The 57,671-nt window shown below is 31.8% G+C and carries 52 protein-coding genes (2 of these 52 running past the window's edge); 25 read left to right on the top strand and 27 right to left on the bottom strand.

The window, feature by feature from the left end:
* The 3 genes from FUA22_RS05020 to FUA22_RS05010 all read right to left on the bottom strand — a co-directional run.
* Positions 1-277 carry the start of a LytR/AlgR family response regulator transcription factor gene (locus FUA22_RS05020; protein ID WP_147766779.1) on the bottom strand. The gene continues 485 nt to the left of window position 1, outside the view, so the window shows 277 of its 762 coding nt (coding positions 1-277); it begins with the start codon at positions 275-277; its stop codon lies off the left edge, out of view.
* 5 nt (positions 278-282) lie between these two features.
* Positions 283-1,308 (bottom strand): sensor histidine kinase, encoded by a 1,026-nt coding sequence (locus FUA22_RS05015; protein ID WP_206667089.1) that lies wholly within the window; start codon positions 1,306-1,308, stop codon positions 283-285.
* A gap of 141 nt (positions 1,309-1,449) precedes the next feature.
* Positions 1,450-2,076, bottom strand: a complete 627-nt coding sequence (locus FUA22_RS05010; protein WP_147766775.1) for a hypothetical protein — start codon at positions 2,074-2,076, stop codon at positions 1,450-1,452.
* Positions 2,077-2,258: 182 nt separating this feature from the next.
* Between FUA22_RS05010 and FUA22_RS05005 the strand changes: the two genes are divergently transcribed.
* Both FUA22_RS05005 and FUA22_RS05000 read left to right on the top strand, forming a co-directional pair.
* Positions 2,259-2,897, top strand: coding sequence for a DUF3313 domain-containing protein (locus FUA22_RS05005; RefSeq protein WP_147766773.1), 639 nt, complete (start codon positions 2,259-2,261; stop codon positions 2,895-2,897).
* 3 nt (positions 2,898-2,900) lie between these two features.
* The gene (locus FUA22_RS05000) at positions 2,901-3,950 is read left to right on the top strand and encodes an adenylate/guanylate cyclase domain-containing protein (RefSeq protein ID WP_147766771.1); all 1,050 of its coding nucleotides are present in this window, start codon (positions 2,901-2,903) and stop codon (positions 3,948-3,950) included.
* 72 nt (positions 3,951-4,022) lie between these two features.
* Here the strand turns inward: FUA22_RS05000 and FUA22_RS04995 are convergent, their stop codons facing one another.
* The 5 genes from FUA22_RS04995 to FUA22_RS04980 all read right to left on the bottom strand — a co-directional run bounded on the left by FUA22_RS04995 (position 4,023) and on the right by FUA22_RS04980 (position 6,972).
* Positions 4,023-4,682: a hypothetical protein gene (locus FUA22_RS04995; RefSeq protein ID WP_147766769.1), complete on the bottom strand. Its 660-nt coding sequence runs from the start codon at positions 4,680-4,682 to the stop codon at positions 4,023-4,025.
* Positions 4,683-4,723: 41 nt separating this feature from the next.
* A complete protein-coding gene (locus tag FUA22_RS18645; RefSeq protein ID WP_262713223.1) occupies positions 4,724-4,858 on the bottom strand; it encodes a hypothetical protein in 135 nt (44 codons plus the stop codon).
* A 230-nt stretch (positions 4,859-5,088) separates the two neighbouring features.
* Positions 5,089-5,832 (bottom strand): hypothetical protein, encoded by a 744-nt coding sequence (locus FUA22_RS04990; protein ID WP_147766767.1) that lies wholly within the window; start codon positions 5,830-5,832, stop codon positions 5,089-5,091.
* Positions 5,833-5,850: 18 nt separating this feature from the next.
* Positions 5,851-6,501 (bottom strand): DUF6515 family protein, encoded by a 651-nt coding sequence (locus tag FUA22_RS04985; RefSeq protein ID WP_147766765.1) that lies wholly within the window; start codon positions 6,499-6,501, stop codon positions 5,851-5,853.
* 147 nt (positions 6,502-6,648) lie between these two features.
* Positions 6,649-6,972, bottom strand: a complete 324-nt coding sequence (locus tag FUA22_RS04980) for a PDZ domain-containing protein (RefSeq protein ID WP_206667088.1) — start codon at positions 6,970-6,972, stop codon at positions 6,649-6,651.
* A 73-nt stretch (positions 6,973-7,045) separates the two neighbouring features.
* Here FUA22_RS04980 and FUA22_RS04975 point away from each other — a divergent pair, with 73 nt between their 5' ends.
* The 3 genes from FUA22_RS04975 to FUA22_RS04965 are packed head-to-tail and all read left to right on the top strand — an operon-like array spanning position 7,046 to position 9,190.
* Complete coding sequence (locus tag FUA22_RS04975) at positions 7,046-7,381, top strand: PDZ domain-containing protein (RefSeq protein WP_147766761.1); 336 nt, start codon at positions 7,046-7,048, stop codon at positions 7,379-7,381.
* 21 nt (positions 7,382-7,402) lie between these two features.
* Positions 7,403-8,074: a hypothetical protein gene (locus FUA22_RS04970; RefSeq protein ID WP_147766758.1), complete on the top strand. Its 672-nt coding sequence runs from the start codon at positions 7,403-7,405 to the stop codon at positions 8,072-8,074.
* Positions 8,075-9,190 carry a BamA/TamA family outer membrane protein gene (locus FUA22_RS04965; protein WP_147766756.1) on the top strand — a complete coding sequence of 372 codons (1,116 nt, stop codon included), beginning with the start codon at positions 8,075-8,077 and terminating at the stop codon, positions 9,188-9,190.
* Between the two features lie 28 nt (positions 9,191-9,218).
* Here the strand turns inward: FUA22_RS04965 and FUA22_RS04960 are convergent, their stop codons facing one another.
* The 8 genes from FUA22_RS04960 to FUA22_RS04925 form a co-directional block, all read right to left on the bottom strand.
* Positions 9,219-9,644, bottom strand: coding sequence for a hypothetical protein (locus FUA22_RS04960; protein WP_147766754.1), 426 nt, complete (start codon positions 9,642-9,644; stop codon positions 9,219-9,221).
* An 8-nt stretch (positions 9,645-9,652) separates the two neighbouring features.
* The gene (locus tag FUA22_RS04955) at positions 9,653-10,084 is read right to left on the bottom strand and encodes a hypothetical protein (protein WP_147766752.1); all 432 of its coding nucleotides are present in this window, start codon (positions 10,082-10,084) and stop codon (positions 9,653-9,655) included.
* Positions 10,085-10,087: 3 nt separating this feature from the next.
* Positions 10,088-10,768 carry a hypothetical protein gene (locus FUA22_RS04950; RefSeq protein ID WP_147766750.1) on the bottom strand — a complete coding sequence of 227 codons (681 nt, stop codon included), beginning with the start codon at positions 10,766-10,768 and terminating at the stop codon, positions 10,088-10,090.
* A gap of 85 nt (positions 10,769-10,853) precedes the next feature.
* Positions 10,854-11,522 carry an ion channel gene (locus FUA22_RS04945; protein ID WP_147766748.1) on the bottom strand — a complete coding sequence of 223 codons (669 nt, stop codon included), beginning with the start codon at positions 11,520-11,522 and terminating at the stop codon, positions 10,854-10,856.
* 1 nt (position 11,523) lies between these two features.
* The gene (locus FUA22_RS04940) at positions 11,524-14,634 is read right to left on the bottom strand and encodes an efflux RND transporter permease subunit (RefSeq protein ID WP_147766746.1); all 3,111 of its coding nucleotides are present in this window, start codon (positions 14,632-14,634) and stop codon (positions 11,524-11,526) included.
* 19 nt (positions 14,635-14,653) lie between these two features.
* On the bottom strand, positions 14,654-15,742 hold the full coding sequence (locus FUA22_RS04935; protein ID WP_147766744.1) for an efflux RND transporter periplasmic adaptor subunit: 1,089 nt from the start codon (positions 15,740-15,742) through the stop codon (positions 14,654-14,656).
* A 6-nt stretch (positions 15,743-15,748) separates the two neighbouring features.
* Positions 15,749-18,079 carry a TolC family protein gene (locus tag FUA22_RS04930; protein WP_147766742.1) on the bottom strand — a complete coding sequence of 777 codons (2,331 nt, stop codon included), beginning with the start codon at positions 18,077-18,079 and terminating at the stop codon, positions 15,749-15,751.
* Between the two features lie 467 nt (positions 18,080-18,546).
* On the bottom strand, positions 18,547-20,787 hold the full coding sequence (locus tag FUA22_RS04925) for a tetratricopeptide repeat protein (protein ID WP_147766741.1): 2,241 nt from the start codon (positions 20,785-20,787) through the stop codon (positions 18,547-18,549).
* Between the two features lie 237 nt (positions 20,788-21,024).
* On the opposite strand from FUA22_RS04925, the gene FUA22_RS04920 reads away from it, so the two are divergent.
* The 5 genes from FUA22_RS04920 to FUA22_RS04900 are packed head-to-tail and all read left to right on the top strand — an operon-like array spanning position 21,025 to position 25,426.
* Positions 21,025-21,924 carry a MerR family transcriptional regulator gene (locus tag FUA22_RS04920; protein ID WP_147766739.1) on the top strand — a complete coding sequence of 300 codons (900 nt, stop codon included), beginning with the start codon at positions 21,025-21,027 and terminating at the stop codon, positions 21,922-21,924.
* A gap of 49 nt (positions 21,925-21,973) precedes the next feature.
* Positions 21,974-23,434, top strand: coding sequence for a phytoene desaturase family protein (locus FUA22_RS04915; RefSeq protein WP_147766737.1), 1,461 nt, complete (start codon positions 21,974-21,976; stop codon positions 23,432-23,434).
* Positions 23,435-23,436: 2 nt separating this feature from the next.
* Positions 23,437-24,276, top strand: a complete 840-nt coding sequence (locus tag FUA22_RS04910; protein ID WP_147766735.1) for a phytoene/squalene synthase family protein — start codon at positions 23,437-23,439, stop codon at positions 24,274-24,276.
* Positions 24,277-24,286: 10 nt separating this feature from the next.
* Positions 24,287-24,739, top strand: a complete 453-nt coding sequence (locus FUA22_RS04905) for a sterol desaturase family protein (protein ID WP_147766733.1) — start codon at positions 24,287-24,289, stop codon at positions 24,737-24,739.
* Positions 24,740-25,426, top strand: coding sequence for a lycopene cyclase domain-containing protein (locus tag FUA22_RS04900; protein ID WP_147766731.1), 687 nt, complete (start codon positions 24,740-24,742; stop codon positions 25,424-25,426). It begins immediately after the preceding gene.
* On the opposite strand, the gene FUA22_RS04895 is transcribed toward FUA22_RS04900, so the two are convergent.
* From FUA22_RS04895 to FUA22_RS04860, 8 genes are all read right to left on the bottom strand, one after another.
* On the bottom strand, positions 25,423-26,388 hold the full coding sequence (locus FUA22_RS04895) for a D-2-hydroxyacid dehydrogenase (RefSeq protein ID WP_147766729.1): 966 nt from the start codon (positions 26,386-26,388) through the stop codon (positions 25,423-25,425). The two genes, FUA22_RS04900 and FUA22_RS04895, sit on opposite strands and share 4 nt — an antisense overlap.
* A gap of 12 nt (positions 26,389-26,400) precedes the next feature.
* On the bottom strand, positions 26,401-26,967 hold the full coding sequence (locus tag FUA22_RS04890) for a TlpA family protein disulfide reductase (protein ID WP_147766727.1): 567 nt from the start codon (positions 26,965-26,967) through the stop codon (positions 26,401-26,403).
* 82 nt (positions 26,968-27,049) lie between these two features.
* Positions 27,050-27,919 (bottom strand): anti-sigma factor, encoded by an 870-nt coding sequence (locus FUA22_RS04885; protein ID WP_147766725.1) that lies wholly within the window; start codon positions 27,917-27,919, stop codon positions 27,050-27,052.
* Positions 27,920-27,994: 75 nt separating this feature from the next.
* On the bottom strand, positions 27,995-28,666 hold the full coding sequence (locus tag FUA22_RS04880; protein ID WP_147766723.1) for a Crp/Fnr family transcriptional regulator: 672 nt from the start codon (positions 28,664-28,666) through the stop codon (positions 27,995-27,997).
* A gap of 102 nt (positions 28,667-28,768) precedes the next feature.
* Positions 28,769-29,197 (bottom strand): DUF5606 family protein, encoded by a 429-nt coding sequence (locus FUA22_RS04875; RefSeq protein WP_147766721.1) that lies wholly within the window; start codon positions 29,195-29,197, stop codon positions 28,769-28,771.
* A 53-nt stretch (positions 29,198-29,250) separates the two neighbouring features.
* On the bottom strand, positions 29,251-29,841 hold the full coding sequence (gene def, locus FUA22_RS04870) for a peptide deformylase (RefSeq protein ID WP_147766719.1): 591 nt from the start codon (positions 29,839-29,841) through the stop codon (positions 29,251-29,253).
* 57 nt (positions 29,842-29,898) lie between these two features.
* Positions 29,899-30,309, bottom strand: coding sequence for a Holliday junction resolvase RuvX (ruvX, locus tag FUA22_RS04865; protein WP_147766717.1), 411 nt, complete (start codon positions 30,307-30,309; stop codon positions 29,899-29,901).
* 97 nt (positions 30,310-30,406) lie between these two features.
* A complete protein-coding gene (locus FUA22_RS04860; protein ID WP_147766715.1) occupies positions 30,407-30,715 on the bottom strand; it encodes a hypothetical protein in 309 nt (102 codons plus the stop codon).
* Positions 30,716-31,044: 329 nt separating this feature from the next.
* Between FUA22_RS04860 and FUA22_RS04855 the strand changes: the two genes are divergently transcribed.
* The 4 genes from FUA22_RS04855 (at position 31,045) to FUA22_RS04840 (ending at position 34,422) form a co-directional block, all read left to right on the top strand.
* Positions 31,045-31,860, top strand: a complete 816-nt coding sequence (locus tag FUA22_RS04855) for a 2,3,4,5-tetrahydropyridine-2,6-dicarboxylate N-succinyltransferase (protein ID WP_147766713.1) — start codon at positions 31,045-31,047, stop codon at positions 31,858-31,860.
* A 63-nt stretch (positions 31,861-31,923) separates the two neighbouring features.
* Entirely contained in the window at positions 31,924-32,604 is a 681-nt protein-coding gene (locus FUA22_RS04850; RefSeq protein WP_147766711.1) for a phosphocholine cytidylyltransferase family protein, read from the top strand.
* Positions 32,604-33,638, top strand: a complete 1,035-nt coding sequence (locus tag FUA22_RS04845) for a CDP-glycerol glycerophosphotransferase family protein (RefSeq protein WP_147766709.1) — start codon at positions 32,604-32,606, stop codon at positions 33,636-33,638. The genes FUA22_RS04850 and FUA22_RS04845 overlap by 1 nt, the downstream gene beginning before the upstream one ends.
* Positions 33,639-33,660: 22 nt before the next feature.
* Entirely contained in the window at positions 33,661-34,422 is a 762-nt protein-coding gene (locus FUA22_RS04840) for a glycosyltransferase family 2 protein (RefSeq protein ID WP_147766707.1), read from the top strand.
* Here the strand turns inward: FUA22_RS04840 and FUA22_RS04835 are convergent.
* Positions 34,414-35,178, bottom strand: a complete 765-nt coding sequence (locus FUA22_RS04835; RefSeq protein WP_147766705.1) for a lipopolysaccharide kinase InaA family protein — start codon at positions 35,176-35,178, stop codon at positions 34,414-34,416. The genes FUA22_RS04840 and FUA22_RS04835 overlap by 9 nt on opposite strands.
* A gap of 18 nt (positions 35,179-35,196) precedes the next feature.
* The gene (locus tag FUA22_RS04830; RefSeq protein ID WP_170309845.1) at positions 35,197-35,823 is read right to left on the bottom strand and encodes a DUF1919 domain-containing protein; all 627 of its coding nucleotides are present in this window, start codon (positions 35,821-35,823) and stop codon (positions 35,197-35,199) included.
* Between the two features lie 117 nt (positions 35,824-35,940).
* Between FUA22_RS04830 and FUA22_RS04825 the strand changes: the two genes are divergently transcribed.
* The 5 genes from FUA22_RS04825 to FUA22_RS04805 all read left to right on the top strand — a co-directional run bounded on the left by FUA22_RS04825 (position 35,941) and on the right by FUA22_RS04805 (position 40,027).
* Entirely contained in the window at positions 35,941-36,528 is a 588-nt protein-coding gene (locus tag FUA22_RS04825) for an L-threonylcarbamoyladenylate synthase (RefSeq protein ID WP_262713222.1), read from the top strand.
* Between the two features lie 61 nt (positions 36,529-36,589).
* The gene (locus FUA22_RS04820) at positions 36,590-38,014 is read left to right on the top strand and encodes a CCA tRNA nucleotidyltransferase (RefSeq protein WP_147766700.1); all 1,425 of its coding nucleotides are present in this window, start codon (positions 36,590-36,592) and stop codon (positions 38,012-38,014) included.
* Positions 38,007-38,459, top strand: a complete 453-nt coding sequence (locus FUA22_RS04815; protein ID WP_147766697.1) for a GNAT family N-acetyltransferase — start codon at positions 38,007-38,009, stop codon at positions 38,457-38,459. The genes FUA22_RS04820 and FUA22_RS04815 overlap by 8 nt, the downstream gene beginning before the upstream one ends.
* Before the next feature lies 1 nt (position 38,460).
* Entirely contained in the window at positions 38,461-39,477 is a 1,017-nt protein-coding gene (locus tag FUA22_RS04810; RefSeq protein WP_147766695.1) for a COX15/CtaA family protein, read from the top strand.
* Between the two features lie 37 nt (positions 39,478-39,514).
* Positions 39,515-40,027, top strand: coding sequence for an IS1096 element passenger TnpR family protein (locus FUA22_RS04805; protein WP_147766693.1), 513 nt, complete (start codon positions 39,515-39,517; stop codon positions 40,025-40,027).
* A 4-nt stretch (positions 40,028-40,031) separates the two neighbouring features.
* Here FUA22_RS04805 and FUA22_RS04800 read toward each other — a convergent pair whose 3' ends face one another.
* Positions 40,032-41,093 (bottom strand): hypothetical protein, encoded by a 1,062-nt coding sequence (locus FUA22_RS04800; protein ID WP_147766691.1) that lies wholly within the window; start codon positions 41,091-41,093, stop codon positions 40,032-40,034.
* 121 nt (positions 41,094-41,214) lie between these two features.
* Between FUA22_RS04800 and FUA22_RS04795 the strand changes: the two genes are divergently transcribed.
* The 6 genes from FUA22_RS04795 to FUA22_RS04770 all read left to right on the top strand — a co-directional run.
* Positions 41,215-42,126, top strand: coding sequence for an ABC transporter ATP-binding protein (locus FUA22_RS04795; protein WP_147766690.1), 912 nt, complete (start codon positions 41,215-41,217; stop codon positions 42,124-42,126).
* A gap of 4 nt (positions 42,127-42,130) precedes the next feature.
* On the top strand, positions 42,131-42,955 hold the full coding sequence (locus FUA22_RS04790; protein WP_147766688.1) for an ABC transporter permease: 825 nt from the start codon (positions 42,131-42,133) through the stop codon (positions 42,953-42,955).
* A gap of 28 nt (positions 42,956-42,983) precedes the next feature.
* Positions 42,984-45,704, top strand: a complete 2,721-nt coding sequence (locus FUA22_RS04785; RefSeq protein ID WP_147766686.1) for a T9SS type B sorting domain-containing protein — start codon at positions 42,984-42,986, stop codon at positions 45,702-45,704.
* 3 nt (positions 45,705-45,707) lie between these two features.
* On the top strand, positions 45,708-48,149 hold the full coding sequence (locus tag FUA22_RS04780) for a T9SS type B sorting domain-containing protein (protein WP_241664755.1): 2,442 nt from the start codon (positions 45,708-45,710) through the stop codon (positions 48,147-48,149).
* A 127-nt stretch (positions 48,150-48,276) separates the two neighbouring features.
* A complete protein-coding gene (locus FUA22_RS04775; RefSeq protein ID WP_147766684.1) occupies positions 48,277-53,163 on the top strand; it encodes a T9SS type B sorting domain-containing protein in 4,887 nt (1,628 codons plus the stop codon).
* A 180-nt stretch (positions 53,164-53,343) separates the two neighbouring features.
* Positions 53,344-57,671: the 5' portion of a T9SS type B sorting domain-containing protein gene (locus FUA22_RS04770; protein WP_147766681.1), read on the top strand. 1,396 nt of this gene lie beyond the right edge of the window; 4,328 of the gene's 5,724 nt are visible here — the first part of the coding sequence; the start codon lies at positions 53,344-53,346; its stop codon lies beyond the right edge, outside the window.

Here is a 57,671-nt window from a genome sequence, read left to right as displayed (position 1 = left end):
TAACTTTGAAAGCTTTTATGGCATATTGATCGTAAGCCGTGGTAAAAATAACTGGAGTTTTTAGTTCTACCTGATCAAAGATTTCAAATGATATACCATCCGCTAAATGAATATCCATAAAGATTAATTCGGCTTCATTGCTTTTTAAAAAATAATCAACAGAAGATTTTACGGAATCTAGTATGGTTAATATTTCAATACTAGAATCAATACTATTAATTAAATAAGCAAGATTTTCACTTGCAGCTATTTCATCTTCAACTATTACAACTTTCATATTATCTACTTTATGGGTAGTTTAACTTTAAATTTTTGATTATTATTACTAATAATAATGCTTTTCTTTTTAAGCATTTGATAACGTTTATCTAAATTAACCAAACCATTACCAGTGCTATCAACAAATGTTGTTCTAGGTTTAATTTTATTTTCAATAACAATAAAATCATTGTTAGAATAGACCTTAACCAACAAGGGATTACTTACTGAAATCTCATTATGTTTAACTGCATTCTCCACTAACAGTTGCAACGCAAGAGCTGGCATAGTTTCTGTTAGTATTCTATTATCAACATCAATTTCAACACTAAATCTATCTCTATACCTAGTTTTAATTAAGTAAATATAACTTTCTAAAAACTTTAGTTCTTCTTCAAGCGCTACTAGATCTTCGCTACCACTTTGCAAAATATACCGATACATAAATGATAATTTATTTACAAATGTGGTTGCTGGCTTATTATCTCTTATTAAAGAATTTAAAGAATTTAAAGAATTGAATAAAAAATGTGGGTTAATCTGGTTTTTTAAAGCTTCCAATTCGTTTTTTAAACTTTGTTGCTTTAACAATTCTTTTTCAGCAACATCATCTTGCCGTATTATTTGGTATCTCAAAATTCTGGATATAAAAACAAGAATTAACAAAACTACAGCGTAGACGAAGTATAAAAGTCCTTTATCTGAAGAATACATGTTTGCACCAGTTAATTTTTGATGGACAAATACAAATAGAAATACAGCAACAAAAAATAAAACGACATTAACTGTTATGGTTATTAAATTTCTTGAAAATATCTTTAAATGCACATATGAAAATTTCCAATTGGAATTAAACTGAAGTACCAACCACGAAAACGCAAATAGAAATACAGTTCTTATAGTAACATCTTTAATAGTTACCTGTGCAAAAGAATCTGATAGATTACCAACAATTTCATTTAATTGTAAAACTCTCGGTAAATTAATTAAAAAGGACACTAACAAAGCTATGCCCAATAATATAGAATGTTTTACATTTTTGTATTTCAAGATAGTTCTAATTTTCATTGTAGATACCTGAACAAAGTTAATACTTTAATCTGGTTTTTAATACAATAAGAGACCGTCTAACCCCAAATACAGCCTCTTATCAAAACACTAGCTATTAATCCTTAAGGGGTTAATAGGATTTTATATTGTTTCTTCAATTTCGTAGACAATAATATCTTCTACCTTAACAATTTTTTCTTTTTCTATATTTCCAAATACAGCTCTGAAAGCTATTTCAGAATCCATTTCCAATTCCTCTTTTGTGTCCATACCTTTGTACGGATTAAAATCTGTTGGTAGATAATCTTTAGTGTTAAAACCTAAATTTATTTCCTCTTTTATTTCATGTATAATGATATCTTCTATCCCAATATTATTTTCTTTTTTTGTGTCTCCAAATACAGCTCTGAAAGCTATTTCAGAATCCACTTCTAATTCCTCTTTTGATTCCTCCCCTGAGTAAGGATTAAAACCTGTTGGCAGGTAATCTTTGGTGTCAAAACCTAAATTTACTCCCTCTTCAATTTCATAAACAACAACATCTTCAATTTTTACTATCGTGCTTTCTTCAGGATTACCAAACACATCTTCCAAAGTAATATCATCAAGTTCAATATAATTTTCAATTAATTCGAAGTTTTCATCCTCGCCATAAAACTCATTAGTTTCATAATCATGATTGAATAATTCAATGTCCTTTTTTATACCCGTTGAAGTTAATAACGCTACACATATTCCGCTTACTAAAGTTATAAGTACTGTTTTCATAATTTCTTATTTTAAATATTATTAATAGTTAGATTTTATTTCTTGTACAAATGTATGTCTTAACTGCCTGTTACGTGGAGCGTTTTTAGGTGAACCGACCAAACATAAGAGTCAAATGGCTTTTATAGAAGGTGAAATTTTTATTATATTTGATTTAACTGTCAAATAAGTTAATTTGAAGTATGGAAACCTGTTCTTTTTTATCAAAATCCTTTGGATTATTAATAATAGTATTACTATTTGGATGTAGTCCAAAAATTGGAAATTCAGGATTTTTAAATACTTATGATAACCTAAGAGAAACTGATGCGAACAACTCTATGCTATCTTACATAAGCCCAAATTTTGAAAAGGGTAAGTACAAAAAATTTATAATTGACGATATTGTTGTAAAATTTAGTGAAAAAGCTAAAGGAAATAAAATTGACCAAGAAAAACTTAATGAACTAACTTCCTTTTTCAAAGCAGAAATAATAAAAGCATTAAGCGTAGATTATAACATTGTTAACAAACCAAGTGATGATGTCGCTCAAATCCAAATAGCTATCACTGAAATTGTACCTGGGAAACTTTTTTCAAATATACTCCCAGTGAGTGTTGCTGTAAATTCAGCTACTGGAAGAGGAAAAGGTGGTGCATCATTAGAGATGAAAGTTGTAGATTCTCAAACAAAAGCTCTACTTGGGCAAGCTATCGATAACCGTAAAAATAGAGGATATATCGAGTCTTTTAGTAAATTTGGAAATGCGAGAAGTGTAATGACATATTGGTCTAAACTACTTAAAGACCGAATCGATTTGTTTAAAAATACGGGGCAATAATATATGATTAATTCCAAATGGTATCATAATGTTGTAACATTTACTATTGGATGGGTTATTTCTTTACTTTTATGGCGCTTAATTAGAATTGATGCGCTTAAAGGGTATCTGGATATTCTAAAATTAGAATTTTCTTCTTTCAATTTTATAGTCTTTATTATTATCGTTTCTTTATTTGCAGGATTAATTTTTGGCAGTGTTCAATTTTATAATGAACACATAACGGACAAAAAATCATCGTTTGGGTTTTTAATTATAAAGGCAGTTATTAGTCACTTTTTAATAATGCTTATTCTCTATACCCTTCTTTTTCTAGGTATAAAATTCACAAGTTTTAACTCAATAAATTTTAGCGATTATATACAAAACCCTCTTATTCTTATTAACCTCCTGTATTCTTTAATTATTAACACCATTATTGTTATTGTATTATATCTAAATAAATTATTTGGCAAGGGTAATTTATTTAAGCTTTTTACAGGTAAATTCTATCATCCTAAAGAAGAGCTTAGAGCTTTTATGTTTTTAGATTTACAAGATTCAACCAAAATTGCTGAAAATTTAGGACATATAAATTACAGTCAATTTATACAAGATTGCTTTCATGATTTATCTGTATTTGAAAACTCTAAAGCAGAAGTATACCAATATGTTGGAGATGAAGCCGTATTGACTTGGGAAATGAAGAAGACTGAAAAGCTTCCTAGTATAATAGCTAATTTTTATTTATTTAAAGAGCGTTTAGCTTCTAAACACAATTATTATAAAAAAAAATATGGAGTACTCCCAATATTTAAAGCTGGAATGCATATTGGCTTGGTTACAGTAGTTGAAGTTGGAAGTATTAAACGTGAAATTGCATATCATGGAGACACCATAAATATAGCATCTAGAATTCAAAGTCAGTGTAATATTTTTGAGGAAGACTTTTTAGTTTCAAGCACTATTGTTAAATATATGAGGAGTGAAGATGAATTTGTTTTTATTGAACAGCAAGAGTTAGTTTTAAGAGGTAAAAAAGATTCAACATTAATTTATTCGGTAACAAAATAATTTTGAATCACTCAAAAACTGCCGAAGTATAAGTTAAACTCCGACAGTTATCAAACTAACACAATCAAAGAACTACTTAATTAATTCTTTAATGACTTTTTTTGAAAAATCTTTGGATGTTACACCCAAAGTTTCAGGGTTATCTATTTCTGTAGTAATTACAGATAAAAGCTGATTATCTTCAGGCAATGTAAGATCGTAGGTTATCGTTTCTAAAATATATTTTTTGCCTTCTGATGTAACACTTCTAATTGGTTCATAATCTACATAATAAGTGTTAAAAGACCTGTAAAACCCTCTACGAAATCCTCTACCGTAATACAATGGATATGTATTGATATAATAACTTGATCCTCCAGATGTAGTTGTCATTGTATAGTCTTCTACATTTTTTAAAACCGTTAATAAAATAACATCAAAGCCATTTGACTTTAAATTTTCTTTAGCTTCTTTTATTTCGCTTTCATCAATGTCTTCCGTTAAATTTATATTTGGAAAAATCTTAAAGCTTTCCGTTGCATTTATTTGGTTACCATTTAGATTTTCAACTAAATCTGATTCAAATTGTATTCTTGCTACATCATTATCTGTTTTACTAACAACCAATACCTTTTTTTCTTTAATACTTGGTGTTTTGACATCTTTCCAAGAGTTTGCCACTTGTACCGTTGAGCAATTAAATAATACTAAGACAAATGCTAGTAGCCCAAACTTTTTTACTTCTTTTTTCATGATTTCTAAATTTTAATTGTTAATAATTTTTGTTTAAATTTTCAAATGAATAGAATGGAATCTTCATTATAGTCATATAATGAATACACTCTTTTTGATTGGTTTAAAGTTTCTTCTTCAATGTTTTTCCAGTCTACACTAAATGGGCTTTCAATAATTGTTTTAAATGATTTCATGATTTTTATATTAAAGTTTTTATTATTGTTTTATTTCTTGTACAAATATACTCCCAGCGTCTATGATTACTGAGATTTATATGAGTGAAGTAACCAAAAGTGCAAGTGAAATAACCTATGGTAAGAGTGAATGAAAAATGAGTAAAGTGTGTTCCCTATTTAAAAATGTATGAGTACAAAAAAACCCCTTGCATAAAATGCAAAGGGCTTTTTTTATTCAATCTTTTCTATTAAAATCTTCTCCTTTTTTTGACTTCTTTTTCATTTCTTTCATTTCTATCATCACGTCGTTCTCTACTATCTTCACGCTGTTCTCTCATATCTTCTGCTAATTCTATTTTAGTAGCTTCTATGTCTTCCTTTAATAAGTTAATAAAACCTTTGAATGAGGTCTTAATAGCTCTTTTTTTGGTTACATAAGCATCTTTTTCAATATCTTCAATTGTATAATCGAAATCCTTTAAAGATTTTAGTATTTCCGCTTGCTTTTTGGCTCTAGCAATTTGCTTGTTTAGATCTCCTATATCATCTCGTCTATCACGCATATCATCTCTCTTGTTTGCTTTATCCCTAGCTAAGTCTTTTTTATCATCTTTTCTATCAAATCTGCCACGTTTAGAGTCCTCTTTGTCTTCTCTAATTTCTCGTCTATCTGATCTGACTTCAGCAGAACTCTGAGCAAGTTCCTGTCTTGCCTTTTTAGCTTTTACGCCACTTTGATTGACCTCTCTTACCATATCAGCAATTAAACCTTTAGAAATTCTATCAACTTCAGTTTGATTTTTTTGAGAAACTGCAGTTTTCATGCTTTGCAGCTTCAGATTAAAATCTTTAAGTTCATTAATATCACGTTCAAGGTTTTTCTTCCCTTCTTGTATTTGTTTAGTATTCTGAATAGCTTCTTTTACATTTTGCGCATTTGTTATCGTACAAAAGCTAAGAGCAATAAAGAAGAATTTAAAAATTAGCTTCATTTTTTTTAGTTTAAAAAATTAGATATCGTTTTGAGGTTTACTATATACAACTTCATAAGTTGTTTTTCCGTCATAGGTGCTATTCTTTTTATAAAACACATCATTATATTCAAATAACACTTTGCCATCAATAATTATTTCTTCAGAATCTTTATGTATTTCACATAAGATTACGCCAACAGGTGGTTGCGTTACTTCATACTTTTCATTATTATCTGATGATGTTGATACAGTTTCTGAATAGTAAACCCCTGAATGGTAATAAAATACAGAATGTCCTACCACAATTCTTACATGACCAACTGGTAATACAGAAATTCTAAATCCACGAGGAGGCATAACAACCATATATTCATCACCGTACAATGTATAATAAATACCTGAATAATAAAAATATGGAAGCCCTCTATGAACCAATCGTACGTGATATCTTGGTAAGGTTCTCACTACTCTTCTATGATGTGGATATCTATAATTTGGGTTTCGTCTTATTGGTTGAGTTCTAAACCTGTCATCAGCTCTATAAGCCTTACCTACACTATTACCTCCCATTTTACGTTCGGTTTTTACTCCAATTTTATTACTTCTTTTTTGCCCATGTACCTCTCCAAATGTTAAAAAGAATACTAACAAGAGACTCAATCCTAAAATACTCCTTAATGTTTTCATGACTTTAACTTTTTAATTTGTTTTTATTAAACCTTATAGTTTAATTTAGAACAAATTTATATGCAATGAAGTCCTGAAACTTTACTAAATTGATTGAAGCGTCTAAAATAATAAGTCAACCGACTTTATCTTTTCCTGAAATATATCCTAGGGCTTTTTGAACTTTGAATTCAGAATTTGCCCCTCTCTTAATATAATTATAGAGATTTCCTCACCGGATTTATCGGTGTTTACCCTATTCTTTATAAGATATAAATCATCTTGGTGTTTGATATTTATTCCAGCAATTCCCAAAATAATATCACCTCCCAACATTATATCCTTACCAGCAATATTCACAGGTATAACACCAGGAACTAAACCAATTTTTGCAGCGGCGCCTTTGGTAGACAAATGCTGAATTAGTAAACCAGATTTTTGTGGAACATTCAATAATTTTGCCATATCAGAGGTTTGTAGAATATATACCATTTCTGGTGGTTCTGATGGTATTGGTTATGCCTCAACGTCTAATTTAGCTGCCAAACTCCTTTTAAACAATAAAATGCCTTGGTTTGGTGCTGAGTTATATTCCTTATCTGAAAAAGAAGCTAAACTGTTTAATCTGCCTCAAACAAGTGGTTTGTTAGTGCAACGTATTAGTTCCGCTTCTTTGTTTGATAAAATGGGTGTAAAAGAAGGGGATACTGAGGTGACTGTTGGTAATAAAAAATTAATTTTGGGCGGTGATATTATATTAGCCTTTAATGATATAAAGTACGAAGTTACAGACTACATCTTTTTGAAGATTGCTGATTTTGCAAATAGCTTAGAAAAAAATCCAAAATTTGAACTAACAGTTGTACGTGAAGGAAAAGTTGTTACTTTGCAAAACAAGTAAGGATTAATTAATTTTAATAATTTGAAAAAAACAAGACGTAATGTATTTATAGTCGCAGCTATTTTTATAATCTGCAATATATCTGCGCAAACGACTGATAGTCTAGAAACAGCTTTTAGAAAAGGGCGGTTTCTTACGGGTTTATCAGGTAGCATTAGCTCTACTACAACCAATGTAGATAACCTAAATTCAAAAGCTACCTCTAATAATTTTGGTATAAACATACAAAGCGGAAAGTTCTTCAAAAACCGCCTTTTAATTGGAGGTATATTTCAAGCTAATAAAATTAGTAGCTCTGGAGCTTTTACAAAAACAACTGAAACATTTTATATAGGTCCATTTTCTAATTATTATTTTATGGATAATAAAACGGGCTCCTTATTTACTAGTTTATCATTTGGCTATGCTAGGTATAAAGACAAAACAGAGCTAGAGGAAATTAATCTTTTAATAAATCAAGCTACGCAGCAACTTTCTGAAGGCGGTGGTTTAGGGAGTATCATAGGTCTCGGCTACTCATATACAATAAACGATTTTATAGCTTTTAATTTAGGTGTGAATGTGAACTTATTTTGGGTTGACATAGAACAAAAGTTACTACCGAACCAAACAATAACAAATACTAGTATTTCTTCGAATGATGTTTCTTTTTCTTTTGGATTTAACGTTATATTGGATGATTTCTTTTTTTAGATGAAAAAAACAACCCTATACATCCTTTTAATATTCTTTTCGTTTACTGCACTAGCGCAAAGAAAAGACGAAAACAATTTAGTTAAAATAGATACTATTTCAACTACAAAAAACTATCAACTTATAGCAATACCTATTGCGTTTTATACGCCTGAAACGGGTTTTGGATTTGGGGGTGGTGGACAACTTTTCTTTCTAAATAAAAAAAACACATTTAAAAACAGATTATCCAACGTTCTTTTTAGCGGTATATATACATTGAACAAACAGATTATGTTTGAAATTACGCCTCAAATTTATTTTGGATCAGGAAACTATTTTATTGATGCACATTATTTATTAGAAGTGTATCCCAATCTATTTTGGGGCATTGGAAACAATACATCAGACGAAAATGAAGAAGTGTATAATCAAACAACGCATGCTCTTAATATTTCGTTTTTAAAACGTCTACCTCCCGATCTTAATTTTGGTTTTCAGTTTATATTTAAAAATCATGAAGTAACAGAAATTGCTGAAGGAGGCATTTTAGACACACAAAATGTAATAGGAAGCAAACGTACTGTAGTTGCTGGATTAGGAGCTGTTTTTAATTATGATACTAGAGATAATACAGGTTCACCAAACAAAGGATTTTACTATCAGGCAAAAGCACAGTTTTCTAGCGAGCTTTTTGGTGCAACTTCTGGTTTTAATAAATTTATTTTAGACTTAAGAGAGTATCAACCTATAAGTAGCCGTAGTCTTTTAGCTTTTCAATTATATATAGAAAATAATTATGGTGATGTACCTTTTCAAGCTTTAGCCAGTTATGGAGGTGGTAATCGTGCTAGGGGTTATTTTTTTGGTCGCTTTCTTGATAAACAAATGTATGTCTCTCAAATAGAATATCGCTGGCGATTTAAACCTAGATGGACAATAAATGCATATGGTTTGTTTGGAGAAGTAGCTGAAAAACCTGAAGACTTTTTTAGCATTAATAATCTAAAACCATCTTTTGGGTTTGGAACAAGATATAAAATATTTAAAGACAAAGACACTTGGCTACGCTTTGATATCGGTTCTGGTATTGATGGTAATTCTGGTATTTATTTTGGTATAAATGAAGCTTTTTAAATAGAAGTTTATAGTGTTTTTTTTATAATTACATCATTATATTTTTGATACCATCTTCATAATCCTCTAATGTTAAACCATTGTTTGCATTAAACATATCAAGAGATTTACCAACTACATATTTAATGTTACTTGGATCAAATCCAATAGCAATGCCCATTCTATATAACCACTTTTCTTTCATCAATTTCGATATATCAACATCTTCATATACTATTTTTGTTATTCTATACAAACTTTCTAAACGCTGGTTATACATGTAAGGAGCTTCTATTTCATATCGCATAAACATATTATCATCAATCAACTCAAAATATTCCGAGCTTGTAACACCTAACTTTCTTCCAAAATGTTGTAAAAGAGACTTTTCCTCATCAGTAGCATTATTATCTCTTAAAGTAATTTTCATAATGGAGGCAAAAGCCTCAAAATAAGTGCTTCTTGAAATACTCATATCTAAACTTATTTTTTTTGATTAAATAAACTTGTTTTTCTACTCACACTATATAATATTTTATTAAAAGTTTCAAGATGAATAACGTATTGTTCTGGTGTTAATAACGCCTTCATTTTTTCATTCATTTTAAAATGTAAAATATTAAATTTCCCTGAAATTTCTTCTTGTGTATAATCTTTATCTTTATCATCAAGCCTTGACATGCTATGAGTGTAAAACAACAGAATATTATAATACTCACTCTTTATTTCTTCTGATAATTTCATCTTATTTACTTCTTCTGCATAGAAGTTCTGTAAATTATCTTTTTCTTCGGGTGTATAAAGTTCAACTTTATTCTTTTCTCTTTCTTTCTGTTCCTGAGTTTTCTGTTGGGAAAACCCATTTATAGTTACTAAAATTAAGCTAAGTGCTAAGATTGATTTAAGTGGGCTCATGATTTATCTTTTAAATTGTTTTGAAATTAATGTTGTGAATTTATTCAATACTTTTTTTGACGATGAGGGGTTGCTTGCTTCTATTTCATAAACACCAACAAGCTGCTTGTCTCTCTCTAATGTTAAATCATAAACAACAGCCTCTAATATATAAGTTGTTGAGGATAAAACAAAATTGTTTTCACTCAGATTATCATTATACACTGGCTTTAAGTTTCTACTAATATATTCAATAGAGTGCACATTATAATAGTCTGTAAAACTTACGCCATATTTGCCTTTTATTGAAGCTGTACCATAATCAGTAGGACTTTTCACTGATGAACTCTCTATTTTAGTATCTTTTAAAGCTGTAAGAATGATGCTCTTAATTCCATTTTTATTGAACATAGATAAAATGGCTTCAATCTCTTCTTGAGAACGGTTTTTACCTTCTCTAAGATTAGGAAATTTTACATGAGCAGCCACAGCATCTATACCTTGTTCTTTTAATTCAGAAACCAATTCGTTTTCGTATGCTTTACGAACATCTAAATCATTAGACCTTGCTACTACTAATAGTTTTTTAGATTTTGTGTCATTAAAATCTTTTGAAGACCATGCTTCAGTAAGCTTAGTCGACGTACAGTTTGATAATACAATACTTAGTATAAGTAAGGCGATAGTTTTATTTAATTTCTTCATTCTATAATTTTAATTTTTTCTTTTTTCGTTGTAAGAACACAACAATATTTAAAAGTTTAAAGATATAACTATTTCATTTTCAGTATCAATTTTTATCATTCTTTATAGATAACTGATTTATGTATTTCCCAACAACAATAGCTGTTATTACAACTAAATATATTTGCCCTATTAAACCAATTAAAATAGCGGCTTTATGCGCTAATGCACTATTAGGTAAAATATCTCCATACCCAATAGTTAATAATGTAATATAGCTGTAATATATCAAGTTTTCTGTAATTGAAATCCCATCTATTAAGCCTGAAAACGAATTAGGGTATACCATTTCGATACTTAAGCAGATAAAAAAACCGATTAACCCAAGAGAAATGTATCCACTAACAAGTCCAAATATCACATTTTTGCTGACTTTTTTTGCTTGCCATACTTGCTTAATAATTTCTACAGTAACTACGATGTAAAACAAAAAGTAAGTCAACATTTTTATTGGACCAACTAAATTCTCATTTACTGTTTCTATTAATTCTGAGCCAAGTATTACGGCACTTAGAACAAGTAAAGCAACTAAAAACCACATTGTTTTTTTCTGTTTTGATAACAGCACAATCCCAGCAAATAGATTAATTAAAAACAGTACTGGTGATAGATAGGTTTCAAATACAATTGACGGTACAATAAGAGACCCAAACAGTATCGCAATCTGACTAAAAAAGAAAACCTCGAAACGGTATGGATATAATCTCTTTAGCATTTTAATCTAAAAGTTCATCATTAAACTCATAGTTCTTATAATTCACCTTATACATCACACTATAAAATGCAGGAATAAATAATAATGTAATTACAGTTCCAAACAATAAACCAACCATGATGGTTACCGCCATAGGTTCCCACATTTCGCCTCCACCAAGATATAAAGGAATTAGACCCAATACTGTTGTAAAAGTTGCTAATAATATTGGTCTAAAACGCTGTAAACATGCTGCTATTATAGCATCTTGTGGTTTACGTTTTAATTCCGATTCTTCGATCTCAATTCTATCTACCAAAACGATGGCATTATTGATAACAATACCTGCAAGAGAAATAACGCCTAAAAATGCCATAAACCCAAAAGGCACACCAAACAATAAAAGTCCCAAAACCATCCCAATAACTCCCAACGGAATGGTGCAAACAATCATGACCATTTTTCTAAAAGAATTAAACTGTATGATTAATAGCATTACAATAATAAAAGCTGAAAGTGGTAAATAGCTGGCAACTGCTCCCATGTTTTCGGCAGAACTTTTAGCATCCCCTCCTAATTCATAAGTATAGTCTTTACCCCAAACTTCTTTTTGTACATCAAGCCAAGGTGTAATCGCTTGCGTGACTTCTGAGGCATTACCTGTGGTTGTTAATTCGCTCGATACTTTAATTGTTCTTGTTAAATCAACACGCTTTATTTTTGAATATTGCCATTGAGGAATTATAGATGCTACTTGCAGTAAAGGAACACTTTTTCCTGAATTTTGTGAATATATATTAAGGCTTTCTAACGAGGATAAGGATTGTTGCTTACTTTGGTTACTCTTCATTACAATTGGGATAGATTTATCGCCTTCTCGATATTCCCCTGCTTGAAAACCATCTAAAACAGTTTGTAAAGAAGTAGCAATATCTTGATTGGTAACCCCCGCTGATTGCGCTTTATTAGGGTCTATATCTATAACAAACTTTTTCCCTTTAGGGCCCCAATCATCTTTAATGTTTTTTGTGCCAGAAATGGTAAACAACTTCGCTTTAATGGCTTCGGAGATACTTGCTAATTTATCGGGGTCATCTCCTGATACTTCAATTTCAACAGGTGTTCCACCTCCACCTGAACCTAGCAAACCAACTTTAATATCGCCATTAGGAAAGTTTTCAAAACTGAAGGCATCCAATTTTTCAATCATGCTATTATTCACCAAAAAAGATGATGTATTAATTAAGATATGTGCATAATTTGAATTTGCTTCATCCGCATTATACCCCAAATCGTAAGCTGAAGGGCCTTCACCAATGTAAGCTGACCAATCTACAATACCATCCGGTTTATCATCTGTTACTTTTAGCTCTTTCTGCATAAAATCTTCAAGCGCTAAAATCACAGATGTTGTATTCTCAATTTTAGTATTCTCTGGTAAATTGATATCAACCGTTATCATATTACGGTCACTATCTGGGAAGAATACAAAGCCTAATAGTCCAAATCCGAAAATGGATAAAAAGAACATAAATACAATAAGTACTAAAACCGATTTTTTCCAATTAAGAGCTAATAAAATTAAATTTTTATACTTGAGTTTTAAGCCATTAATTAATTTATCTAAGAAACTTACTTTTCCGGCTTCTTTTGGTTTTACTTTTAAGAAGAAGACACAGAATAAAGTAATGATACTTAAAGCAATAAGCCATGACGATAAAAGCGCAATAGTGATTACCACGAAAATGGGCCCCATAATATCACCCATAACCGATTCTGCCATAAAGAAGGCTAAAAACGCTGCAGACGTCGTTAATGTTGAAATCAATAATGGCGTAAATAATTCTGAACATGAATCGATGGCTGCTTTCTTAACAGGAATACCTGCTTCCATTTTTACCATGACCGATTCCGCTACAACAATAGCGTTATCAACCATCATTCCCAAAGCCATAATTAAAGCGGCTAAGGAAATTTGATTTAGCCCCACATCGATTAACCCCATAACCATCAACGTTGTTATGGTAACTATTGGAATTAAACTTGCAATAACCAATCCTGTTCTTAGTCCTAAAAAGAAAAGCATGACTGCTAATACGATAGCAATAGCCTGTAATAGGTTGCCAATAAAATCACTAATCTTTAAATCGATGTATTTATCAATTGATGCTAAACGTGATACTTCCAAACCAACTGGCAATTTATCTTGCCATTCTTGTAGTAACACATCAATTTCTTCTCCTAACTTAATAATATTAGCACCTTCTTTTAAAGAAACATGTAATGAAATAGCATCTAAACCATTAATTCTCACTTTCTGCTTTGGTGGATTGATATACCCTTTTTTCACTGTAGTAATATCTTCAAGAGCAATAACTTGTCCATTTTCTCCAACGGGGACTAACATTTCCTTTATGGATTCTAAATCATCGAAGTTACCTGTAGGCTCCAAAATAATACGTTCTGCTTCAACATTAATTGTACCTCCAGAGCTAAGTATATTAGTGCTACCTATAATGTTTTTTAATTTGTTCGATGTTAATCCATAGGTTTTTAATTTGGTGTTTTCAAACTCAACAAAAACACGTTCTTCCTGCGCACCATTCAATTCAACTTTAGCAGCATCTTCAAGTTTTATTAAATCATCTCGCAAGTCATCTGCATAATCTTTCATTTCTGTATAATCATAACCATCAGAAATTAAACCAACAGCAATACCAAATACTTCACCAATGCCATCATCCCGCAATTGAGGAGTAACATTACTTGGTAACCCCTGAATGGTGCCTAACTTTCTGCGAAGTCTATCCCAAACAGGCTGAAGTTCTTCTGGTTTAACTTCCATTTTAAGCTCTACCTGAACTACGGAAAGTCCAGTACGCGATGTACTTTTTACTACTTTTAATTCGGGTAATTCCTGTGCGACTTTTTCAATTTTATCACTAACTAATTCCTCAACACGCTCTGGACTTGCTCCTGGAAATGATGATACAATTGATGCTATTCGTATGGTATAAGGTGGCATACTATCTCTTGACAATGAGGCATAAAACAACATACCCATCACCATAACTACAGCCAAAATACTTAATACAACACGATTACGGTTTATTGAAAATTCAGTAAGATTCATAAGGTTAGTTTTTTAGTTATTATAATCTTACTTTTTGTCCGTTTATTAAGGTTTGTAATCCTGCCGTTGCTATTTTGTCTCCAGAATTTAAACCTTTTTTCACTTCAAATCCAGATGGTGTTAATTCACCAATTTCAATTTGTTGTTTTTTTACAGTTCCCGTTATCCCATCGCTTGATTCTACTATAAATACAAAATTACCGTTACCATCTTCTCCTACAGACTTAACAGGCACAACCAATGTATCATTTGCAATACTTTCATCTTGCTCAAAATCAAAAATGACATTTGTTGCCATGCCCGATTTAATTTCTGGAATAGGATTAATTATTGCAACTGCTGTAATATAGGTAGACGAATTGGGGTCTATACTTGGTGATACTTCAAAAACTCTACCTTCAAAAACTTTATCCTCAATAGCCGAAAACTCAATTTTGGTAGCCATATCAACTTTTACCTTATTAATAACAGCCTCTGGTAATCCAACCTCAACCTTCATATCTTTTCCTGCGTTCAATTCTGCAAATTGATGACCAGCCGAAACTTGCTCATTAACTGCACCGTCTGTCCAAACGATTACGCCATCTTTTGGAGCTTTGATGATACCATAACTTAATTGCGTAGCTTGTATACTTTTATTTCGTTTTGCAGATTCAAACTGATCTAAAGCTGTTTGATATGAGTTTTTTGCTTTTTCATAATCGCTTAATGAATTGCTTCCTTTTTCATATAGCGACTTAATTCTATCTAAACTCGACTTAGCTGTATTCATAGCAGACTTTGCTGCATTTAAGGCTGAAACAGATTGCTCATACGCTAGGTTTGCCTCAACATTATCCAACCTAGCAATAATAGCTCCTTTTTTAACCTGTGCACCTTTCCAATGGTTTACTTTAGTGATAATTCCACCGCTTCTAAAACTTAATCCAATGGCGTTACTAGATTTTGCTGTTCCACTATATGTTCTTGTGCCCTGAACGTTTGGAGTTCCAACAACTTCGTACTTCACAGGTCTCAATACTTCTTCTTTAACCTCAACTTTATCCTTACAGGAAGAAAGGTTTATGACTAAAGCTAAAATTGACAATTTGTATATGTGTAATTTCATAATGGGTTAGTTTTTATTTAAAATATATTGGTTGGCTCTTTGGATGAATGCTTGATTATTATCTTCAGAATGGGTTAAAAAGAAGTACCCTATGGCGCGTTCTAATTGCATTGAGGTTATTAAGTAATTATAATTGGCCGTAGACCTTGCTAACTTCGCTTGCAAATAATTGGTCTGCGCATCAATTAACTGAATAATGGGAACTGCGCCCTGTTGGTAAGCATTTTGTGTGAGGTCTAAACTTTCTTTTGCTGTTTCTTCTGATACTTTAGAAATTTCGATATTTGCTATTTGATTAATCAAATCCAGTACCACATCATTAACATTTTTCTCAATGTTTAATTCTATATTTTGTCTTTCAAAACCCAGTTGTTCCTCTTGTATAAAAGCTGATTGTCTATTTATGTTTCTTTGGTTTTGATTAAATATAGGCAAAGATATATTTAAACCAACGTTGTATGTTCCATCAGGTGCTATTGGAAATCCATCAGGTATCGTTGTGCCTTTTCCAGACTGAGAAATTGCCAAACTGTATTGGCCCTGTAAAGCAACTGTTGGAATAAAACGACCATAATCATTTAAATCATAAGTGCGTTTTGTAACATTTAAATTATAATCTATATTCTTTAACTCAGGAGCGTTCTTTTTTGCTTCTTGTATCAAAAATTCAATTAAAGTGGGTTGTAATTTCGGGTCGTCTAAAATCTTGTAAAAGTCATCATATTTATAATTCTTAAAAACACCTTCGGAAAGTTCAGCATCCAGAATGTCAATGTCTTTATTAATTGATACATTCATCAATTGATTAATAGTGAAAAATGCTTGTTGCAATTGATTTCTAGCTTCTATAAGGCTTTGCATATTTTGAGCTAATTGACTCCTGAAACGTAACACATCTGATTTCCCAGATTCACCTGCTTCAAAGTTTTGTTCTGCTATTTCTAAATTACGCTTTGTAACTTGGAGGTTTTGATTCTGAATACTTGTATTTGTTTTTAAAATCAAGGCATTAAAATAAGCTACAGTAGCATTCAATAAAGCATCGAGTTCATTTGTATCATAAATGGCTTGTTCTGCTTTTTGTAATTCTTTCCTAATATCGATATTGGCTGAAGCACTTTCTGAATAGATTAATTGTTCTAAAACAATATTCCCAGATGTTGAGAACTCTGGGTTTGCGCCATTTGAAATTTCCGCTACTCTGGGATCTAGATAAACCCCACTTACACCAGCAGATACATTGGGCAAATAACCACTTTTAGCTGTTTTAACATCTTGACCACTTAATTCGACACTCTTTTCACTAGAAGATAGACTTAAATTCTTATCAAGAACACCATTCATAATATCCAATATAGACATCATGCTTTCAGTATTTGGTTCTAATTCGCCTCCAATGAAATCAGCGGTTCCCAACATAGCATAACGCAATGGAAAATCAATGAGCTTAGCAGTATTATAATTGATGGTTAGCTTGTTTTTATACTCTAACAACAAGGGTAGTTCTGAAGCATTAGTCCCATTTGTAATAGCTTCAATATTTAATGCAATACGTCTAAAAAACTGATTTAAATTTGTTTGGGGTTGACTAGTAGCCAATATACCACGCTCAACATCTTTAACTCTATTTGCAGAAAATGATGGTAGCTTTTTAGAATTTATAACTGAGGTTAAATTCTCAAATTGAGCATCACTAAATTCAAAACCACCTGCTAAATAAACAGCATCTATTCCTTCCAAGTCTCTTGCATTAATACCATTTTCAGTTAAGGGGATTAAACGATACTTTTTTTCCACCTTCTGAAAATATTGATCAAATACAGATTTTAATGGCAAAACATCAATTATATTTTGCTCTATTAAAATACCAATATTTTCATAATCATAAACGGTTTTAAAAGTATCTAAATCCTTCTTGTAAGATAATGGAGCAATTATGTAAGTAATATTATTTATACCAGATGTTATACGTTCTGGTGGCAAATTGATGAAATCTGAATTAATAGAACCAAAAACAATGACAGGTTTAGCATAATATTCTTGTTGGCTTAAAACAATATTATCTATTACCCCAAAAGCCAAAATAAGGTCAGTATCTCCATCAATTAAAGACTGATAATTTTCTTTAGCTTTGAGTAAGCTAAAATTATTTGAAAGCACTTTTTGAAAGTTAACAGTCTTACCTTGTCCTAAAACTGCAGTGATTTCTCTTTTTAACTGTTCTAAAAGCGGTTGAACATCTGGTGTATTTTTATCTGTTAAAAGACCAATATTTATATTTTGGGAATAACTTAATTGCAAAAATAATGCAACGAAAAATATTAGAGTTCTTTTCATGGGTTAATTAGTTTTTAGGTAAAAATAACAATTATATTTCATTCATCTTCAATCCATTTTTTGTTTATCAAATCACTTTACTTTGCAAAAAAGAACTTAAAAGAAATGATATGTTTTAGCTACACTTCCATATTTATTTTACTTTAATAAAAGCATATAATACTATTATTAAAGATGTCTCGAACAAAATCTCAAAAGAATTATCTCCTATTTCTATAATTTAAAACAAACGGTTCTTGCTCTAAAAACCAAACACTCTTAAGTTCCAGATCTAGATATTCAGTAGTAAGATTAGGTAAAAAGCACAACTTTCGGTTGCCCATAATAGTTAAACAAGTTGGTAGATTCTTAAATCGGGAACATAAGAAACAATAATTTTCTACAAGGCTCTAAAATTTCACCAAAAGAAATTTCCTTAAAAACTTAAAGTTTTGAGCAAAAATCTTTGAAAGTCACATAGATATTAACTACTGCAATCCTCTTAATTGATTAAACATTGATACATACGTTTGATTATTAGGATACAATTGTACCAACTGTTGGGCAATATTTCTAGCTTTTGCTAGCTCCCCTTGCTTTTGATATAGATAAGCCAAAACATATAACAAATCACCATTTTGAGGTGCTAACTTTAAACCATTCACTGCTACTTTTTCAGCCTGTTTAAAGTTATTTACTTTATCGTAAAGCAGACTCAAATTATAATAAAACCGAATATTTTGTGGCATGTACTTAATAGCTAGCTCCATTTGAGTAATAGCTTCTTCAATTCTATTTTGTTCACCTAATAAGAGTGAATATGAATAATATGTTTGACCAAATTCAGGTTCTTGATTAATAACCATTTTAAAGGCTTCTTCGGCCTCCTTCACCTGCCCATTTCTGTAATATAGGTTAGCCAAATTACTTCTAATAATGTTATTTAGGTTATCAACTTCCAGAGCACTTTCAAAAGATTTTATGGCATTTATTATGTCACCTTTCTTTAAATAATAGCCTCCACGTTTGGCACGTCCTCCTGCAAAATCAGATGTTACACTTAAGTGGACTTCAAACTCTTTTTTAACTTTTTTATATGCCTCTTTGTATTCCTCTGGAATTTGTAGTTCATCCAAAGAACTTAATGCAAAAAATGCTTTGACTCTTACTGTACGTTTAGGGTCTTTTAATAATGGTAAAAATGCCTTTACATAATCTTCATTAGTAATTTCACTAAGCGCATCAACAGTAGCACCTCTAACAATTGGAGAATCATCTTTTAAAAAGCGAAGCATGTCATTAATAACCTCTTCATTAAAGTAATTTGTCATTAAATTAACAGCTGAAGCTCTTGCTATAGCCGGATAAATTGTGTCACTGGCCATGGTTAATAAATCATGATACCCATTAGCTTCACCTGTAAAACCTGGTGCTAATAAATCAGAGAAATGGGTGTAATCTGGCTCGCCATAATTCTTTTTGAAATCCTCCCAAGCCCATTCATTAGTTTTATCTGTATGACATCTAATACAAGCATTTGGCGTACCGTATTTAATACTTTGATCTGGTCTAGGTATTCTAAAACTGTGATCACGCCTGTAATCATTACCCATATAAACCTTTCCGTCCATATGGCAGTTTATACACTGAGCACCTTGTGAGTTTTCCTCGTGAAAATGATGTGAAGGCACATCATATTTTGGTTGCTCATGACACTGGAGACACAAGGCATTACCTTCAATCCTAAGTTTTAAGGAGTGCGGGTTGTGACAATTGGTGCAGGTAACATTATGCTGATACATTTTACTTTGAACAAAGGACCCATATACATAAACCTCGTCTAAGATCTGACCGTCTGGGTGGTACAAATTATTAGCTAAAATTTGTGGAAAGTAATGATCCATCATAGTACCTTCAAAATTAAAGTGACCAGAAAATTGTTCTCTTCTCATATGACATCTTGCACACTGATCTACCAACTCTTTCGGTTCTGTATCTAAAGTCATCCACATCTCCCCCTCAGTAGCTTTATAATCGTCACCAAATTTTTGAGCTTGTTCAGCATGGTCTTTTCCAGGGCCATGACAAGCTTCACAATTCACATTAATTATTGCATATTTTGTATCATAACTATGGTCTGCCTGTTTGTAGTTCTTCCTAACGTTAGTTGAATGACAATCAGCACACATATTATTCCAATTCAGCCCACCTCTAGACCAGTGTAACCATTCTGAATGGACCACCTTAAAATCTGGATACAAATCAAACCACTTGTTTTCTTCGGTATCCCAAGCTGTTCTTAAGCATTGGTAATGTCCGTCTGGAAATTTAACTATATATTGTTGTAACGGAGTAATTCCAAAAACATACTCAATTTTATAATCATGATTTTTACCATCAGGACCTTCTGTATTAGCAAAATAAACACCGTCCTTAATGAAAAAACGCGATGCCACACCTTGACTGGTAAATTTAGCATTATTAAAATTTCCTAATATTGTTTCGTCCGTGGCAATCTGCATTGCCTTATCATGGTGAGAACCTGTCCATTCTTTAACTTCATCTAAATGACATTCTGCACAAGCCTTATCGCCTAAAAAATGATCATCAGGAATTAAACCAGAAGACACAAAAACACTTTCCTTTTTAGCCTCAACATACTTTTGTTTCTTATTATTACAAGAAAATGCAAACATGATAAGAAGCACAAAAAATAATTTATTTGTCATTGATTTTGAAAAAATGAAATTTGAAAACATAGCTTAATGGACGCCAAATTAGGTGAATATAAACGCATCAAAAATAGGTTATACTAATGGCTTTACAAAGAAATAGATTTATTTAAAGTCGGAGAGATTTTTCCATACCATAAATGGATTTAAATAAATTAATTATGGTTTATTTTTCATTTTTCTAGATAGTTTCGAACAAATTCACTACTTTTGTTTAACTTATATTAATTATTAATGAACAATATACAAGTTAATTTTAGCATAAAGGATTTAGAAAACCTTACAGGAATTAAGGCGCATACCATTAGAATATGGGAAAAACGTTATAATTTACTGCAACCCAACAGAACGGATACAAATATTAGAACCTACAGTATTGGTAGTCTTCAAAAATTATTAAATATTACCTTTTTAAACAATAATGGTTTAAAAATATCTAAAATTGCCAACTTGGGAGAAGAGGAAATACCCATTAAAGTAAGAGAACTTGCTTCAAGATCTAAAGTAGAAGACCATGCTATAAATGCCTTTAAAATGGCGATGATTAATTTTGATCAAGTTCTGTTTTACAATACATATAACAATCTAATAGAAAATAAAAGCTTTAGCGATATTTTCTATACTATCTTTTTACCATTACTTAACGAAATAGGAATTCTATGGCAGACTGACACGATCACTCCTGCACATGAACATTTTCTTTCTACTCATATAAAGCAAAAGATACTTTTAAACATTGAAAGGTTACAGAGTTTAGAACCTCAACCAAACTCTAAAACCTATATACTTTATTTACCAGATAACGAAATACATGATATTGGGCTTCTTTTTATTAATTATCAACTGAGAAGCAAAGGTTTTCATACCATTTTCTTAGGTGAAAGTGTGCCAATGCAAAGCCTTTCGAGTGTTTTAGAGTTTTTTAATGAAATTACCTTTGTTTCTTATTTCACTGTAAACCCAGAAATTGATAAAATCCCTGAATACATTGATAATTTCAATAGTTTACTTTTAGAAGAAAGTGAGCATAATTTAATGCTTCTTGGCCCTAGATTAGCTGATTTTGATATTAATAAATTACCCAATAAAGTATCCATTTATTCAAGCATTGAAGAGTTAGTAGAAAATTTTTAGTTAATAAAACTATTTTTTGTTTAACTTTTTATTATATTTGTTAAACAAAATGAAAAACAATATAATTATAATAGGTTCCGGGTTCTCATCTTTAGCTGCTTCATGTTATTTAGCTAAGGCTGGATACAATGTTACCATCTTAGAGAAAAACCAAACAATTGGAGGAAGAGCTAGACAATTAAAAAAGAATGGTTTTACATTTGATATAGGACCAACATGGTACTGGATGCCTGATGTATTCGAACGTTTCTTCGCCGATTTCAACAAGAAACCTTCTGATTATTATACTTTAGACAAACTTAGTCCTGCTTATAGTGTATATTTTGGTAAGAATGACTTAATTACTATTGAAGACTCACTTGATAAAATTTCCGAAACCTTTGAAGCTAATGAAAAAGGCAGTTCAAAAAGTCTAGATAAATTTATTTCTAAAGCTAAGGACAATTATGATATTGCTATAAAGGATTTAGTATACAATCCCGGAGTTTCTCCGCTAGAATTGGTTTCTTTTACAACCATTACGCGGTTAAATCAATTTTTAACCAATGTAAAACAAGACATAAGGAAGCTATTCAAAAATGATAAACTTAGAAAGATACTTGAATTCCCTGTTTTATTCCTAGGTGCTAAACCAAGCAATACGCCCTCTTTCTATAATTTTATGAATTATGCAGATTTTGGCTTGGGTACATTTCATCCCAAAAAAGGCATGTATCAAGTTATATTGGCCATGGAAAATCTAGCTAAAGAATTAGGTGTTATAATAAACACTAATGCTTCTGTTAATAAAATAAATGTGGAAAATGAAGTAGCTATTAGCGTTGAATCAAATAACGTGGTATATCAGGCAGATATCATACTAAGCGGTGCCGATTATTGGCATACCGAAACCCTTTTAGATGAAAAATATCGTCAGTATTCCCAAAAATACTGGGAGAAAAAAGTATTTGCTCCCTCAGCCTTACTGTTTTATGTAGGATTTGACAAAAAAGTTAAAAACGTAGAACATCATACCTTATTTTTTGATGTTGATTTTGATGTTCATGCCACAGCTATTTATGACAAACCCCAATGGCCAGAAGATCCTTTGTTTTATGCAAGTTTTCCAAGTATAACAGATAACAGTACCGCCCCTAAGGGTAAAGAAGCTGGTATCTTTTTAATTCCACTAGCTCCTGGTATTGAAGATACTGAAGATCTCAGAGAAACCTATTTTAACAAAATTATAAGTAGGTTAGAAAACCTAACTTCTCAAAAAGTAACAGAGCATATTCTTTTTAAAGAATCTTTCTGCGTTAAAGATTTTGAAAAAGATTATAACTCCTTTAAAGGAAACGCCTATGGTATGGCCAATACTTTAATGCAAACTGCATTTTTAAGACCAAAACTTAAAAGTAAAAAAGTAAAAAATTTGTATTTTACTGGACAACTAACTGTTCCAGGACCTGGTGTGCCTCCATCATTAATTTCAGGAAAACTAGTATCAGAATTAATATCCAAACATCACTAATCATGAAACAATTATTTGACACCGTATCCTATAGTTGCAGTAAAATTGTTACCAAAACATATAGTACGTCATTTTCATTGGCCACCAAAATGTTATCAAATTCTATCAGAAATGATATATATAACATTTATGGTTTTGTTCGTTTAGCCGATGAAATAGTTGATTCTTTTCATGACTATAAAAAAGAATCATTATTCAATGAATTTACCGAAGATTTAGAATCAGCATTAAAAGAAAAAATAAGTCTAAACCCAATTCTAAATGCTTTTCAATATACATTTCACAAGTACAACATAGATAAAGAATTAGTAGATGCATTTATGAAAAGCATGCGTTTAGATTTGCACAAAACAGATTATTTAACTGATCAAGAATACAAAGATTATATTTACGGTTCTGCTGATGTAGTAGGTTTAATGTGCCTGAAAGTTTTTGTAAAAGGAGACCAAATTAAATATGATAATTTAAAGGATACTGCCATGTCTTTGGGTTCAGCATTCCAAAAAGTAAACTTTTTAAGAGACTTGAAAGCCGACTTTGATGAACTGAACAGAAGTTATTTCCCAAATGCTGACCTCAGTAATTTAGATGAAGCATCTAAAAAAGAGATTATTGATGATATTGAATCTGATTTCGCGAAAGGACTAAGTGGAATTAAAAAACTTCCAATAGACGCAAAATTTGGGGTTTTCATGGCCTACAGATATTATAGGCAACTGCTAAAGAAATTAAAAAAAACGCCTGCATTAAAAATTAAAAGCACACGTATTAGAGTATCTAATCCAAAAAAAATAGAACTCTTAATGAGGAGTTATGTAAAATATCAACTAAATTTATTGTAATTTAAAAGTCATGCAAGCCATTCTTTGGATTTTAGTTTTTTTAGGCACTTATTGCTTTATGGAATTTATGGCGTGGTTTACGCATAAATATATAATGCATGGATTCTTATGGAGTTTGCATAAAGATCATCATAAAAAGGATCACAATAGTTGGTTTGAAAGAAATGATGCTTTCTTTATTTTTTATGCTGTGGTGAGCATTGTTTTTTTTCTACTTTGGAAATATAATAACCTGTGGATAGGACTTCCTATTGGGCTTGGAATTTTTGCCTACGGAATCTCGTATTTTATAGTTCATGATATTTTTATTCATCAGCGTTTTAAACTTTTTAGAAAAGCCAATAATTGGTATGCTAAAGGCGTAAGAAGAGCTCATAAAATTCATCATAAACATATAGGTAAAGAGGATGGTGAATGTTTTGGAATGCTGTTTGTACCTTTCAAATATTTTAAAAAGACCTAAATGAATTACTTATATCTCTTACTTAATTTAAGTTCTATAAGTATTCCCTTTTTATTTAGTTTTCACCCTAAACTAAAATTCTACAAACTTTGGAAACCCCTTTTTATTAGCATTTTTATTTCTATGCTAATTTTTATTCCATGGGACATAATTTTTACCATCAATGGTTTTTGGGGATTCAACAGTGATTACCTTTTGGGTATAAACTTTTTTAATTTACCTATTGAAGAATGGCTCTTTTTTATTTGTATTCCTTATGCTTGTGTTTTTACTCATTATTCACTTTTGTATTATTTCCCTAACTTCAAATTACCGCATAAACACACTAAAACCCTATCCTATTTATTAATTTTTATTCTCACGGCTATTATAGTTTACAATTATGATAAATGGTATACTCTAATAAACTTTACCCTTGCTATAGTTTTAATTTACGTAGCATTAAAAAAGCAACCCGATTTACTAGACAGTTACCTAATAACTTTTCTAGTGATGCTAATTCCATTTTTTATTGTTAACGGTGTATTAACTGGTAGTTTGATTCAAGATGAAGTGGTGTGGTACAACAATGCCGAAAATTTGAGTTTTAGAATATTTACAATACCCATTGAAGATTCTATTTATGCATTTTCACTAATTCTATTAAATCTTTTTTTGATAGAATCTTTTAAGAAAAAAGAACACTAATTATTCACCACATTGATAGGATTTCCTTCCAAATAAGCTTCTAAATTATCAATTGTAGTATTTAGTAATCTTGTTCTCGCCTCTTTTGGCGCCCAGGCAATATGCGGTGTAATTATACAGTTCTTGGCGTTTAACAAAGGGTTATTGGCTTTCATAGGTTCAGCCGAAACAACATCAACAGCTGCTCCAGATACTTTACCAGAATTAAGAGCGTTAGCCAAATCCTTTTCAACAATCAACCCGCCTCTAGCCGTATTAATAATCTTGACACCATCTTTCATTTTAGCAATGTTTTTGGTATTAATAATACCCTGAGTGCTTTCAAAAAGCGGACAATGTAAACTTATAACATCTGAGTTAGTAAAAAGTTCATCTAACTCCACAAATCTGCAAGTTTCTGTTTCAAACTCAGGCTTTTTCGTTCTTGTGTGCACCAAAATATTCAACCCAAATACTTGTGCCACTTTGGCAACACTTTGACCAATGCTTCCAAAACCAATAATACCCATTGTTTTTCCTGCCAATTCGATTAATGGAGAATTCCAAAAACAAAAATCTATGGCATTTACCCAGTCGCCATTATGAACTGCATAACTGTGGTCACCAACGTTATGACACATTTCTAACAACAAAGCCATTGTAAATTGAGCAACAGACTGAGTACTGTAACTAGGTACATTTGTCACAATTATTCCCATTTCTTTAGCAACATCAACGTCAACAATGTTATAACCTGTCGCCAAAACTCCTACAAATTTAACCGAAGATGTGTTTTTAAGTACTTCACTTGTTAAAGGCGTTTTATTAGTGTACACTACTTCAGCGTCACCAATTGCCTTAACAATATCTTTTGTATTATAAGGCGTCCTCTCATGCACAATTAAATCTCCATATTTAGAAATACCTTGCCAACTTAAATCTCCTGGGTTCAATGTAAAACCATCTAAAACAACTATCTTCAATTTCGTTATATTTTATTGTTGTATTAATTCATTTATTGTATTTCTCACTTTTTCACTATTCCAATTAGCAGCACCAGTTTTATCAATAACAATCTTTCCTTTCTTATCAATTAAAAATGTTCTTGGAATACCGTTTACCTTAAATATTTCATTATAATTTGAAACTGGCTTATATACTTTGAAGTTATATTTATTTTTTTCTATGAAAGAGTTTATATCTTTAAACGGTTCACTTGAAACAAAAACAAATTCAATCTTATCTTGATAATCATTGTAAAGCTCCTGAAGACTGGGCATTTCTGCTATACAAGGTGGACACCAAGTAGCCCAAAAATTCACTAGAACGATCTTCCCTTTGGTTTGTTCAAAATTAAAATTTTTGCCCTGACTGTCTTTCAACCTCCAATCATAAGTGGAAATTGCTTCCTGTTTTTCTTCTTGAATTTTAGATGGACTAATAACTGCAGCCACAGCTTTATTTACAAATACTTGAATAGGCTTTCTTGTTTTTGGAATAATTAAAACAGCTACAACAATTAAAAAAATTATATCGGTAACTTTAGGTTTTTTAAATCGCATAATAAAAAATAAAAAAGCATGGTTTTTAAACCATGCTTCAAATCTAACAAAAACAATTAATCTTTTTCATAGACAAGGTATGCTATCTCGAAACTATTCCTGTTAAACTTTTAACTGGTCCGTCCCCCATCATTATTGCGGTATGGTTCATTGCATCATTAGGAACCATATGCGCTAGTGGCTTTAAGGTAAATGGAGCAGTACTATTATCTGGATCTGGCTCAACCGAAATCACAACTGTTTTCCCTTTTAAATCTGTTGGAAACGTTAATCCTGCTGGGGCATTTTGCAAATAGTCCTCTCCCGGATACGCTGGTCCGTTACCTGCATCGCCCTTAAACATAGATGTTGCAGCATTATCATCAGCTGAATCAACAGCCGTAAATGTTCCAGTAGTAATCGGCGTACCATCAAAAACTACCCAACCTTCATATCTCCAACCTGCTGACAATACCGGTAAATCTAAACCTGCTACAGGGCTTCCGCTAGAGTTATCTAAAAACCAAACACCACTTTCTTCATTCATATCATCAGTATCCGTAGGAGTTGCTAAAATGTATTTACCTGAGGAAGCACTAAAATCTCCAACAATACCATTTGAATTTACATTAGCCTCATCACCACTGAAATCACCAGCCAAAACCTTAGTTGCCGCGGGAGAAGGGTCTGGGTCAACCGAAGGTTCTATTGAAAGCACAAAAGTGGTTGCCTTTTTTAATTGATTCTTGTCAATATTAAATGTTTGTGGAAAACTTACTGAAGAGAATGTTCCGGTTGATACAGGTGCACCATCAACAATAATCCAACCTTCATAAACAAAATCTGGACCTAAAGCTTCCAATCCATCAAGGTTTAAAGTTAATCTTGAGGTTTTTTTTGGGTTGTCGTCATCACTACATGAAAACGTTATTAATCCTAGAGCTAAAACTGCTAAAAACACTTTTCTAATCATCACATTATTTTTTAAAGTTATTGAATACTTCAAAGTTATAATGTGATGTCTTTATAAAATGTTAGCTACCTAACACTAAGCCGTTTTTTTGTGAATTCTTATCTCTTTTCTGCCAAATTCTATTACATTTTCTTCTTTTAGTTCATTTAATAGAATGTTAAGCGTTGGCCTTGATGTTCCAATTAATGAAGCAATATCACGCTGAGTATAAGGGTGCTGAATAATTTTATCGCCTGTTTTTTCACAATCGTATCCGTAATCTGAACACAATTCATCTAAAAACTCCATAAGCCTTGTTTTGGCATCTTTAAAAAGTAGTATTTGTAAGCGTCTTTCTAACTTTCTTAATTTGAAACCAATAAGTTTATAGATTTTTAAACTGAAAGTTTGATTATTACGCATTAAATTATGCATAGTTTCTACACCCACAGGACAAATAGATGTAGAATCATCAACAGATTGAGCAAACTCTTCTCTTTTAGATTCTCCCAAAATTGCTGTTTCACCAAAAAGTTCTCCCCTGGTAAGTATGGCTTTTACAATCTCACTACCATCTTCATTGTAATAACCAATTTTTACTTTTCCTTTTTCAATTAAATAGACCTTATTTGCAGAATCTTCTTCAAAATAGATATAATCTTTCTTTCTATAAGAATCAAAATCATGGTCAACCTTATAAGCTTTAAATTTGTGCGGACACAAAACTTTAAAAAGATTAACATCATCAAAAAACCAAAGCGATTTCATTGGGATTAGCTTTATTTGTTAGTTGAAGTGTGTGTCGATAAACTCAAGTATACCTTACAAAAAGACATAAAAAAACCTCCTAATTTAGGAGGTTTTGATTATTTATTCTTCTTCGTCTGATTTAACATCATCTTCATCGTCATCCAAAAAATCCAACATATCATGTTGTTGAAGTAAATTATACCATTGAATTACCTTTTTAATATCACTTGCATACACCCTATCTTCATCATAATCAGGTAACACATCAAAGAAATACTCTTCAAGTTTATCTTTGCTATCTTTTGCCTTTATAGAGGTTGCCGCTCCGTTTTCTTTTTCTTTGATCTTTTGAAGCACATCTTTTAATGGTACTTCTTCTGCCAAAGTATAGATTGCAATTTCGCTCAATACACTAACGTTACTTTGAACGCTAACAGAGATACGTTTTTTATCAATTAAAGACTCAGCTACAAAACCTCCTCTGGTCTGTGCTATTAGTTTATATAATCCAGGTTTCCCTGCAATTGAAAGTACTTTTTCTAAACTCATATTACTTTTTTGAAAGGCGCAAATATCTAGTGTTTATTATTCTATTGCAAATATTATCGTTTCTTTTTTTGATCAGGAAAACGCATTCTATAATCAACGTTAATTTTCCCTTTAGAAATATTGGAAAGCTTTCCTTTAATTAACCTTTTTTTGAAACTTGAAAGTTTATCAGTAAATAAAATCCCCTCAATATGATCATATTCATGTTGAATTACACGGGCAATTAATCCATCAAACTTTTCAGTATGTTTTTTAAAGTTTTCATCGTAATACTCAATTGTAATTACCGGTTGTCTAAACACATCTTCTCTAACATCCGGTATACTTAAGCAACCCTCACTAAAAGCCCACTCGTCTCCTTCTTCCTCTAAAATAGTTGCATTTATAAAAACACGCTTAAATTCTTTTAATTGATTTTTTTCTTCTTCCGTAAAGCTTTCATCTTCGGCAAAAGGTTCCGTATCAACTAAAAAGAGTCTAATAGGTAATCCTATTTGAGGAGCCGCTAATCCAACACCATATGCATTGTACATGGTCTCAAACATGTTTTCTAAAAGAACATCAAGTTTAGAATAATCTGGAGAGATGTCTTTCGCTTTCTTCTTTAAAACAGGGTCGCCATAGGCGACAATTGGTAAAATCATGCGTATAAATTGCTATTAATGATACAAAAATACAATACTATAATTTATTGACGATATTTATTTTGAATATAAATAACTCTGCAGAATAAGTGTGGCGCTAATTTCATCTATTAGAGCTTTGTTCTTTCTTTGATTCTTTTTTAAACCACTATCAATCATGGTTTGAAATGCCATTTTTGATGTAAAACGTTCATCAACTCTTTTAATAGGAATGCTTGGAATTTCCTTTTTTAAAGCTTCAAGAAATTTCATGATATGAATTTCACTTTCTGAAGCAGAATTATCCATTTGCTTTGGCTCACCTACCAAAAACAATTCAACGGCTTCAGAATTCGTGTAATCTTTTAAAAACTCTATTAGTTCTTTTGTATTAACGGTGGTAAGGCCAGAAGCTATAATTTGTAACTCATCTGTTACAGCTAACCCTGTTCTTTTAGTACCATAATCAATTGCTAAAATTCTAGCCATGAATTTATTTTTTGCAAAAATAGTCTATTAAAACAAAAAAGACTGTCTTTTACAGACAGCCTTTTCAGTTTAACCTACTTATTAATACTTTGAGATATTAAGCTTTTTTAGCTTTATTTATTTTTGGAAATAACAATTTAATGTTGTCAACATTTCTTTCTCTATTAAAAAAAGTTCTAATATCACTTGCAGTACGTGCTATTGTCGCTCTTAAATCTTCTTCACTAATTAATAACACTTCATCTTTAGCGATATTTAGAGTGTCATTTACAACAACCATATTGTTATCTTCTGAAACAGAAATAGTTTCATTAGTTTCAATTTCTATTGCTTTAGATGTATCTTGAGCATTACCTATAGAAAAAGAAAGTAATAAAATAAATAATATGTAAAATCTTGTTTTCATTGATTTGGGTTGTTTTGATAGTTCAAATATATAATTAGGCAAGAGGTTGTGAGCAAAAAATTAGTTGTAGGACCTAGAATTTTCGTTTATTAGAAAACCGGAGGAAAAACATCGATAAACAGATAAAAAGCCTATTTTTTACGATTAAAAACACAATATGTGTAGTTTATCGGTATTAATTTTTACTTCAAAGGAATGTTCTTTTTACGCTCTCCTTGAAATGCTCACATTTACAGATAAAAAACAATTGAATTTTTAGACCATATTATGCTCCTATAGATTAAGTTATTTAACCGATACCTATTATATTTGCCAAAAATTAAATACAGATGACAGAATTACAACAAATTATAGAGAGAGCTTGGGATAACCGTGAATTGTTAAAAGAAGCATCTACTCAAAACGCCATTAGAGAAGTTGTTAACTTATTAGACCAAGGAGAACTTCGTGTTGCGGAGCCTGTTCAAGGTGGGTGGCAAGTAAATGAATGGGTGAAAAAAGGTGTTGTTCTATATTTTCCAATTCAAAAAATGGAAACTATTGAATGTGGACCTTTAGAGTTTCATGATAAAATTCCTTTAAAAACTGGATATAAAGAAAAAGGTATCAGAGTAGTTCCTCATGCAGTAGCAAGACATGGTGCCTATATTTCTCCAGGTACAATTTTAATGCCTAGTTATGTAAACATTGGTGCTCATGTAGATGAAGGCACTATGGTTGATACTTGGGCCACAGTTGGTAGTTGTGCACAAATAGGTAAAAATGTTCATTTATCTGGAGGTGTTGGTATTGGTGGCGTATTAGAACCATTACAGGCCGCGCCCGTTATTATAGAAGATAATGTTTTTGTAGGTTCAAGATGTATTGTTGTTGAAGGCGTACACGTTGAAACTGAAGCGGTTTTAGGTGCTGGTGTAGTTTTAACCATGAGTACAAAAATTATTGATGTAACTGGAGATGAACCCGTTGAAATGAAAGGAAAAGTTCCTGCACGATCTGTTGTTATTCCTGGCAGTTATGCAAAGGAATTTGCAGCTGGAAGTTATAATGTACCATGTGCTTTAATTATTGGTAAACGTAAAGAAAGTACAGATAAGAAAACATCATTGAATGATGCACTTAGAGACAATGAGGTAGCGGTTTAAAAAACAGCATTGAAATTGACAGTAAAAAGTCAATAACTTAATTATTAGCAAAAAACACTTAACATGAAGATTATTATACTTGCAGCTGGTATTGGTTCCCGCTTAGGGAATCCTTTTCCAAAACCACTGACCCCTCTGAAAAATGGAAAGAGTATTATGCGAATGCAAACCGATAATATAACTTCCATGTATAATGTTGACGATATTAATGTAGTTGTAGGTTTTAAAAAAGACCTAATTATGGAAAGATTTCCAGAGCTTACCTATATCTACAATCCTTTTTTTGATCGCACTAATACTTCTAAAAGTTTATTACAAGCTCTTAAGAAGCAACGGGACAAAGCAGTACTTTGGTTTAACGGTGATGTTGTTTTTGATGGAAATTTATTAAAAATATTAGACCCTTATATTGAAGCTAACGAATCTTTTGTAGCAGTAAACACAAGTAAAGTAGCAGAAGAAGAGGTTAAATACACTTTAAAAGATGGGTACATTGACAAATTATCTAAGACCGTTAAAAATGGTTTAGGAGAGGCTGTTGGAATTAATTTTATTTCTTCGAATGATATTTTAAAGTTTATAAATCGTTTAGAGGAATGCGATGATAATGATTATTTTGAAAGAGGATTGGAACTTGCCATAGAAAAAGATAACATAAAAATTAAGGCAGTTGATATTTCTGAATATAACTGTATGGAAATTGATTTTATTGAAGACTTAGAAAGTGTAAATAATTTGTTATAGTGAGAGCCATTCTTTTTTGTCAAAACAATTACGCCTTTGGAATTCTTAATCCAATAAAAGAAGTATTGATTGATAAAGGTTACGAATATCTATGGTTCATTCCAGAAAAAATCTCTAGTTCATTTCCATATAAATTTGATAATTACACCACATCAATTACCCGGCTAAAACAGTTTTCTAGTGATGCTATATTTGTTCCTGGAAATGAAGTTCCTTATTACTTACGAGGCTTAAAAGTTCAGATTTTTCATGGGTTAGCAGGAGAAAAAAAAGGGCATTTTAGAATTCGTCGTTATTTTGATCTTTATCTTACCCAAGGTCCTTATTTCACAAAAAAATTTAATGAATTAAAAGATATTCATAGGGATTTTGATGTTATAGAAACTGGATGGCCTAAGTTGGATGTATATGCAGAAGATAAAACTCGGTACAAAAAGGAAAAGGATGAGATATTAAAAAGATATGTAGCCAAAACAATCATACTATATGCTCCAACGTTTTCACCTAAACTTACCTCTGCTCCCTTTTTAATTAATCAGATAACGGAATTGGCCAAAAACTCAGATTATGTTATCCTACTTAAGTTCCATCCCCTAATGGATAATAAACTTATAAAAATATACAATGACTTAGCCAATCTACATGAAAATATTATTTTTCAACCAGAAAATAATATTATAAAATTTTTATTAATAGCTGATATTTTAATAAGCGATACATCATCCGTAATATATGAATTTTTACTTTTAGATAAACCTGTAATCACCTTCAGAAATATTTCAGACTTTAAAAAATATTGGCACGACTCTGATGATTACAATAACCTTATTGGCTTGGTTGAAGCTAATATTAGGAAAGATCCGTTTGCTAAAAATCGTAAAATAATTAATGGATTATTTCATCCTTACAATGATGGACAATCTGCCTTGAGAATGGTGGAAAGCACAGAAAATTATATAAAAGCTAATGGAGTACCTACAAAACGAAAGCTTTCGTTTTTAAGACGTTTAAAAATTCACAAAATATTTCGTTAATATTATAAATAGTAATTTACTTTTGGAGAAGGAAAAGCAAACAATATCTGCATTAATTATTACTTATAACGAAATTCATCATATTGATGATGTAATTGATAATATTTCTTTCGCAGACGAAATAATTGTTATTGATTCATTTAGTACGGATGGTACATTTGAAAAACTCCAATCTTATAACAATATAACCAAAATTCAACGTCATTTTAAGAATTTTTCAGATCAACGAAATTTTGCACTAAAGCAGGCATCAAACAATTGGATCCTATTTATTGATGCTGATGAGCGTATTACACCTTCTTTAAAAAAAGAGATTCTTAAAGAAATAAGCACTCCTAATAATATTGTTGGTTTCCTATTTAAAAGATTATACTTCTTCAAAAAGAAACGAATTAGATTTAGTGGTTTTCAAACAGATACCACCTATCGTTTATTTAAAAAAGGGCATGTGAAATATGATGAAAAAAAGATTGTTCATGAAATGCCAATAATAGACGGAAATAGTAAAATACTAAAAAGTAATATGATTCATTATTGTTTTGATAATGCTACTCATTATAAATCAAAAATGGAACATTATGCTAGCCTTAAGGCTTTGGAGCTTTCAAAAAAAGGAAAAAAACCAAATTTTTATCATTTTTATATCAGGCCTCTTTATAAGTTTTTAATAAACTATATAATTAGATTAGGGTTTTTAGATGGAAAAGAAGGCTTTGTAATTTGTTATTTAAGTGCCTACGGAGTACATTATAGGTATAAAGAGTTGAATAAATTACTAAACTGATTTCCAAAACTTAAATTTTTTCTTCAAACGCTTTTTACGGTAAAACTTTTCTTGAAACCGTTCGGTCTCACTCCACATTAAACTAAATATTTTATTGTAATCTTCCCCTGAACAATTGGCGTACTCATCACTCATCACCTCAACCATTGACTTATGAATTGTCAATCTTGAAAAATTCTTAATTCTAGTTTCAAAATCCAGATTACCAAACTTCATCCTATTCAAATCAACTAAATAAAAATTGAAATCTTTACCATTTCTTTTAATCAAGGTGTTACCTGGTGAATGATCCAAAAAATGAATTCCTTTTTCATGAAGACTAAAAGTAAATCGTGTAAACTCTCTCAGAATAGCATCGTAATTTGGAATATCAAAATCTTTAGTAAGTTCTCTATAAGTCAGGTCACAATCTAGTTGTTCACTGACGTAAAAACTTCTTTTAAATAATAATCCTGATTTAAATTCAAAATATGCCAAAGGCTTTGGAGTCCCAACTCCCATTTTCGTTAATCTATTTGCATATTCAAAAGAACGCTGTGCTTTACTCTTTCTAAAAAAACTATAAACCAGCTGATTTATAACATTCGGTATCTTAAATGCTTTAATGTTAATATTTGAACCGTTAAAATCAATAATTTTAATAATATTCCTCTTTCCTACACCACCTTTCAAAGCATCAAAACCTAATATAATAGACTTTAACTGTGTTCTATTTTCATTTTTAACATCTTTGGAAAACAAACTATTTTCTTTCATTGGAACACCTTAAAGGCCTTAATTTAATAACCACTCGTTCAAATCAAAATATAAAAACGTCAATTGAAACATTTTTTTACCATTTGGTACATGCTTCTTCTTTTTTTGCCTTTCCTTAACTTTAATATGATTTTCATTTACTAACTCTGAATCATCATACTTGGCAAATGATATTCTATTCTTTAGAGGCAACTTATGAAAAGCTAAAATGTGTTCTTTAGTAACTCTTTCTCTATCACAAATTTTAAAAAAGTAATTATCAAAGTTATTTTCTTCTAACATCCTAGAAACTCTGCGCTCCCATTTCGTTTTAGCTTCTAACTCTGAATCATAATGTGTAAAATGTACTTCCACATCATCTAACAAAGCTAAAGGATACGTTTTTTCTCTATCAGGATATTTAGAATTATCTATAAATATCAATTCTTGTTTGATGTAATGTTCAAAATTAGAAAGCATTTTCATATAACATGGTCCGTATAAAAAAAGACCAACAAATGGTGAATTATATGGCCTTTTATACCACCTATAAAGTGCACCTCCCCAACAGTTATTGGATATTACAACAAAAGGTTTTTCGCCTAAACATTCTATATCTTTTTTAGAATACACATTCTCAAAGGTTTTTCTAACCTTTCTTTTCACAAACACCTTCGTTTTTCTAACCATAGCCCTTAAACTAAGTTCTAGTACTTCACAATGAAAGTACTCTAACTTAAATTTTAGGCAATATTACAAAGTTTTAGACAATGTATAAAACTAATGTTAAATTTGCATTCAAAACATCCTATGCAAGCAGAAATTCAAAAGGCAATGAAAGTCTTAAAAGAAGGGGGGCTAATTCTTTACCCCACTGATACCGTATGGGGTATTGGGTGTGATGCATCAAATATTGAGGCTATCAAAAAAGTGTATGCGCTAAAACAACGTGAGGATAGTAAAGCACTTATTTGTTTAGTAGCAGATGACCGAATGCTAAAAAAATATGTCAAACAAATTCCCTTTGCTGCCAAAAGTATTTTAGAGGTTGTAGACAATCCTACTACTATAATTTATGACGAGGCTCAAAATTTAGCGGATAATTTAATTGCTGACGATGGCACAATTGCCATAAGAATTCCCGATGATGATTTTTGCTATTGGTTATCTAGAAAATTCAATGGTGCCGTAGTTTCTACTTCTGCAAATATTAGCGGACAACCAACCCCAAAATCTTTTAAAGAAATAGCTCCCGAGGTTTTAAAAGGAGTTGACTATGTTGTAAATTTGCACCGCGATAAAAATTGTTCAAAACCATCGTCTATTATTAAGCTAAGTAATAATGGTGTGGTGAAAATTATAAGAAAGTAAATATTCAAATTCTCAAACCTAAAATCAATTGAATTTTGAATTTTGATATTGAAATTTCAGCATGAATTATAAAAAAGCCTTAAAGCATACTGTTTTTAAAATAGTTTCCCAATCTGTTGAAGAAATTCAAGTTGACGCCTATGTTATTGGAGGCTTTGTACGTGATTACATTTTAAAACGAGGCAGTGCAAAGGATATTGATATTGTTGCAGTTGGTAATGGCATTGAATTAGCAAAACAAGTCGCTAAGAATTTACCTAATAAACCAAAAGTTCAAATCTTTAAAACTTATGGTACAGCAATGCTTAGGCATGATGAAATTGAACTTGAGTTTGTTGGTGCACGTAAAGAATCATATTCAGAGAATAGCCGAAATCCAGTTGTAGAAAATGGTAGTTTGGAAGATGATCAAAACAGACGTGATTTTACTATAAACGCTTTAGCTTTAAGTTTAAATAAAGATAATTTTGGAGATTTACTTGATCCATTCAATGGTATTCAAGATTTAGAAAATAAAATCATTAGAACGCCTCTTAATCCAGACATCACTTATAGTGATGACCCATTAAGAATGCTAAGAGCTATAAGGTTTGCTACTCAACTAGACTTTACCATTGAAACAGAAAGTTTAAATGCTATTTCAAAAAATTCCTCTAGAATAAAAATAATCACAAAAGAGCGTATTGTTGTAGAATTGAATAAAATTCTTGAAAGTCCTAAGCCTTCAGTTGGGTTTTTACTCTTGGAACAAACAGGTTTACTTGAATATATCCTTCCTGAACTTATTGCTTTAAAAGGAGTTGAAGAAGTTGAAGGACAACGTCATAAAGACAATTTCTATCATACACTTGAAGTGGTTGACAATATTTCTGAAAAGACTAACAATCTTTGGTTACGTTGGGCAGCACTGTTGCACGATGTTGGAAAAGCACCAACCAAAAAATTTCACAAAAAAATTGGGTGGACTTTCCATGGTCATGAATTTGAAGGCTCTAAAATGGTATACCATTTATTCAAGCGCTTAAAAATGCCGCTGAATGACAAAATGAAGTTTGTTCAAAAAATGGTATTAATGAGTTCTCGCCCAATCGTTTTAGCTCAAGATTTGGTTACTGATTCTGCCGTGAGACGTTTGGTTTTTGATGCTGGTGATTATGTTGATGATTTAATGACGCTTTGTGAAGCAGACATTACAACTAAGAATTCTAAAAAATTTAAAAAGTACCATAACAACTTCAAGATTGTTAGAGATAAAATTATTGAAGTTGAAGAACGAGATCATGTTCGTAATTTTCAGCCTCCAATTTCGGGTGAAGAAATAATGAAAACATTTAATTTACAACCATCTCGAGAAATAGGGGTTATAAAAGAGTTTATAAAGGAGGCGATTTTAGAAGGGGATATTCCAAATGATTATGATGCAGCTCATAATTTAATGATTGAAAAAGGTAAAAAACTTGGGCTAAAGGTTTCTGACCATGATTAGAATAGAAAGAACAAATTCTTCAAACCCAGACTTTACAAAATTAGTAGAGCTTCTAAACGCATATTTAGAGAAAGTTGATGGGTCTGATCACAGCTTTTACATGCAATACAATGGCATTGAAAGTTTGAAACATGTGGTTTTAGCTTATGAAAATAACATCCCAGTTGGCTGTGGTTCATTCAAAAAATACAGCGAAGAATCTACCGAAATTAAACGTATGTATACAAATCCTGAATCTAGAGGTACAGGTATTGCCAGCAAAATTTTAGAGGAATTAGAAAATTGGTCTAAAGAATTGGGTTTTAAATCTTGCATTCTAGAAACTGGAAAAAGGCAAATAGAAGCGGTTAATTTCTATAAAAAAATGAATTATAGCATTGTTCCAAATTTTGATCCATACCATAAAATGGAGAATAGTTTGTGTTATAAAAAAACCATACTTTAAAATGAATAAAGACAACAAAAAAGTAATTTATTGGCTATTAACAGGCTGCTTTTTAATTTTTGTAATGGTGGTTGTTGGGGGTATCACACGGTTAACTCATTCTGGATTATCAATTTCAAATTACAAATTAATTTCTGGAACTATCCCACCAATGAATGATGTTGAATGGCAGGAAGCATTTGATTTATACAAACAATATCCTGAATACCAAAAACTCAACCAACATTTTAACCTACAAGATTTTAAAGATATTTATTTTTGGGAATGGTTGCACCGTGTTATTGGTAGATTTATAGGAGTAGTTTTTTTCATACCTTTTTTATATTTCTTTATAAGAAAACAACTAAGCAAACCTACAATCAAAAAGTCAATAATTCTATTAGCATTAGGGGCCTTTCAAGGTTTTTTAGGTTGGTATATGGTAAAGAGCGGCTTAGTTGACAATCCAGATGTAAGTCATTACAGGTTAGCAGCACATTTAACTACTGCATTTATAACATTTGCATACACTTATTGGGTAGCTTTAGATTTACGTTACCCCAATAAAAAAACTATAAATATTAAATATAGAAACCTGATTAGGTTTTCATTATTAATTCTAGTCATTCAAATAATTTATGGTGCCTTCGTAGCCGGTTTAGATGCCGGATTTATACACAATCATTGGCCAATGATGAGCGAAGGTAAATTTATGCATCAAACTGTATATATAGAGCAAGAACCGCTTTACAGAAACTTTATAGAAGGTAAAAGCGGGGTGCAATTTGTTCATAGAATATTGGCTTATATGGTTGTTATTTTAGTATTTATTATTTGGAAAAAATCAAAAGCGCTCAAACTTACGGCACTACAAATTAGAGGTATTAAGGCTTTAAACATAGTTGTTTGTATCCAGTTTTTATTAGGTGTTTTTACAATATTGCTACAGGTTCCTGTTTGGTTAGGTGTTGCACATCAGGTTGGTGCATTTTTCCTATTAACAGCTATGACTTTTACATTGCATCGTTTTAGCAAATAACTTAAAAAGTTTAACTTTGCCCCATAATTTCTCATAAATGATTTACAGATTTAGAGTTATACTTGATAATGATACCGAAGAGGATATTTTCCGAGATTTGGAAATAAGAGAAACTGACTCTTTAGAAGACTTACATAATATTATTACACAATCTTTTGGTTTCGATGGTAGTGAAATGGCTTCATTTTACTTAAGTAATGATCAATGGGACCAAGGTGAAGAAATATCTTTATTTGATTTAAGCGACAATGGTACGGCTCGTTTAATGAATGAAACATCTATAGATAGTGTTGTACATGAAGCACAAACAAAACTAATATACATTTATGATTTTTTAAGTATGTGGACCTTCTTTGTTGAACTTGCTGAAATTGTTGATGAAACCGAAGGTCATGATTATCCTAACCTTATGTTTGTCCAAGGACAAGTACCTGACACAGCTCCAGAACGATTATTTGAATCTGATGATGACGATACCTTCAACGAATTTGAAGACGATTTTGACGTTAACGATTATGATAATTTAGATTTTGATGAAAACTGGAATTAGCATTCTAGTTAAGTTTTAACGGGTTTACGTTTTTATAATTGGTAACTAAAAAATCTAATCCACAACTAAGAATTTGCCCCATTGAGTTACAATTCAAAAACTTTTCATCTTTAGAATATTTAAAAATCTCATTCTTTAGATTATCTATATGAGCATAAGTAGAAATAGTATCTTCTTTCATACTAGAAAGTAACAACTCTATTCTATCATTAAAACTTTTTAAACGCTTAACTAATATAGACCGTTCCTCAGTCTTATATTGATTTATAGAAAGTTTCTTTAAAATTTGAGAAACCATCTTAACCATTTCTAAATTTTCTTTGAAGAATTGAGGACGATAGATATTGAACTTCCCTTCATATGACTGTTGGTCAAAATCTATAGCTCTAATCTTATAGACTACATGATCAAAATCATGAGTTGGAACAATAACATAGTTGTAAGAACGCATGTCTCCTAAAAGTCTAATCATACAACGTTCATTAAACTTAACAAACTCTTTTGCTATTTGGGCTTTTTCAGACCTAGTACAGTTTGGCAACATGGTTTTAATAAATACATCACCAGGTATTCCAGCTATATGCTCTTCAATTAAAGTATCCTTGTAAACCAGAAAGTGAATATTATAAGGAGATAGCATATGTTCAAATTCCAAACCATAAATTCTAGAAGCATCGGCCACCTTAACATAAAAATAGGTGAAATTATCATTTAAAATATTCCTGATTTTGATTCTGAAGGGCCTTGAATTTCCAAACGTACAATAATCAATAGCATCAACACTCAAAAAAGGATGTGTATCTTCATTCCCATCAGAATGTAAAATAGTGTACACTTTCTTTAAAGACATTTCTATTTCCTCACGTTCATAGTCGTTATAATAAACTCTAATCCATAACGTATCATTGTCATCTTCATCATATACCACAATAGATCCCTGAAAACGTAACAGGTCTTCATAAAAAATAGGAATCTCTATATTTCTATTATATTCAGTAAGATAATTACTCAACTTTTCACTAATCTGAAATGACGGTTTTTTCTTAGATATTTTCAAATCCTTCATGATGTAAAATTAGTTAATTTTATAGGTTTTATTGCAATAGTGTAACAAAATATAAAGAGGTTCGTCTTACCCATATAACTAACCATTGTCAAATACATTTTGACATAAAAAATGTTGCAATTTGGAATCCATTCTTACAATCAACAATCTCACTAAAAAATTTGGGTATTTAACCGCAGTAAAAGATTTGTCTTTCACTATAAACAAAGGAAATGTTTATGGTATTTTAGGTCCTAACGGTAGTGGAAAATCTACCACCCTTGGAGTTGTTTTAAATGTTGTAAACAAAACATCAGGTGATTTTCATTGGTTTGACGGAAACATATCAACCCACCATGCCTTAAAAAAAGTTGGGGCCATTATAGAACGTCCAAATTTCTACCCCTATATGTCTGGATATCAGAACTTAAAATTGGTTTGTAAGATAAAAGGTGTTGATTATAGTAAGATTGACGAAAAACTTGAAATTGTTGGACTATTAGAACGAAGAGATAGTAAATTTAGAACATTTTCATTAGGTATGAAACAACGTTTGGCTATTGCTTCTGCTCTTTTAAATGATCCTGAGATTTTGATTTTAGACGAACCTACCAATGGTCTAGACCCTCAAGGCATTCATCAAATTAGAGAAATAATTAAGGAAATAGCCACTAAAGGAACTACTATTTTATTAGCCTCCCATCTATTAGATGAAGTTGAAAAAGTTTGTTCTCATGTAGTTGTTTTAAGAAAAGGAGAAAAGTTGTACTCTGGTAGAGTAGATGAAATGATTTCTAGCCATGGTTTCTTTGAACTTAAATGTAATAATCAAAACGAGTTAGTAAAATTATTGAAAAATCATAAATCCTTTGGAAACGTTAAGACTGAAGATGATTTAGTTACAGCATTTTTAACAGAACCCATGAAGTCTGAAGAATTTAATAAGTACCTATTTGAAAATGGCATTATTCTTACACATCTAATTCAAAGAAAAGAAAGTTTGGAAGAGCAGTTCTTGCAATTAACAGACAATAACCCAATTAACCAAAACTAATACGATGCTAAGACTTTTAAATTTAGAATTACAAAAATTACTCTTAAACAGAACTAGTAAAATTCTCATTTTCGTATCGTTTGTTTTGCCATTCTTTGTGATACTTCTTTCTTCACTAAAAATTAATGTATTTGGTTTTTTTACGCTCGAATTAGGCGAGTTAGGGATATTTAACTTCCCTGTTATATGGCACTTAACCACCTTTTTTGCATCTCAATTTAAATTCTTTTTCGCCATAGTAGTGGTTAGTATGATTGGAAATGAATACAGTAATAAAACAATAAAACAAAACCTTATTGATGGACTGAGTAAAAAGGAATTTATTCTATCTAAATTCTACACAATTACCTTCTTTTCATTGGTATCCACTATATTAATTTTTCTTATTTCATTTTGTATTGGGTTATACTACTCAAGCTATAATGAGTTTTCCATAATAATTCAAGAGACTGAGTTTTTAATGGCCTATTTTATTAAACTTATTGGTTTCTTTAGTTTGTGTTTATTTTTTGGAATGCTTGTTAAACGTTCTGCTTTTGCGCTTGCATTTCTTTTTATTTTATACATAGTGGAATGGATAATATTCGGATTAATTACATGGAAATTTAATGCTGATATTGCTGAAAAAATTCAGAATTTCTTTCCGTTAAAATCCATGTATAAACTTATAGATCAACCTTTCCAGAGGATAGCAATGACAAAATTTCCTGATAAAGTAGATTTGTCTTATGATTATGGAGCGCATGGCTATGAAATGCTTATAGTTTTAGGTTGGACAGCCCTATTTATCTTTTTATCGTATAGATTATTAAAAAAGCGGGATTTATAATATCTTTGGTAGCCTTGGCTATTGAAGAATGAAAAAAATTATCACATCCCTTATACTATGTGTATTCAGTATATGTGTCTTTGCCCAAAGACAAGCATCTAACTGGTATTTTGGTTATGGTGCGGGGGTGCAGTTTAACTTAGCCAGTAATTCAATTACCTCTGTTAATAATGGTCAATTGTCTACCAACGAGGGTTGTTCTTCAATTTCAGACGAATTTGGGAACTTACTGTTTTACACTGACGGTACAACTGTATGGAACAAAAACCATAGCACCATGACAAATGGATTTGCCTTATTTGGCGATAATTCAAGTACACAGTCTGCCATTATTGTTCCTAAACCAGATGATGAAAATATCTATTACATTTTTACTGTAGATACATCTATCGGTCAAACTGACCCAAATAATGGTTTTAACTACTCTATAGTAGATATGACTCTTGGTGGTGGCTTAGGAGAAGTTACTCAAAAAAATGTAAACTTACTTCAGCATTGTTCTGAGAAATTAACAGCCGTTTTAAAAGATTGTATAACAAAATCTATTTGGGTAATTACTTTTGCTTCAGAAGATGGTACTTCTGAAGCATATAATACTTTTCATACTTTTGAAGTGAGTAACACAGGTGTCAATACAGCCTCAATTACATCTACTTTCCCTTCCTTATTTATTGGAGACCGAAGAGGTTACTTAAAAGTTTCTCCAGATGGAACAAAAATGGCAAATGCCAACGCCGTAAGTGGTTTGCAAATTTTTGACTTTGATTCTTCTACTGGACTAGTTACAAATATGGAAGAACTATCCATTAACAGTAATGCTAGCCCTTACCCCTACGGAGTTGAGTTTTCACCTAACAGTGAATTGCTTTATGTTCATGCGTATAATAATTTTTTCGATTTTGAAAATAGAGAGAATAACGAAGATCCCTCAAATCATACTTCTGTTTTATCTCAATTTAATATGATGGCTCCAGATATTCAGGCTTCTCAAATAATTTTAGATGAAAGAAATTTATATAGAGGTGGCTTACAATTGGGGCCAAATGGAAAAATTTATAGAGCACTTAGCGCTACTTATAATCAAGGATTGCCTTACCTTGGTGTTATTAATAACCCTAACAATATTGGAGCAGCTAGTAACTATCAACATAACGCAATAAGTCTTTCTCCAAATAATTCATCTCAAGGTTTGCCTCCTTTTATTGCTTCATTCTTTAATCAGCAGATTGATATTATCAAAAATGGTGAAAGTTCTACCAACTTAGATTTATGTGAAGGAGACACATATATGTTAACATCAGTTGATATTCCTGGAGGCACATACTCCTGGACTTTAGATGAAGTACCTTTATCTGAAACTGACTTTGATTTAGAAGTTACTCAAAGTGGTCATTACGAAGTATACATAGACCCAAATAATGGAGATTGCGCTATTGAAGGATCTGCTTTTGTCCTGTTTAATCCAAATCCCGCAGCAAGTAATCATACCATTTTACAATGCGATGAAGATGGAGTTAAAGATGGCTATACACTTTTTAATTTAACCGAAGCCAATATAGGTTTAACAGGAAACGATAAAGCCTTATCTGTAAAATTTTACATAGACTCTGAAAGAACTAAGGAAATTGATGGAAACTCATTCTCAAACACATCAAATCCGCAAACTATTTATGTTGAAATAATTAATAATAAAACCCAATGTTTCAGTTATTCTGAACTTATTTTAGAGGTTAGTGTTACGGAATCTAATGATACCTCAATTGAAGTTTGTGATGATGATGGTGTGGAAGATGGTTATTACTTATTCAATTTAAGAGATTTTGAAAACAAATTAGTTAATGGCCTACCTTCAGGATTAGATATTTCATATTTTGAAACCTATGAAAATGCGCTTTTAGAACAAAATGCCCTAACTAGTTCTTTTACAAATACAACTCCCTATAATCAAACAATTTATGCAAGGGTTGAGAATGCTAATAATTGTTATGGAATCAGTGAAATTTCATTAATTGTAAACCAATTACCAAATATTAGTATTGAAGATTTAACTTATTACTGTTTAAACTATTTCCCTCAAACCATTAGTATTAATGCAGGTATATTAGATAATCCCTCAAATTATACTTATAATTGGTCTACAGGTGAAGACACATATAATATTGAAATTAATGAAGCGAAAGAATATACTGTTACTGTTACTAATTCAAATATGTGTTCAAAAATTAGAACAATAAAAGTAGAACCATCCAACCTCGCTACCATTGATAATATTGAAATTAAAGACGCATCTCAAAACAACGTAATAACTATAGTAGCTTCGGGTGAAGGAACATATCAGTACCAATTACTTGATGAGAAAAATAATGTTTATGCATCATATCAAGATAGTAATGTTTTTGAAAACGTCTTTCCTGGTATTTATTCTATTATAATAAAAGATACTAAAAATGACTGTGGCACTACCTTACCTGAAAAAGTAAGTGTAATAGGATTCCCTAAATTCTTAACTCCAAACAATGATGGATTTCATGATACATGGCAAGTATATGGTGTTTCAAGCATGTTTCAACCCAATACCAAAATCAAAATTTTTGATAGATACGGAAAGCTTATAAAGGAATTAAGTCCTTTGGGGAAAGGATGGGATGGCCATTTCAATGGAGAAAAACTACCATCAGATGATTATTGGTTTTCTGTAATTTTACAAGATGGTAGAATTTTTAAAAGTCATTTTACTTTAAAGTATTAGCCCTTGAATATCATTAAAAGATTTAATCTATATTTTTTATTAATTGTATTTAGCCTAAAAGGTTATGCTCAACAACCAAATGATTGTATAGATGCCATAGTTACTTGTGGTAATTCAGATGTAAGTTTAGACGTTAACGGCTCAGGCCTTAGAGAATTTGCCAATTCATGCAGTAGCAATGAAAATAATAGTGTATGGTTAAAAGTAACTGTGGTTACGAGTGGCACTCTGGGTTTTACTTTAACTCCAGAAAGTACAGCAATATCAGAAGATTATGATTTTTTTGTGTTTGGTCCTAATGTAAGTTGTTCAAATGTTGGTAGCACCATCAGGTGTTCTACCACTAATCCTCAAGCAGCTAGCCAAGGAAACAACCTAACAGGAATGAACGCTAGTTCATCAGACACATCAGAAGGTCCAGGAGCTTTGGGTGATAGTTTTGTGAAATGGCTTGATGTTAATGCAGGTGAAAGTTATTTTATCGTTATTGATAGACCTATTGGGAATAGTCCCTTTAACCTTGAATGGACCGGAACCGCACGATTTGCTGATCCGCCAAATGATCAATCAAGTAGGAGCGGAACACCAACAGATATAGAAAGTTGTGATATAACAGCTCCGTTTAATGATGGGTTTACAACATTTAACCTAACGGATAATACATCTCTTATTACTGGTACTCAAACGGGTGTCACCATCTCCTATCATGCCTCTGAAAGTGATGCTAATATTAATATTAACCCTTTAACCAGTCCTTATACCAACCTGAATAATCCACAAAAAATATTCGCAAGAATAACTAATAACACTACAGGCTGTTTTGAATTAACAGATTTTAACTTAAGTGTAAATTTAGGCCCCAATATTAAAACACCTGCAGATTTCATCCTGTGCGACAACACAAATGATGGGGATGACAGAAATGGACGTTTAAATTTTAATTTAAGCTCAAAAAATAATGAAATTTTAAATGGGCTTAGCTCTGCTGATTACAATGTCACATATCACAGAACAAATGCAGAAGCTGAGAATAGACGAGCACCATTACCAAATTTATATTACAATAATTCACCATTTAATGAGCAAGTTTTTGTTAGGGTTGAAAATACTATTTATACAGATTGTAGGAGTATCACGCCTTTAAATCTAATAGTAAACCCAAACCCATTAGCATTTAATCATACCATTATACAATGTGACGAAGATGGAGTTGTTGATGGTTCTACACTTTTTAACCTTAATGAAGCTAATTCGGATTTGACTGAAAATAATTCGAATTTGTCCACTAAATTCTATTTGGATGCTGCTAGAACCATTGAGGTTAATGGTGATTCATTTAACAATACATCAAACCCGCAAACTATATATGTAGAAGTTAGTGATACTCGAACTGGTTGTCTAAGTCATTCAGAATTAACTATAGAAGTCAGCCTAACAGACTCAATAAATGCAGCCTTATTTGAATGTGATGACGATGGGATTGAAGATGGAATTCATATTTTCAATTTACGAGAAGCTGATCCCATCGTAACAAACGGTTTACCAATTGGGTTAATCATTTCTTATTATCAAACTTATCAAGATGCACTTTTAGAACAGAATGGGTTAAGCGATTCATTCACCAATACTACGCCCTATTCTCAAACCATTTTTGCACGTGTTGAAAACAATAATAATTGTTATGGAATAAGCGAGGTAGCCCTGACTGTACATGAGTTACCTAATATAACCACGGAAAATTTAACATATTACTGTTTAAACTTTTTTCCAAGTAAAATTACTTTGAATGCCGCTGTATTAAATGATTCACCAAGTAATTACACCTATAATTGGACATCAGGTGAAGATACTTATGAAATAGAAATAAACGAAACAGGAGTTTATATCGTTACCGTTACTAACAGTAATAATTGCTCAAAATCAAGAACTATCAATGTAGAACCTTCTAATCTCGCATCCTTTGAAAATATTGAAGTTAAGGATGCAACTGAAAACAATATAATTACTGTTTTTGTTTCTGGTGAAGGTGACTATCAATATAGGTTATTAGATGAGAATAATGTGGTTTACACAAATTATCAAAACAGCAATGTGTTTGAAAATGTTTTTCCTGGTATTTATTCAGTTTCAGTAAAAGATATAAAAAATGACTGTGGAACAGTAAACAACAAAGTTTCTGTAATTGGGTTTCCAAAGTTTCTAACTCCAAATAATGACGGCAAAAATGACACTTGGCAAGTTTATGGAGTCTCAAGTATGTTTCAACCTAATACAAAAATTCAAATATTTGACAGATTTGGAAAACTAATAAAAGAACTTAACCCATTAGGAGAGGGATGGAATGGATTATTAAATGGAGAGAAATTACCAACTGATGATTATTGGTTTTTGGTAGTATTACAAGATGGTAGAGTTTTTAAAAGCCATTTTACATTAAAAAATTGATTTCCTGTCATACAAACCTTTAAAATATGCGTTTTATCGGATTTTATTTGCGTTTTATCTATAAAAAAGCTATTTTTCCACCTGAAAAAACCAAATCATAGAATTGTTTTTACCCAAATAAAACAAAGTGAAAAAGAACCTACATGCTATTTACGCTTTTGTACTGTTGTTTTTCTGTGTTAATTTTACATTTTCACAGCAAGTCTCTATCAACAATACTGTACCCTTGCAAGATCTAATTGAAAATAATTTAGCCAATGGATGTGTTGAGATAACTAATGTAACATCATCTTCCAACGGAGGTGCTGATGGATTTACAAGTTATGGTTCTTTTCAAAGAGGAGGATCAAACTTCCCATTAGAAAATGGAATTGTTTTATCCACTGGTAATGTAGCTTCAGGTGGAAATTCGGTTAATGGAGCTGAACTTAGTGAAGGATCAAGAAGTTGGGGAAGTGATCCAGATATTGAATCCTTTATTGGATTAGGAGCTATGGCTAATGCAACTGTTATAGAATTCGACTTTGTTTCTCTAACCGATATGGTACAATTTAATTATGTTTTAGCCTCTGAAGAATATTTTGCAAACTACCCTTGTAATGCTTTTGATGGTTTTGTTTTCTTAATTAGAGAAGCCTCAAGTACTGGTCCATATCAAAACATTGCTGTAGTACCAGGTAGTCCAAATCCTGTGGTAACAGTTGGAAATATTCATGATGAAATCCCAACACAGTGTCCTGCGTCAAACGACCAGTATTTTGATGGTTATGGTTTTAACGACACCAATTATAATGGCAGAACTACAGCGCTTTCAGCGGCAGCCAATGTGCTCCCAAATGTACAGTACCACATAAAATTGGTGATAGCAGAATCTCCAGATTTAACGCAACCACAACCTTTATCCGACTCAGCTGTATTTATCGAAGCCAACACCTTTACAGAATTAGATCTAGGTGATGATATTAATACCTGCTCTGGGAGTGTAACTCTAAATGGTGAAATTCAAAACCCATTAGCTTCCTATACTTGGTTTAGAGATAATACATTAATTTCAGGGGAAACAAACTCAACCCTCACAACTTCCACAAGTGGATTGTATAGAGTGGAAATTTCTATAAGTGGTAATACTTGTGTCATTCAAGATGAAGTAAATGTGACAATTGATACACAATTAGCAGCAAATCCTATCCCAGATTATAGTTTATGTGATGATGATAACAATGGCGTTGAAACTTTTGACCTATCTACTAAAATTGCAGATGTAGAAAATGCTGTTCAAAATTTACCCTTAAATTATAACATTACCTTTTATTCATCAGTTAGTGATAGGGATACACCTACAAACAACATTACTGCTCCAATTAATACGAACTCTCAAACTATATATGTTCGTGTAGAAGACACAAACACGGGTTGTTTAATTTATGGTGAATTTGATTTGGTTGTTAACAATCTACCAACAATTATACAACCAACTAGTTTAGATGTTTGTGATAATGATAGTTTACCTAATTCAAGCACAGCAATTGATTTAGGTCAAAAGGATAATGAAATTACTGGTGGTGATCCTAATTTATTTGTGACATATCACTTCACACAATTAGAGGCTGATTCTGGGGCTAATCCAGTTACACAACCTTACTATAATACAAACCCTTCCGAGACACTTTATGTAAGAGTTATAAACAATACAACAGGTTGCGCTACTTCTGCGGGAACTACATTAAACATCAATGTTACCAATGGGAATACTGGTATTATACGTGATACCCAATTTATAGATGCTTGTGATGCTGATCATGATGGTTCTGCTATTTTCGATTTAACGGAGGTTTTAAGTAATATATTAAATGGACAGACAGGTTTTTTACCTCCTACCTATCATACAAGTCAGGCCGATGCTGAATCTGGAAGTAACCCAATTTCAAATCCAAATAATTACACCAATACACAGTCAGATGAACAAACTATTTATCTAAGATTAGAAGATAATTCTACAGGGTGTTACGCTATTGTACCGATTGAAATTCATACAAATTTATTGTTAACTGCAACTAATATTCCTCCATTACCAGGATTTGCTTTTTGTGATCAAGATGGTGATGGTAGTGTTGATGTTTATTTGAATACCATAGAAAACGTTATTGCAAACGGCTTACCAAATGTTTCTGTGACTTTTTATGAAACTCAAGCTGATAGAGACGCTAACACAATGCCAATAGATACCACTAACCCATTAGTATTAACAAATTCGCAAACACTCTATCTCAGGTTAGATAACCTTTCATGTACCGAAGTTTCAGAAGTTATGCTTCGAATAAATCCAGTTGTAACTTTTAGTGATGTAAACCCTATACCATATTGTGATAACGATGATGACGGGTTTACTACTGTAGATTTTGAATCTTTTGATAGCACCATTACTGGTGGTGTTCCTGATTTTAATGTACGTTATTTTTTAGATTCAACAAATGCTGATAATGGAACTAATCAACTTCCACAGTTTTATGACACAGCTTCCGGAACATTTTATGCTAGAATAGAAAATAATATTACAGGTTGTTATACCGTTAATTCATTTCAAGTAGATGTAATACCCGCACCAACAGTAATTCAACCAGCTGATCAATTTTATTGTAATGATAATAACATTACAACTAGAAATGTTCGATTTCAAGATTTAATAGATAATAATAGTATTGTTTCAGACCCAACAAATTTAACTATCGAGTTCTTTGATACTTTGGCTAATGCAGAGAACTTTGACAATTCCAATCCGGCAAACAATTTAGATAAATTAAGCTATGATGCTCCAACACAAACAATTTATGTTCGCGTTGAATCTAATGACGTTAATGCTTGCTTTAATATAGTAACTTTTAATATTACAGTAAATACTAACCCAGGTATAAACCCGATAAACCCCTATCAAATTTGTGTAGATGCAGGTACTTCTGATGCTGACTTCTACATGAGAGATAAAGATCTTGAAATCTTAAACGGACAAACAGATAAAGTAGTAAGATACTTTAGAGATAATCTTTTTAGTGATGAAATTGATAAAAACTTAGCTTATAATAGCAATGGTGCTGAGACAATTTATATACTCGTAGAAAATATTTCAGACTCCTCCTGTTCTAAGGATGCTTCATTTTTATTAGAAATAGGAACAAACCCTAATTATAATACCAATTTTACAGATTTTGCACCAGACTGTCAGAATGATGCTTTAACACGTACTTTTGATTTGGAAGCAAAACGGCAAGAAATTGCCACAGGTAGTACAGACGTTTTAGATATTCAGTTTTATTTAGATGAAAATGATGCCATTATAAAAGCGAATAACAGTTTACCTAATTTATATGATTCTCAGGATTTGCAAGGACAATTTTACACTAGAATTGAAAATACAGCTAATAGCTGTTTTATAATTGAAGAAGTACGTTTTATTACGTTCCCAAAACCCGTTTTTCAAACAGCAACTATAGACGCTGTTTGTGACACTAATTATGATGGTATGGTTCCTTTTGATTTGGGTACAGCGCTTTTTCTAGTTGATAATGTTAGGTTTGGAGGAGTAACTTACACCTATTATGAAGATGATGCCTTAAGTGTTCAAATTCCTAACTCTCAAATTAATAATTACCCAGCTTCGGGAACCACAACTATATATGTCCAAGTTGAAACCGATACCGGATGTACCGACTCCATTGCACTTCTTTTAGAAGTTAACTTACCTCCAGCAATAAATTCTATTGGAAATATACCTGATTGTGTGAACAGCACCAACTCTTATGATTTAAATCAAATTGACGACATAGTAGTTAATGAAACAGGATTAGTGAATATTAGCTATTTTAATTCAGCTAGTAATGCTACAAATAACACTGCTGAATATACCGGTAAAATCTTCAATTATACAACCGCAGGGAATTACCCTATACATGTCAGAATTGAGGATATTAATACTGGATGTCCAGTATTTACATCATTTAATTTACAAATCAACCCTAACCCAACAGCTAGTACAACTCCAAATTTGATTTATTGTGATAATGATTTTGACTTATCAAACAGATTAGAGTTTAATTTAAGTGATAATGAGAGTCTCATTTTAGCAGGCCAAAGCCCAACTGAATATTCTGTTTATTATTATAATAATAATATTTCCAATGCGGAAAATGATACTAATAGATTAAGCAGTCTTTATAACGCTGATAATGGAGAAACCATTTATGCAAGAATAGAAAATAATTTTTCTGGATGTTATAGTGTTACCCAATTTCAAACTATTGTAAACCCCTTACCTATTATTCCCTTAAATGATATTGAATCAGTTTGTATTAATGATCTACCGAGAACCTTAAGTGCAAATACAGGAAACCCCGGTGACACCTACTTATGGTGGACTGGAGAAACTACTCCAGAAATCGATGTAGATTTAAGTGACTTAGCTCCAAATCGATGGGTTGAAGTAACTACGGCAGCTCCACAAAGCTGTCCTTACAGAAGAGAATTTGATCTTATTCAATCTGTTCAAGCTACAATAGAAGCTACGGCAACAGCAGACTTTACTGACCCCAACACTATAACAGTTACTGTAAGTGGAATTGGAGATTATCAATTTGTTTTAGATGGTGGGGAACCACAAGATTCTAATGTGTTTTCTAATGTTAGCCTTGGTCCTCATATTGTAACAATTATAGATCTTAATGGCTGTGAACCTATTGAAACAGATGTTTTTGTAATTGACATCCCTAAATTTGTTACACCTAATAATGATAGAGCTTTTGATACTTGGCATATCGTTGGGATAAATAGATTACCAGGAACATTTGTATATATTTATAACAGACATGGTAAGCTTATAAAAATGCTTCCTCATACTTCCATTGGATGGGATGGCACCTTTAATGGACAAAATATGCCAGCTGATGACTACTGGTTTTCAGCAGACATTATTCATAATGGAGAGTCTTTCAACATAAAGGGGCATTTTGCCTTAAAGCGATAAACAATATTTCTTACTCAAAAGTTAAGTTTTCTTTATCAATTTTGAACTCTTTGTACATTTTATCTAAAACTTTAAACCTTTAGGGAGTATTGGTGTCTAAAATAAATTAAATATTTATTTTAGAGGTTCGATTTGTTTCTAACAGTCGAAACACCAACAATTAAACTATAAAAAATTGCAATGCAAACAGGCTCCATTATAAGGAACTTACTATTTGTTCTTTTACTATTTCTTTCTAGTCTTGGATATGCTCAACTTAGTAAAAAACATTATATCCCACCCTTAACAAGTGGTCCAAATAATGCAAACCCAGAAGATCAATATATTTACATATCCACACCAACTGCTTCTCTAGTACCTTACACAATTTCTGCAGTTGGAGGAGGAACAATTACGGGCTCTGTTTCAAATACAACCCCTCAAGTAGAAAACATTGGATTTGGTTACGACACTCAATTGTTTCAAGATTTTGATGATAGTAGTGTCGTCACAAATAATAAAGGCTACATTATTGAAGCAGAAGCCCCTATCTACGTGTCCGTTAGGATGAATGCTGGTGGAGCTCAAGCGGGAGCCTTAGTAAGTAAAGGACTTTCGGCATTAGACACAACTTTCAGAATAGGTACTTTTACCAGCTCCAATCCAACAGGAAACTATTTAAGCTTTTTATCTGTAATGGCGACAGAGGATAATACATCCGTAACTTTTGACGATATTCCAGCTGGACTAACTATAGAAAATTACCCTACAGGAACCTTTCCTTATTCCAGAATATTAAATGAAGGTGAAAGCTATATTATTTGTATTAAAGGGGATAGAAACACATCTGCAATGGATGGTTTAATAGGAGCTTTAGTCACTTCAGACAAACCTATTGTAGTTAATTGCGGGTCAGCTAATGGTAGTTTTGGCACAGGTGGAGGTAGAGATTATGGTATAGATCAAATTGCTGGATTAGACAAAGTAGGAAATGAATATATTTTTGTTAGAGGAGATGGCACCAACGACTGGGAAAATGTACTAGTTGTTGCACATACAGATAATACAACTGTAAACATTAATGGTAATGCTGTTCCAGCAGCTACTTTAAATGCAGGGGACTATTATGTTATAGAAGGAAACAATTACGGTCCCAATAGTAACATGTATGTTGAAACGTCTGAAGATGTATTTATGTATCAAGGTGTTGGTTCTACAGGTGAAGCTAACCAAGGAATGTTTTTTGTTCCACCATTGAGTTGTGAAACTAGGGGGAATATTGACAACATTGCTAGTATTGATAGAATAGGAAGTTTAAATTATGTAGGTGGGGTTACAATAGTAACCAAAGTAGGTGCAACAGTTACTGTTAACAATCAGGCACTTTCAAGTTTTGCAACGGTTGGTCCAAGTGCGGTTACCGGAAATTCTGATTATGAAACATACAGGATCACAGGTTTAACTGGTGATGTATCGGTTCAAGGTAATGACGAATTATACGTGGCTTATTTTAATGTGAATGGAGCCGCTACTTCCGGAAGTTTCTATTCCGGTTTTCAATCCAAACCAGAGTTTAATTTTGACGTACAACACGCCATCTTAGGAAATTGTATTGGAAATAACTTAATGTTATCAGTGGCAAATGCGCAAAACTTCGAAAGTTTTGAGTGGCAATTTGATGATGGGGCAGGGTACGTTGTTTTACCTATCACAGATCCGTTCATAACCCCAACGGTTCCAGGGAAATATAAACTGGTTGGAGAATTGCCTTGTAATGGTGGTTTTCTTGAATCCGTAGAAGTACCAATTAGTATTTGTCCTGATGATATTGATAATGATGGAATCATCGACAATTTAGATATTGATAATGATAATGATGGTATACTTAACTGTACTGAATCCAGAGGAGATGTAACAGTTAACCTAGATAATTTAAACAATCCAGTTTTAGAGTTTCAAGATAACTCTACTAATTTAACTATAACTAGTGGATTCTATACAGTCAGCAGTAGCTCAGGAGGCACAAATACTTTTGTTGGTGATAATTTAGGAAATTTCACTAGTACAGTAGAAGCAGCAGCTAATGGAGAAGGTAGTTATTCAATGGTATTTACAGAACCCATAAACATTAAACTATCTGAAGATACTGGGTATACCCATGTATCTGTAGATGGTGAATATTTTGTTGTAAAAATTTCACCGGCTAATAAGAATATTACTTTGGTAGATCCTGATGACCGGTTGCTAGTAGATTCTAATTTTGACGGTCTTTTTGAAGCTGGCGTCACACAGATTTCGGGTTCTGAGATTCATTTTAAACCTAACCCTGCTTCTACCGGTACCACGCCTTTTGAGTTTTTTGCTAATCAGGTGGATGGATTCGAATTCATTCATAGGTTAAGTAATTTAACAGATACATCAAACTTTCAATCAAATATTTCTTTAACCTGCTTTAAAAATGATAATGACAATGATGGTGTAAAAGATGAATTAGATTTAGACAGTGATAACGATGGTATTCCAGACTTTATTGAAAACCAAGGAGCTTTAGTTACCTTATCTGGTATGGATGCTGATAACAATGGATTAGATGATGTTTATGATATAAATTTATTGCCTATTGACAGTGATTCTGACGGAGTTCTTGACTTTTATGACTTAGATAGTGATAATGATGGTGTTTATGATTTAATTGAATCTGGGCAACTAGGTTTATTACTATCTGATACTAATTTAGATGGTATAGAAGATGGACCAACATATGGTGTAAATGGTTGGGCAGATGCTGCGGAAACAGCACCAGATAGCAACCTGATAGGATATACTCTAGATGAGACAGATGTAGATGGCATTTTCTCATATTTAGATTTGGATAGCGATGGAGACACATGCAGCGATGTGATTGAAGCTGGTTTTTCAGATGGTAATGGCGATGATTTATTAGGAGACAATCCAGTAATAGTTGATGCCAATGGATTAGTTACAAATACTTCAGATGGTTACACCCTACCTCATAGTGATTATTTAAACTATGCCCCTATTACCATTACAACGCAACCGGCTGACACTACTGTATGTGAGTTGTCTAATGGAATTATAAGTATTGTTTCTCCTGAAGCTGAAAGCTACCAATGGGAATTAAGTACAGATGGAATTAGTTGGTCTGCTCTGACTGATGATACCACCTACTCTGGTACAACAACTGTAGATTTAACAATTAGTAATGTTCCCTTATTATTCAACAACTATCAATATAGAGTGAAATTAGATCGAACAGGGAATAGTTGTGGCCTATATTCTGATGAAATAGATTTAACAGTAGATGTTTTACCTGTTGCGAATACAGCTCCCAATATGTTGTTATGTGATGATGATAACAATGGCACCATGCCTTTCAATTTAGAATCTCAAAATGATGCCATAAATATGGTTGCAGGCATGACAATCACCTATCATGAAACTCAAGCCGATGCTGATACTGGAGACAACCCAATAACTAGTCCGTTTGAAAGTGGAAATACCACAATTTACGCCCGCGTTGAAAATGATGCTAATACCACGTGTTATGATGTTTCTAGTTTTGATTTAGAAGTTTACGAAAGTCCATTTCCTTTACTAACCGTTACACCTTTACAAGAATGTGATGATACTTCAATAGGAACTGATGTTGATGGGTTAAAAGTATTTGATTTAACTCAAAAAGAAACAGAAATTTTAAATGGTCAAAATACATCAGATTTTACACTTACATACTTCATTGATTCAGCCTATTCTATTCCAATTATAAATCCAGAATCTTTTGTTGGTTCTGTATCTGGTGGACAAACCATTTATGTTAGAATGACTAATAATGCATACAATACATGTATTGCAGATACTTCTTTTGATGTGGAAGTTTTCAGTTTACCAGTTGTGAGCAACCCAAGTCTCTATTCGCAATGCGATGATATCTCTAATGATGGACAGGCATTTTTCAATCTTGAATTAGCTCAAATTAAGGAAGAAATTAATCCCAATTACATTGCTGAAGGCTTATCCTTCTCTTATTATCAAACCCAGCCTGATGCACAAAATGCAACTAATCCAATTACTACACCTACTAATTATGTAGATGCACTCGGTTTTACTCCAGAAACTATTTGGATAAGAGTTGAAAATTCGAACGGTTGCTTTAGAGAAGTACCTCTAACAATATCTGTAAGTCCCTACAGTGGTGCTCTAGACTCCTACATACCCACTCCATTGTATCAATGTGATGATGGAGCAAATGAAAGAGATGGTGTTGCCACTTTTAATTTAAGAAATATTGAAACAGATGTTTTAAACAATCCCGCTTTTTCTACATTCAATATTTCTGTTGATTTCTACGAGTCTAGACTAGATGCCGAATTAGAAATAAATGCAATACCAGATATAGAAAATCACCAAAATACTAATTCACCAAATGTTCAAAGTATCTGGATACGAGTAAAAAGTGATATAGGGAATGACTGTTTAGGACTTCATGAATTGTCCAATCTTTTAAATGT

The sequence above is a fragment of the Seonamhaeicola maritimus genome, from assembly GCF_008056315.1.
GTDB lineage: Bacteria > Bacteroidota > Bacteroidia > Flavobacteriales > Flavobacteriaceae > Seonamhaeicola > Seonamhaeicola maritimus.
The sequence above is the reverse complement of the archived record's forward strand: the minus strand, read 5'-3'. Positions and strand labels throughout refer to the sequence as shown.

Bases quoted from the DNA above. Each gene is read 5' to 3' on its own strand.
- def (WP_147766719.1), bottom strand. From the start codon at position 29,841: ATGATTTTACCAATTGTCGCCTATGGCGACCCTGTTTTAAAGAAGAAA.
- FUA22_RS05010 (WP_147766775.1), bottom strand. From the start codon at position 2,076: ATGAAAACAGTACTTATAACTTTAGTAAGCGGAATATGTGTAGCGTTA.
- FUA22_RS04980 (WP_206667088.1), bottom strand. From the start codon at position 6,972: ATGGTATATATTCTACAAACCTCTGATATGGCAAAATTATTGAATGTT.
- FUA22_RS04880 (WP_147766723.1), bottom strand. From the start codon at position 28,666: ATGAAATCGCTTTGGTTTTTTGATGATGTTAATCTTTTTAAAGTTTTG.
- FUA22_RS04790 (WP_147766688.1), top strand. From the start codon at position 42,131: ATGCTAAGACTTTTAAATTTAGAATTACAAAAATTACTCTTAAACAGA.
- FUA22_RS04835 (WP_147766705.1), bottom strand. From the start codon at position 35,178: ATGAAAGAAAATAGTTTGTTTTCCAAAGATGTTAAAAATGAAAATAGA.
- FUA22_RS04810 (WP_147766695.1), top strand. From the start codon at position 38,461: ATGAATAAAGACAACAAAAAAGTAATTTATTGGCTATTAACAGGCTGC.
- FUA22_RS04905 (WP_147766733.1), top strand. From the start codon at position 24,287: ATGCAAGCCATTCTTTGGATTTTAGTTTTTTTAGGCACTTATTGCTTT.
- FUA22_RS04805 (WP_147766693.1), top strand. From the start codon at position 39,515: ATGATTTACAGATTTAGAGTTATACTTGATAATGATACCGAAGAGGAT.
- FUA22_RS04815 (WP_147766697.1), top strand. From the start codon at position 38,007: ATGATTAGAATAGAAAGAACAAATTCTTCAAACCCAGACTTTACAAAA.
- ruvX (WP_147766717.1), bottom strand. From the start codon at position 30,309: ATGGCTAGAATTTTAGCAATTGATTATGGTACTAAAAGAACAGGGTTA.
- FUA22_RS04800 (WP_147766691.1), bottom strand. From the start codon at position 41,093: ATGAAGGATTTGAAAATATCTAAGAAAAAACCGTCATTTCAGATTAGT.
- FUA22_RS05005 (WP_147766773.1), top strand. From the start codon at position 2,259: ATGGAAACCTGTTCTTTTTTATCAAAATCCTTTGGATTATTAATAATA.
- FUA22_RS04825 (WP_262713222.1), top strand. From the start codon at position 35,941: ATGTTAAATTTGCATTCAAAACATCCTATGCAAGCAGAAATTCAAAAG.
- FUA22_RS04850 (WP_147766711.1), top strand. From the start codon at position 31,924: ATGAAGATTATTATACTTGCAGCTGGTATTGGTTCCCGCTTAGGGAAT.
- FUA22_RS04975 (WP_147766761.1), top strand. From the start codon at position 7,046: ATGCCTTGGTTTGGTGCTGAGTTATATTCCTTATCTGAAAAAGAAGCT.
- FUA22_RS04985 (WP_147766765.1), bottom strand. From the start codon at position 6,501: ATGAAAACATTAAGGAGTATTTTAGGATTGAGTCTCTTGTTAGTATTC.
- FUA22_RS04915 (WP_147766737.1), top strand. From the start codon at position 21,974: ATGAAAAACAATATAATTATAATAGGTTCCGGGTTCTCATCTTTAGCT.
- FUA22_RS04950 (WP_147766750.1), bottom strand. From the start codon at position 10,768: ATGAAGAAATTAAATAAAACTATCGCCTTACTTATACTAAGTATTGTA.
- FUA22_RS04785 (WP_147766686.1), top strand. From the start codon at position 42,984: ATGAAAAAAATTATCACATCCCTTATACTATGTGTATTCAGTATATGT.
- FUA22_RS04860 (WP_147766715.1), bottom strand. From the start codon at position 30,715: ATGAAAACAAGATTTTACATATTATTTATTTTATTACTTTCTTTTTCT.
- FUA22_RS04900 (WP_147766731.1), top strand. From the start codon at position 24,740: ATGAATTACTTATATCTCTTACTTAATTTAAGTTCTATAAGTATTCCC.
- FUA22_RS04965 (WP_147766756.1), top strand. From the start codon at position 8,075: ATGAAAAAAACAACCCTATACATCCTTTTAATATTCTTTTCGTTTACT.
- FUA22_RS04990 (WP_147766767.1), bottom strand. From the start codon at position 5,832: ATGAAGCTAATTTTTAAATTCTTCTTTATTGCTCTTAGCTTTTGTACG.
- FUA22_RS04945 (WP_147766748.1), bottom strand. From the start codon at position 11,522: ATGCTAAAGAGATTATATCCATACCGTTTCGAGGTTTTCTTTTTTAGT.
- FUA22_RS04940 (WP_147766746.1), bottom strand. From the start codon at position 14,634: ATGAATCTTACTGAATTTTCAATAAACCGTAATCGTGTTGTATTAAGT.
- FUA22_RS05000 (WP_147766771.1), top strand. From the start codon at position 2,901: ATGATTAATTCCAAATGGTATCATAATGTTGTAACATTTACTATTGGA.
- FUA22_RS04920 (WP_147766739.1), top strand. From the start codon at position 21,025: ATGAACAATATACAAGTTAATTTTAGCATAAAGGATTTAGAAAACCTT.
- FUA22_RS04925 (WP_147766741.1), bottom strand. From the start codon at position 20,787: ATGACAAATAAATTATTTTTTGTGCTTCTTATCATGTTTGCATTTTCT.
- FUA22_RS04910 (WP_147766735.1), top strand. From the start codon at position 23,437: ATGAAACAATTATTTGACACCGTATCCTATAGTTGCAGTAAAATTGTT.
- FUA22_RS04955 (WP_147766752.1), bottom strand. From the start codon at position 10,084: ATGAGCCCACTTAAATCAATCTTAGCACTTAGCTTAATTTTAGTAACT.
- FUA22_RS04930 (WP_147766742.1), bottom strand. From the start codon at position 18,079: ATGAAAAGAACTCTAATATTTTTCGTTGCATTATTTTTGCAATTAAGT.
- FUA22_RS04885 (WP_147766725.1), bottom strand. From the start codon at position 27,919: ATGATTAGAAAAGTGTTTTTAGCAGTTTTAGCTCTAGGATTAATAACG.
- FUA22_RS18645 (WP_262713223.1), bottom strand. From the start codon at position 4,858: ATGAAATCATTTAAAACAATTATTGAAAGCCCATTTAGTGTAGACTGG.
- FUA22_RS04935 (WP_147766744.1), bottom strand. From the start codon at position 15,742: ATGAAATTACACATATACAAATTGTCAATTTTAGCTTTAGTCATAAAC.
- FUA22_RS04995 (WP_147766769.1), bottom strand. From the start codon at position 4,682: ATGAAAAAAGAAGTAAAAAAGTTTGGGCTACTAGCATTTGTCTTAGTA.
- FUA22_RS04875 (WP_147766721.1), bottom strand. From the start codon at position 29,197: ATGAGTTTAGAAAAAGTACTTTCAATTGCAGGGAAACCTGGATTATAT.
- FUA22_RS04960 (WP_147766754.1), bottom strand. From the start codon at position 9,644: ATGAGTATTTCAAGAAGCACTTATTTTGAGGCTTTTGCCTCCATTATG.
- FUA22_RS04890 (WP_147766727.1), bottom strand. From the start codon at position 26,967: ATGCGATTTAAAAAACCTAAAGTTACCGATATAATTTTTTTAATTGTT.
- FUA22_RS04820 (WP_147766700.1), top strand. From the start codon at position 36,590: ATGAATTATAAAAAAGCCTTAAAGCATACTGTTTTTAAAATAGTTTCC.
- FUA22_RS04855 (WP_147766713.1), top strand. From the start codon at position 31,045: ATGACAGAATTACAACAAATTATAGAGAGAGCTTGGGATAACCGTGAA.